Source organism: Pseudodesulfovibrio piezophilus C1TLV30, from assembly GCF_000341895.1.
GTDB lineage: Bacteria > Desulfobacterota > Desulfovibrionia > Desulfovibrionales > Desulfovibrionaceae > Pseudodesulfovibrio > Pseudodesulfovibrio piezophilus.
This window is the reverse complement of sequence record NC_020409.1, coordinates 2,900,343-2,958,013: the sequence shown is the minus strand read 5'-3', so window position 1 is coordinate 2,958,013 and position 57,671 is coordinate 2,900,343. Positions and strand designations below refer to the sequence as shown.

44 protein-coding genes (2 of these 44 cut by a window edge) are annotated in these 57,671 nt (G+C 50.8%); 28 read left to right on the top strand and 16 right to left on the bottom strand.

What is annotated here, in order from left to right; translation table 11 throughout:
* The 7 genes from BN4_RS13810 to BN4_RS13780 form a co-directional block, all read left to right on the top strand.
* Positions 1 to 9, top strand: the final stretch of a protein-coding gene (locus BN4_RS13810; protein WP_015416023.1) for a glutamine--tRNA ligase/YqeY domain fusion protein. The gene continues 1,767 nt to the left of window position 1, outside the view; only the last 9 of its 1,776 coding nucleotides appear in the window; the start codon falls outside the window, past its left edge; it ends in the stop codon at positions 7 to 9.
* A 205-nt stretch (positions 10 to 214) separates the two neighbouring features.
* On the top strand, positions 215 to 802 hold the full coding sequence (locus tag BN4_RS13805) for a TetR/AcrR family transcriptional regulator (RefSeq protein WP_051053344.1): 588 nt from the start codon (positions 215 to 217) through the stop codon (positions 800 to 802).
* A gap of 566 nt (positions 803 to 1,368) precedes the next feature.
* Positions 1,369 to 1,617, top strand: coding sequence for a phage regulatory CII family protein (locus tag BN4_RS13800; RefSeq protein WP_015416021.1), 249 nt, complete (start codon positions 1,369 to 1,371; stop codon positions 1,615 to 1,617).
* A 322-nt stretch (positions 1,618 to 1,939) separates the two neighbouring features.
* Positions 1,940 to 3,532: an ATP-binding protein gene (locus BN4_RS13795; protein WP_015416020.1), complete on the top strand. Its 1,593-nt coding sequence runs from the start codon at positions 1,940 to 1,942 to the stop codon at positions 3,530 to 3,532.
* A complete protein-coding gene (locus BN4_RS18180) occupies positions 3,529 to 3,945 on the top strand; it encodes a response regulator (protein WP_015416019.1) in 417 nt (138 codons plus the stop codon). The genes BN4_RS13795 and BN4_RS18180 overlap by 4 nt, the downstream gene beginning before the upstream one ends.
* Positions 3,946 to 4,376: 431 nt before the next feature.
* Entirely contained in the window at positions 4,377 to 4,694 is a 318-nt protein-coding gene (locus BN4_RS13785) for a phage regulatory CII family protein (RefSeq protein ID WP_015416018.1), read from the top strand.
* 199 nt (positions 4,695 to 4,893) lie between these two features.
* A complete protein-coding gene (locus BN4_RS13780; RefSeq protein WP_015416017.1) occupies positions 4,894 to 6,162 on the top strand; it encodes a class II fructose-bisphosphate aldolase in 1,269 nt (422 codons plus the stop codon).
* 224 nt (positions 6,163 to 6,386) lie between these two features.
* Here the strand turns inward: BN4_RS13780 and ychF are convergent, their stop codons facing one another.
* Complete coding sequence (ychF, locus tag BN4_RS13775; protein ID WP_015416016.1) at positions 6,387 to 7,484, bottom strand: redox-regulated ATPase YchF; 1,098 nt, start codon at positions 7,482 to 7,484, stop codon at positions 6,387 to 6,389.
* A 188-nt stretch (positions 7,485 to 7,672) separates the two neighbouring features.
* On the opposite strand from ychF, the gene BN4_RS13770 reads away from it, so the two are divergent.
* Positions 7,673 to 10,066: an acetate--CoA ligase family protein gene (locus BN4_RS13770; protein WP_015416015.1), complete on the top strand. Its 2,394-nt coding sequence runs from the start codon at positions 7,673 to 7,675 to the stop codon at positions 10,064 to 10,066.
* A 288-nt stretch (positions 10,067 to 10,354) separates the two neighbouring features.
* Here BN4_RS13770 and BN4_RS13765 read toward each other — a convergent pair whose 3' ends face one another.
* From BN4_RS13765 to BN4_RS13755, 3 genes are read right to left on the bottom strand one after another with little or no spacing between them, the layout of a single operon-like run.
* A complete protein-coding gene (locus BN4_RS13765) occupies positions 10,355 to 13,516 on the bottom strand; it encodes a beta-phosphoglucomutase family hydrolase (protein ID WP_015416014.1) in 3,162 nt (1,053 codons plus the stop codon).
* A gap of 35 nt (positions 13,517 to 13,551) precedes the next feature.
* Positions 13,552 to 14,754, bottom strand: a complete 1,203-nt coding sequence (locus tag BN4_RS13760) for a hypothetical protein (protein WP_015416013.1) — start codon at positions 14,752 to 14,754, stop codon at positions 13,552 to 13,554.
* 11 nt (positions 14,755 to 14,765) lie between these two features.
* Complete coding sequence (locus tag BN4_RS13755) at positions 14,766 to 16,169, bottom strand: DUF4139 domain-containing protein (RefSeq protein ID WP_015416012.1); 1,404 nt, start codon at positions 16,167 to 16,169, stop codon at positions 14,766 to 14,768.
* Between the two features lie 260 nt (positions 16,170 to 16,429).
* On the opposite strand from BN4_RS13755, the gene BN4_RS13750 reads away from it, so the two are divergent.
* A complete protein-coding gene (locus BN4_RS13750) occupies positions 16,430 to 17,410 on the top strand; it encodes a GGDEF domain-containing response regulator (protein ID WP_015416011.1) in 981 nt (326 codons plus the stop codon).
* Positions 17,411 to 17,813: 403 nt separating this feature from the next.
* On the opposite strand, the gene BN4_RS17950 is transcribed toward BN4_RS13750, so the two are convergent.
* A complete protein-coding gene (locus tag BN4_RS17950; protein WP_173399604.1) occupies positions 17,814 to 17,978 on the bottom strand; it encodes a hypothetical protein in 165 nt (54 codons plus the stop codon).
* A 449-nt stretch (positions 17,979 to 18,427) separates the two neighbouring features.
* Positions 18,428 to 19,087, bottom strand: coding sequence for a LexA family transcriptional regulator (locus BN4_RS13745; protein WP_015416010.1), 660 nt, complete (start codon positions 19,085 to 19,087; stop codon positions 18,428 to 18,430).
* A gap of 162 nt (positions 19,088 to 19,249) precedes the next feature.
* Between BN4_RS13745 and BN4_RS13740 the strand changes: the two genes are divergently transcribed.
* The 4 genes from BN4_RS13740 (at position 19,250) to rnr (ending at position 23,888) form a co-directional block, all read left to right on the top strand.
* Entirely contained in the window at positions 19,250 to 19,681 is a 432-nt protein-coding gene (locus BN4_RS13740; RefSeq protein ID WP_015416009.1) for a YccF domain-containing protein, read from the top strand.
* Positions 19,682 to 19,801: 120 nt separating this feature from the next.
* Complete coding sequence (locus tag BN4_RS13735) at positions 19,802 to 20,533, top strand: Bax inhibitor-1/YccA family protein (RefSeq protein WP_015416008.1); 732 nt, start codon at positions 19,802 to 19,804, stop codon at positions 20,531 to 20,533.
* A gap of 42 nt (positions 20,534 to 20,575) precedes the next feature.
* Positions 20,576 to 21,697 (top strand): tetraacyldisaccharide 4'-kinase, encoded by a 1,122-nt coding sequence (lpxK, locus tag BN4_RS13730; RefSeq protein ID WP_015416007.1) that lies wholly within the window; start codon positions 20,576 to 20,578, stop codon positions 21,695 to 21,697.
* Positions 21,690 to 23,888 (top strand): ribonuclease R, encoded by a 2,199-nt coding sequence (rnr, locus tag BN4_RS13725; RefSeq protein WP_015416006.1) that lies wholly within the window; start codon positions 21,690 to 21,692, stop codon positions 23,886 to 23,888. Before lpxK ends, rnr begins: the two co-directional genes overlap by 8 nt.
* Before the next feature lie 376 nt (positions 23,889 to 24,264).
* Here the strand turns inward: rnr and BN4_RS13715 are convergent, their stop codons facing one another.
* Both BN4_RS13715 and BN4_RS13710 read right to left on the bottom strand, forming a co-directional pair.
* Entirely contained in the window at positions 24,265 to 25,194 is a 930-nt protein-coding gene (locus BN4_RS13715; protein ID WP_015416005.1) for a calcium/sodium antiporter, read from the bottom strand.
* 38 nt (positions 25,195 to 25,232) lie between these two features.
* On the bottom strand, positions 25,233 to 26,309 hold the full coding sequence (locus BN4_RS13710; protein ID WP_015416004.1) for a thiamine biosynthesis protein: 1,077 nt from the start codon (positions 26,307 to 26,309) through the stop codon (positions 25,233 to 25,235).
* A gap of 290 nt (positions 26,310 to 26,599) precedes the next feature.
* Between BN4_RS13710 and recA the strand changes: the two genes are divergently transcribed.
* The 9 genes from recA (at position 26,600) to BN4_RS13655 (ending at position 38,076) form a co-directional block, all read left to right on the top strand.
* Entirely contained in the window at positions 26,600 to 27,652 is a 1,053-nt protein-coding gene (recA, locus tag BN4_RS13700; protein ID WP_015416003.1) for a recombinase RecA, read from the top strand.
* 83 nt (positions 27,653 to 27,735) lie between these two features.
* A complete protein-coding gene (alaS, locus tag BN4_RS13695; RefSeq protein WP_015416002.1) occupies positions 27,736 to 30,387 on the top strand; it encodes an alanine--tRNA ligase in 2,652 nt (883 codons plus the stop codon).
* A 454-nt stretch (positions 30,388 to 30,841) separates the two neighbouring features.
* Positions 30,842 to 31,270: a 50S ribosomal protein L13 gene (gene rplM, locus BN4_RS13690; protein ID WP_015416001.1), complete on the top strand. Its 429-nt coding sequence runs from the start codon at positions 30,842 to 30,844 to the stop codon at positions 31,268 to 31,270.
* Positions 31,271 to 31,282: 12 nt separating this feature from the next.
* Positions 31,283 to 31,672 (top strand): 30S ribosomal protein S9, encoded by a 390-nt coding sequence (gene rpsI, locus BN4_RS13685; RefSeq protein ID WP_015416000.1) that lies wholly within the window; start codon positions 31,283 to 31,285, stop codon positions 31,670 to 31,672.
* A gap of 239 nt (positions 31,673 to 31,911) precedes the next feature.
* The gene (locus BN4_RS13680; protein ID WP_041721093.1) at positions 31,912 to 33,174 is read left to right on the top strand and encodes a radical SAM protein; all 1,263 of its coding nucleotides are present in this window, start codon (positions 31,912 to 31,914) and stop codon (positions 33,172 to 33,174) included.
* A gap of 227 nt (positions 33,175 to 33,401) precedes the next feature.
* Positions 33,402 to 34,577: a BMP family lipoprotein gene (locus tag BN4_RS13670; protein WP_015415998.1), complete on the top strand. Its 1,176-nt coding sequence runs from the start codon at positions 33,402 to 33,404 to the stop codon at positions 34,575 to 34,577.
* The gene (locus BN4_RS13665; RefSeq protein WP_015415997.1) at positions 34,578 to 36,056 is read left to right on the top strand and encodes an ATP-binding cassette domain-containing protein; all 1,479 of its coding nucleotides are present in this window, start codon (positions 34,578 to 34,580) and stop codon (positions 36,054 to 36,056) included.
* The gene (locus BN4_RS13660; protein ID WP_015415996.1) at positions 36,053 to 37,093 is read left to right on the top strand and encodes an ABC transporter permease; all 1,041 of its coding nucleotides are present in this window, start codon (positions 36,053 to 36,055) and stop codon (positions 37,091 to 37,093) included. Before BN4_RS13665 ends, BN4_RS13660 begins: the two co-directional genes overlap by 4 nt.
* Positions 37,093 to 38,076 (top strand): ABC transporter permease, encoded by a 984-nt coding sequence (locus tag BN4_RS13655; protein WP_015415995.1) that lies wholly within the window; start codon positions 37,093 to 37,095, stop codon positions 38,074 to 38,076. Before BN4_RS13660 ends, BN4_RS13655 begins: the two co-directional genes overlap by 1 nt.
* A 78-nt stretch (positions 38,077 to 38,154) precedes the next feature.
* On the opposite strand, the gene BN4_RS13650 is transcribed toward BN4_RS13655, so the two are convergent.
* The 4 genes from BN4_RS13650 to BN4_RS13635 are packed head-to-tail and all read right to left on the bottom strand — an operon-like array spanning position 38,155 to position 44,759.
* Positions 38,155 to 39,150, bottom strand: a complete 996-nt coding sequence (locus BN4_RS13650; RefSeq protein ID WP_015415994.1) for a GGDEF domain-containing response regulator — start codon at positions 39,148 to 39,150, stop codon at positions 38,155 to 38,157.
* Positions 39,147 to 39,734 carry a chemotaxis protein CheB gene (locus BN4_RS13645; RefSeq protein ID WP_015415993.1) on the bottom strand — a complete coding sequence of 196 codons (588 nt, stop codon included), beginning with the start codon at positions 39,732 to 39,734 and terminating at the stop codon, positions 39,147 to 39,149. The genes BN4_RS13650 and BN4_RS13645 overlap by 4 nt, the downstream gene beginning before the upstream one ends.
* 9 nt (positions 39,735 to 39,743) lie before the next feature.
* Positions 39,744 to 40,577 (bottom strand): CheR family methyltransferase, encoded by an 834-nt coding sequence (locus tag BN4_RS13640; protein WP_015415992.1) that lies wholly within the window; start codon positions 40,575 to 40,577, stop codon positions 39,744 to 39,746.
* Positions 40,578 to 44,759, bottom strand: coding sequence for a response regulator (locus BN4_RS13635; protein WP_015415991.1), 4,182 nt, complete (start codon positions 44,757 to 44,759; stop codon positions 40,578 to 40,580).
* A 308-nt stretch (positions 44,760 to 45,067) separates the two neighbouring features.
* Between BN4_RS13635 and BN4_RS13630 the strand changes: the two genes are divergently transcribed.
* From BN4_RS13630 to BN4_RS13610, 5 genes are read left to right on the top strand one after another with little or no spacing between them, the layout of a single operon-like run.
* On the top strand, positions 45,068 to 46,069 hold the full coding sequence (locus BN4_RS13630) for an aminoglycoside phosphotransferase family protein (protein WP_015415990.1): 1,002 nt from the start codon (positions 45,068 to 45,070) through the stop codon (positions 46,067 to 46,069).
* Positions 46,045 to 46,986, top strand: a complete 942-nt coding sequence (locus BN4_RS13625) for an ABC transporter ATP-binding protein (RefSeq protein ID WP_015415989.1) — start codon at positions 46,045 to 46,047, stop codon at positions 46,984 to 46,986. Before BN4_RS13630 ends, BN4_RS13625 begins: the two co-directional genes overlap by 25 nt.
* Positions 46,987 to 46,998: 12 nt before the next feature.
* Entirely contained in the window at positions 46,999 to 48,216 is a 1,218-nt protein-coding gene (locus BN4_RS13620) for an ABC transporter substrate-binding protein (RefSeq protein WP_157871396.1), read from the top strand.
* Positions 48,203 to 49,090, top strand: coding sequence for an ABC transporter permease (locus BN4_RS13615; RefSeq protein ID WP_015415987.1), 888 nt, complete (start codon positions 48,203 to 48,205; stop codon positions 49,088 to 49,090). The genes BN4_RS13620 and BN4_RS13615 overlap by 14 nt, the downstream gene beginning before the upstream one ends.
* Positions 49,087 to 49,872, top strand: coding sequence for an ABC transporter permease (locus tag BN4_RS13610; RefSeq protein WP_015415986.1), 786 nt, complete (start codon positions 49,087 to 49,089; stop codon positions 49,870 to 49,872). Before BN4_RS13615 ends, BN4_RS13610 begins: the two co-directional genes overlap by 4 nt.
* 50 nt (positions 49,873 to 49,922) lie before the next feature.
* Here BN4_RS13610 and BN4_RS13605 read toward each other — a convergent pair whose 3' ends face one another.
* Positions 49,923 to 51,875, bottom strand: coding sequence for a cache domain-containing protein (locus tag BN4_RS13605; RefSeq protein ID WP_015415985.1), 1,953 nt, complete (start codon positions 51,873 to 51,875; stop codon positions 49,923 to 49,925).
* Positions 51,876 to 51,878: 3 nt separating this feature from the next.
* Complete coding sequence (gene torT / locus BN4_RS13600; protein ID WP_157871394.1) at positions 51,879 to 53,093, bottom strand: TMAO reductase system periplasmic protein TorT; 1,215 nt, start codon at positions 53,091 to 53,093, stop codon at positions 51,879 to 51,881.
* Positions 53,094 to 53,414: 321 nt separating this feature from the next.
* Between torT and BN4_RS13595 the strand changes: the two genes are divergently transcribed.
* Positions 53,415 to 55,022: a methyl-accepting chemotaxis protein gene (locus BN4_RS13595; RefSeq protein WP_015415983.1), complete on the top strand. Its 1,608-nt coding sequence runs from the start codon at positions 53,415 to 53,417 to the stop codon at positions 55,020 to 55,022.
* 103 nt (positions 55,023 to 55,125) lie between these two features.
* On the opposite strand, the gene BN4_RS13590 is transcribed toward BN4_RS13595, so the two are convergent.
* A complete protein-coding gene (locus tag BN4_RS13590) occupies positions 55,126 to 56,538 on the bottom strand; it encodes an ABC transporter substrate-binding protein (protein ID WP_015415982.1) in 1,413 nt (470 codons plus the stop codon).
* Positions 56,510 to 57,671: the 3' portion of an adenylate/guanylate cyclase domain-containing protein gene (locus BN4_RS13585; RefSeq protein ID WP_015415981.1), read on the bottom strand. The gene runs 992 nt beyond the window's last position; only the last 1,162 of its 2,154 coding nucleotides appear in the window; the start codon falls outside the window, past its right edge; it ends in the stop codon at positions 56,510 to 56,512. The genes BN4_RS13590 and BN4_RS13585 overlap by 29 nt, the downstream gene beginning before the upstream one ends.

Here is a 57,671-nt window from a genome sequence, read left to right as displayed (position 1 = left end):
TCAAAATAAAAAAGTACGTTGAGGGGACTTAGGAAGGGGAACAAAGCCCCCTTCCTGCATGGCAGAAACACTGATGCGACAACAAAAAAAGAACGTCGTAGCGGGAAAAAATCGAAAAACGGCTTGACACTGATTGCTCAATCAATCTAGAACGGACTCAACAGATTGATTGCACAATCAATCGACGCCGTCCCGAAAGGGAGAAGTGGTGGATATGACAAAAAAGGAAGCGATACTCAAGGCTGCCCAGGAAGCCTTCGGGCAACTGGGATTTACGGCAGCCACAGTCAAAGACGTGGCAGGAAGGGCAGAGGTTTCCTTCGGATTGGTATCACACTACTTCGGCAGTAAACAGGACTTGTTCCTTGCCGCGGGATTTGACATGGCGGACAGGCTGATAGCCTGTTTACAGGAAGCGACCAGTAACCAACCCACAGGGTTGGATGGTATCATCAGCTACATGACCGCCTACTTTGACTTTACGGAACAGCACCGGACCGGATTCCCGGTTTTGCTTCGCTGCTCCCCCTTCAGCCACATGGAACCGGGCGTTGATGCCGCCAGAGTGGCTGAGAAATTCAGTATCTTCATTGAAGAACTGAAACGATGCGTGTCTCTCGGGATAGCCGATGGCTCGGTCCGCGATCTCCCTCCGGAGGAAACAGCGCTGATCATCTACGGTAACATCGTCGGCAGTGTCAGAACTTCTCTTTTGACACCGTACAAGTCCGATGGGATTTTCGATGAGACTATCAAGCACGTTAAACGCAGTCTGACAGTGGGACTTGATCAGGACATATAAGTCCACAGGTGAAAAGGCCTGAGAGAAGCACTGCCGGACGGAACGGATCCTATTGCGGAAAACAACGACGTTTTCCAATTTGATATAAAACGGACCTTACCATTGGACGCCAGTGCTGGCACCAGTACCCCGAGTCCTGAAAATCCTGGCAGCAGGATTGGACTGGAACTCACTCTCTTAGGCCGAACCAAACACCTCCAACGGCGCAAATAAGGATTGGACCGCAACCCACACCTAATTGCCTGAAAACATGGTTCGGACCCCGGCTTGCCGGGACCTCGAAAATGGGAGTCGCTATGCGGCTCCCCTTTTTCGTGCCTTTGTCCCTCTCTCCCCTTTTAAGATATGTCGCAATGCAACACTTTAGTTGCAACATATGTCGCAGCATGTCGCAATGCGACATGTATCGCATTTCATGTTTTTCTCAACTTCTGTTTATATTTTTTATAACCATTAGGTTTTGCATACTATAAACAAAATAACACCCTCATGGCATAGCTATTGCTAAACAAATAATACCTTTTCTTAAGCAACAGCTCAGGCAATCAAAACATGTGGAGGGCACTATGTTTGATAGGAACGTAACCAAAGTGGTTCAGGATTGCATTCTCGACAGTGGTATCCAGGCAAAAGTTGTGGCTGAAAAAATAAACAAACCCTATTCGACTCTCATGCGCGAAATCAATCCCTTTGATGCCAGCGCCAAACTCGGCGCTGAAACACTCCTTGAAATCATGAAAGTGACCGACGACATCCGTCCTTTGCAATTCATGGCCATGGAGATGGGGTATGACCTGGACACAGGTACAGCCTAGGTCAAGTGAATTTTCATTTGCAGATTCGAAAGCAAGAAGGACAGGCCTCCCTCACAGACAATCTGCAAACCTATTTTTAAAAAGCGCTTACCTGAACATACCACAGCGTGCTCAGATAAGCGCTTTTTCTGTGTTTTCCTAAGAATTGGCCAAAAGCTGCATCGCTCATATGGCGTGAAGCTGTCCCCTTTCCCCTTCCCCTTAATTCCGGCAAAAAAAGGCAGTAACGAACATGCTATTTTCTACAGTTGCCTTGCGCATTTTAAACGAAAAACGTATATGATAAACATAATTACAGATTAACCTGGACAAAAGTGATGCCATGAGCACTCCTACAGCCGCACGCCGAACACACCCAAGCGCGCTCAGTCGCAAGGCAGCTCTGGCGCAAACCGTCATCATCACAGCGGTTGTTCTCTTTTTCTCTCTCGCCATCATTATTTTCAATGCGTACCGCCTCAATGCCCAGGTCAAGAGTAAGGTTGACGGTATCGCAGCCCTGGCAGAAACCAGCCTTGCCACATCCGTTTGGCAGGTTGACCATGCTTCGGCCAAAGATTTCATTAACGCTGTTCTTCACGATCCGTCGGTAATCTATGCGCAGGTCATTACAGGCAGGGAAATAATGGCCTCCAAGGCTCGTCCACAATACGCTGGGCACCCTTTCACCTATTTCACCGGCAAGAACAAATTTCGAACCCGCACAGTCGAAATCCGTAAGCATGGCGAATGGATCGGCACATTCAACCTGGCAATGTCCACGGAAGGCATTCGCCACGACATTCTCATCAATGCTGTCGGCACTCTGGCCCTTTCAATGATCCTCATCCTGGCCATTTCTCAAACCACCCTTTCATTCTCACGCCGAAGACTCTTCAACCCGCTCAAACTTTTGGAAGAATCAGCCACAGCCATTGCTGACGGAGATCTGGACGCTCCCATTGACACCCGACTCCCGGGTGAAATGGGAACTTTGGCGCGGGCCATTGACGATATGCGAGATTCGGTCAGACATCTCATTGAAGACCTTCAGGAATCAAAGGAACGACTGGAAGACCACAGAAATGCATTGGAAAACACTGTCAAAGAACGCACAGACGAGTTGAAACGGAAGAACACCTCACTCAACAAAGCTTTGGAAGATGTGCAAAATGCTAAACAGGCCGCTGAGGTCGCCAACCTTGCCAAGAGCCGATTTCTGGCCAGCATGAGCCATGAGATACGAACCCCCATGAATGCCATTCTCGGTATGGCTGATATTTTGTGGGAGACAGAACTGACCCCGGACCAGGGGCGGTATGTGCAGGTTTTCCGATCAGCGGGAGTCAGTCTCCTGGAAATCCTTGATGACATACTCGACCTTTCCAAAATCGAAGCCGGCCACTTCTCACTGGAACAAACCAACTTCAGCCTAAGTGAGACCTTGGACAAGGCATGTACCGTCATCGAACCTAAAGCCCAGCAAAAAGAGCTTAAATTCACCTGTTCCCTGGCTCAGGATGTGCCCGATTCTCTCTCAGGTGACCCGACCAGACTCCGACAGATCATCATCAATCTCCTTGGCAACGCTGTCAAATTCACTGAAAAAGGATCCATCAGCATGAAAGTAGAGCGCACACCCGATCCCCAAGGAGGCGTGATGCTGCAATTTTCCGTCAAGGATACCGGGACCGGAATACCTGCTGACAAGCTTGATACTATTTTTGATTCCTTTACTCAGGCTGACAGCTCCACGACCAGAAAATACGGAGGGACTGGACTCGGGCTTGCCATCAGCAAACAACTCGTCCTAATGATGGGACCATATGGGTGGAAAGTTCTCACGGTAAGGGTAGTACTTTCCTTTTTACCGCCAGGTTTGCTTCTGCCCCACACGCTTCCATCCCTGTCTCCCACGCTCCAAAACCGGAGATGATTCAACCGGAACTTCCTCCGATCAAGATCCTGATGCTGGAGGACTCAAATTACAACGCCTTTGTCATTCAGACATATCTCAAAAACACACCATGCGAACTGGTGGTCCGTGAAAACGGTGCCGACGGTCTGGATGAATTCAAGCAAGGCGGCTACGATTGTGTGCTCATGGATATCCAAATGCCTATCATGGACGGATACGAGGCCACTCAATTGATGCGGGAATGGGAAAAGGAACAGACCCTGGCCCCTGTTCCCATTATCGCCATGACTGCCTTCGCTCTGGCTGGAGACGCGGAGAAATGCCTTGAAGCAGGGGCAGATGATCACCTCCCCAAACCGGTGAAAAAAAGTGCCCTTTTTGACATGCTTCATAGTGTGCTCGAACCACCGTCAAAGCCGCTTTCTCCTTAGGCAAAATCTTTGACTATCCAGGTCAAATGATTTGTATCCCACTGCATGGATGTCAGCCGCACAACCATCAGCAGGACCGGCATTCTTACTTCCTCCTTTCCCAATGAAAGCCATGGGCAAGCCTCCCCATTCCATTTTCTCTCTCTTTCATAAGAAAGACCGCCTCCCTCTTTGAAGAACACCGACACCTTCCGAATGACATTGACGAAAATACCGGCAAACCGATTGCCTTCAAAAGGCGAAAGATCATTTCCCCTTTTTCTTGGAGGGATTTATTTCATAACACACTGAATAAAAACCATATATACAATATACGCTACATCAATATACAAAAAACTTTCGCCATTAATTCAATTTTCGTTGACGCTAAAAGAAAAATAGGAGTAACTTTCCATACAAGGCAGAAAATTCTAACATGTGGGGGGTAAAACATGTTTGAAAAAAACCTGACCAAGAAGATGCAGGACATCGTTCTGGAAGGCAGAATCCCGGCGAAAGAGGTTTGCCGGGAGATCAAGAAGCCGTACTCTACACTGCTTCGCGAACTCAACCCTTTTGACAACCATGCCAAGCTTGGTGCGGAAACCATGTTCGAGATAGTCAAGGCGACGCACAACGTCTCCATTCTCGAATTCATGGCCCGGGAACTGGGCTACACGCTGTTACCGATGGAGGGAGTAGAGTCCTCCGCCAGGTCGCAACAGACCAAGACGTCAGAGCGTGTTCGTCGGCAGGCAGCAACAATGTAGTTGCACATTCCGCCTTATCCTTCCTTCGGCTCCTTTTGGTTGGCTGGACTCAGTGTCCGCGCCGACCAAGGGGAGCCGATGTGGGTTATTATCCGGCAAAATCCTCTCCGTGCATTTTGACTTTTGTGCACAATTCGTTTTAATTGGGTGTTGCACCGAAACTGATCCTGCACAACAACTTCTCTGAAGGAGGAAGGGCATGTCCCAAGATACATTCAAGAAAGCTCTTGCCGTCGGTAGACCGCCGAACGTCGTACAAAATTTCCCTCATTCCCAAGCACTTATTGTCAGTGGAAAAGTCATTGATCGCGCCATGATCCAGAAGGGACAGGCCATGACCATCGCTGCCAACGGACGAAATATATTTGTCATCGAAGGCGCACTCAAAGCTGCTCAACGAGCAAATGCAGCCATCATAATAGAAATAGCCCGTAGTGAAGCGACATACTGCCCAACCACTCTGTGGAACGTGGCACGCCGCGTCGATTATCTGTGCAACAAACTCGGCATAACTATCCCTGTTGCCGTCCATGCGGATCACTATTTCATGAAGAAGTGGGAGGATGTAGCCGTCGCCAAGGCCGAGATTCCATCCCTGTTCGATACAGGCGTCACTTCCATCGCCATCGATGCATCCCACATGACTGATGATCTTAACCTGCTGGCCAATATTGAAGTTTCCTCTTCCATCCCATCCTGGGCCGGATACGAAACCGAAATTGGTGAAATAAAGGGAGACTTCGGCCTTTCCACTCCGATAGAGGCCAAATTTCTCTGCCAGGGACTGAATGCCCATGGACTGTGTCCGGATTGGATAGCTCTCAACAATGGGACGACCCATGGAATCGAGGCTTCAGGAGAAGGTATCCAGGTGGACCTGACTGCCAGCATCCATGAAGCACTGACTGTCTATGGAACCTCCGGTGCCCAGCACGGAACCTCAGGCAATGACTCTGCACGGCTCAAGGAAATAGCGGCCAAGACCCATACGACCAAGGCCAATGTCGCCACAGCCCTTCAGATGATCGGCTGGGGAGTCCGTGTCAATGACTTTGGCAACGCAAGTATGACAGACGACGGCAAGTTCGACAAAGTTTCCGGTGAAGGATTACAGGATGCTCTCTGGAATGAAATGGTTGACTATGCCGATGCCAATGGAATTTCAGGCGGTAACTACAAGAAGCTCAACCTGCCCTTTGAACGCCGCTGGCAAGGCCAGGACATGGCAACTCGGGAACGCATGTCCACTGCTGTCGAAAATTTTGTCTACCACCTGCTGACGGATGTCTTCAATGCCGCTGATACCGCTGATATTGCATACGACATCATCCTTGAAGCCGGCTCTCATGACCTCGGCCCCAAAGCTGAACGTATAGAAGACCCCGCTGAATGGACTGAAGAAAAAATCAAAGCCAAAGCAGCTGAAATCGATACCGACAAAGGTCCCAAAGGGGACTTTGACGACTAGCCGCACCGAAACAGCGTCCCCTGACAAACAAGCCGGAATCGTGCGTCTAAAAAGCGCCCGGTTTCGGTTTTTTCATGCATGCCAGTGCTGACCATTTCAAATCGGCAGCAAAAAAACGCCTGAAATCAGATAAAAAAAGAGACGCATCCCATGCTTGGAAATGCGTCTCAATATTTTTCCCCATCGCAAAACCGCTCAAATGATTTATGCGGGTACAGTCTCTCTTAGACGTTGAAGAGGAAGTGAACCACGTCACCGTCTTTCATGATATATTCCTTGCCTTCCACACGCAGCACTCCGACGGAACGGCATTTGGCTTCTGAACCGTGCTCGACATAATGATCATACCCAATGACTTCAGCCCGAATGAAACCCCGCTCGAAGTCAGTATGAATGACACCTGCCGCTTGAGGAGCCTTGTCGCCGTCATGGATGGTCCAGGCACGGACCTCCTTAACTCCGGCAGTAAAATAGCTGATGAGGCCGAGGGACTTGAAGCCGGTCCGAATGATCTGGTCCAAACCGGATTCCTCGATCCCGTAGGACTCCATAAATTCCATATACTCTTCGTCTTCAAGGCCAACCAACTCTTCTTCCATCCGAGCTGAGATCTTGACAAACTCGCCACCACGTTCTTCTGCCAGTGCACGAACTGAGGTGACATAGGCGTTATCCTCGGCCAGACCGTCTTCATCGACATTGGCGCAGTAGATAACATTTTTGGCTGTGATAAGGTGCAACTCAGCAAGCAGATCGTCCAATCCCTTCAGTTCTTCACCGAATGTCGCAGCGGGCAGACCTTCATTCATGTGAGCCATCAATTTTTGAGCGGCATCAATCTTCGGTGCCAGGCTCTTATCTCCCTTAAGCATCTTCTGCATACGCTCAAGACGATTCTCGAGAACCTGAACATCCGCGAGGATGAGTTCGGTCTCGATGATTTCAATATCACGCAGAGGGTCAACGGAATTGGCCACATGAATCACATCGTCGTTATCAAAACAGCGGACAACATGCAGAATCGCCTGGGTTTCCCGGATATTTCCGAGAAATTTATTCCCAAGCCCTTCTCCCTTGCTGGCTCCGGCCACAAGACCGGCAATGTCCACAAAATCCACGGTAGAATGTTGCACACGCTGAGGGTTGACCAATCCGGCAAGGACATCGATACGAGGGTCCGGCACTGGAACCACAGCCTTGTTCGGTTCAATGGTACAGAAAGCGTAATTAGCGCTCTCGGCATTCTGGGCCTTGGTAAGGGCGTTGAACAGCGTGGACTTCCCGACGTTGGGTAGCCCCACGATTCCTATACTGAGTGACATGGGCGCTCCTGAAAAAGTGAATTGCCGGAGAAGACCCGACGCGGCCCGTAGTACCGTCCTTCCTCGCACTATGCAAGCAACTTTTCTACGACGAACTACGGTCTGCAGGGGGAAGACCGCTTGCTTCTCCGGTCATGCCTAAGATAGGATCGTATGACATAACCGCTCAAGCACACAAGGATATATCCATGCAACCTCAGACACGTGTCGACTTTAACGCCCTGACCGGATGCCTGCAAAAGGCCCATGAGGAAGGACGCGCTTTTCTCTATGAATATGAAGTATACGACTTCCTTTCCAATCTTGGAGCAGAAACACCACCGCAAAGTATCCTGATGGGGCGTGGCGAACATCTTTCCGATGAGGAAATCATGTCACTCCCCGGCGACAAGGCCGTACTCAAGATAGTCTCCCCCACTATTTTGCATAAAACGGAAGTGGAAGGCGTCAAGGTGGTGGACAAGGAACCCAATAAGGTACGGTCCGCGATTCGGCGCATGCTCTATGATGTCCCGACAAATTTCGCCCTTTGGGTCGAGCGCCACCACGAGGCTGCCCCTGAAGCCTACAAGGGGTTATCAGGAGAAACCCTTGTGGCCGCCATCAGCAACGACATCAAGGGTGTGCTTCAGGTCCAATTCATGCCGCCCGATTCAGAGGCTTTCGGCAATGAACTGATCGTGGGCCTTCGTAATACGAGAGAGTTTGGCTTAGTCATCAGTGCCGGACTAGGGGGAACTGACACCGAGCTCTACGCCGAACGTTTTCGAAAGGGACAAGCCATCGTAGCTGCTTCCGTCGACATGATCGACGGTCCACAGTTTTTCGAGCAATTCAAAAAAACCATCTCCTACCGCAAGTTGGCGGGGCTGACCCGCGGGCAACGGCGAATAGTCACGGACGAACAGATCATCGAATGCTTTTCCGCCTTCATTGAAGTCGCCCGATATTTCTCTCCCATGAATCCCGAAGCTCCCTTTGTCATCGAAGAATTGGAAATCAACCCCTTTGCTTTCACCGATTTTCTAATGATCCCTCTTGACGGGCTTTGCAAGTTTTCTCTCCCTCAAGCCAAACCAGTGCCCCGTCCGATAGGAAAAATCAAATCCATCACAAGACCTCAAACAATTGGTATCATAGGTGTATCCAGCAAACGCATGAATTTCGGACGCATCATTCTCAAGAATGTGCTCGATGCCGGATTTGACAAGAAGAATATTTTTGTCATCAAAACCGGGACAAATGAAATTGACGGGGTTCAATGCGTCCCGGACCTGAAGTCTATTCCCGGCACACTGGATCTGTTTGTTGTGGCAGTTGCGGCCCCACAGGTGCCGGAACTTGTCGACCAAATACTTGAAGCGAACAAGATCGAAGCCGTGATGCTCATACCCGGTGGCATGGGTGAAACCGAAGAGAGCAAGGAGAGGGCTACAGAGATCGCCGCGAAAATTGACGCCGCACATCAGGCCGGAACCGGACCTGTTTTTCTGGGAGCCAACAGTATGGGCGTCATCTCCCACCCCGCCGCATACGACACATGGTTCATCCCGGAAAACAAATTCCCAAAATCCCATGGAAAACCATACAAACGTGCTGCACTCATTTCCCAGTCAGGAGCATTCATGATCACCCGACTGGCACAATGCCCGGAAATTGAACCGGCATACATGATCTCCATGGGAAATCAGAACGACCTGACGCTGGGAGACATGGCGACCTATTTCAAGAACGCAGACGATGTGGATGTCATTGCCATCTATGCAGAAGGATTTAAAGATCTTGACGGGCTGTCGTTCTGCAAGGCCGTTCGCGAGGCTGTTTTGGCAGGCAAGGATGTCATTTTCTACAAGGCAGGGCGTACGCGTGAAGGCAAAGACGCCACTGCCGGACACACTGCTTCCCTGGCAGGGGACTACATGGTCTGCGAGTCCTGCGTCAGACAGGCCGGAGCTATTGTGGCCCGCAATTTCACCGAGTTCCAAAACCTCGTCACCCTTGCCCAGCGTCTCAACGGCAAAACCATCCGCGGCAACAGACTGGCGGCACTCTCATCAGCAGGATTTGAAGCAGTGGGTATGGCAGACTCCATTGAATCCGACGATTTTGAAATGAGGTTGGCCCCACTCTGCCCGGATACAGTGCAAAAACTCAGCGACCTCTTTCGAAAAAAGAGACTGGATTCACTTGTCACTGTCAGAAATCCGCTGGATATAACCCCTGCCGCTGACGATGAAGTCCATGCGCTCGCGGCACGCGCCCTGTGTGATGATGCCAGTGTGGATGCCGTCGTCATGGGACTGGTGCCCATGTCTCCATCGCTCAATGTCGTTACTGATGAAAATGAGAATCCGGCAACCGATGCAATGCTTGTGGCGCACCTCAAAACGCTGGTTTCGGAGACCAACACTCCCATTGTCTGCTCGGTGGATGCCGGGCTGTATTATGAACGGTTCATCCATGCATTGACCGAAGCGGATATCCCGGTTTTTCGATCATCCGACCGGGCTGTCTCCGCACTGAGCCAATATATGGAGGGGCGGTTGAATGTCGCCAAGATACGGGAACGCGCCTGGATCTAGAAGATTAGAAAAAAACACCTGAACGCAAGACGTTTTTCATCAATGGGGAGGCAGAAGGAAAAACCGTCAGCGACGGAGCCGTCGGGAGACTTTGTCTCCGATGGCGTAAAGGCTATCCCCTGTCCCCTTCGCCTTCGATGGGAAAGTAGACAGTATGGAAAATATTTTCCCAACTAAAATCCCCCGGAGACATCTGCTTCCGGGGGATTCCATGTATTCGTCAACATGAACGGGAAATGCCTTGGCCTGACGACATTTTCGTTCAGGCCGTTTTCATTCTTCCAACTCTTATCGTCTGGCTTCCACAGTCATCCCCGGCTTGAGTTGATACTCCTTGCCAAATATTTCCACAGGGACAACCTTGTCACCCTTGTGATAGGCAGTCATATTTACCCTGTCCTGATCAATGACGAGGTCAAACCAGATACTCTGCCAAATGAAGCTGAACCGCATTTCCCCCCAATGTTCGGGAAGATCCGGATCGACCTTCATCGGGGTCGAAGACATGTTCAGCCCGGCGAAATCCTGTTTGATAACCTCCAATGTCCCGGCCATCACACCAGTATGTATCCCTTCAATTGTCGTCCCGCCCTGCGTATCCTCGATATCGCTGTGCATGGCCTCCATGAACCAATCCCAGCAGATATCACTGGAATAGATATATTTGGCGATAACCGCGTGAACGACCTTGGACAGGGTCGACCCATGGCTGGTGCGTTGCTCATAGAAATCATAATTTTTCTTGAGCAAATCAAGTGGGTTTTCCACTGCATAGCCAAGCTGCTCAAGGATACGAGCGACCTCTTCCGGTTCCAGAACATACCAGGCCATCAACGTGTCAGCCTGCTTTGCCACCTTGTAATGATCCGGCGAATCCCCTTCGGCCTTGAGGATTCGATCCATTCGATGAATGGAATAGAAACGTTTGCGGTACCCCTCCCAATCAAGCTCATCCAGTTCCATATACCCTTCAAATTGACTGACGATTCCATCGTCTGTCAGTATAACGTTGAGCTTGGTGAGCATGTCTTCCCACTTGGCAATTTCCTCATCGCCAAGTCCAATCTTTCCGACAACATCCTTGCGGGCCTTGGGAGGCAACTCCTTGAGAATCATCAGAGCCTTCTCAAGCAGCCAGACAACCATTATATTCGTGTACGCATTGTCCTTGATACCATGTTTATCACTCCCGGGAAGCGCTTCATGAAACTCGTCCGGCCCCATGATCCCTTCTATATGATATTTGTCGGTTTTTGCGTCATATTCGGCAATTCCACCCCAGAAGCGAGCTATATCGAGCATCATCTCAGCCCCATAGTCCTTAAGGAAGGATTTGTCGCCGGTCCAGGACACATAGCGCCATGCATTGACAAAGACTGCGATGGAAACATGACGCTGATTCCGGGACAAATCCGGGTCCCATTGCTTGGACTCGGGATTGTAATGCACTTCCTGCGTCTCTTCAGTGCCATCATCCGCAGTCTGCCATGGATACATGGCACCGATGTACCCATTTTCCCGGGCATATTCCCTGGCCGCATCAAGACGATTGTACCGATACATCAACAATGCCTTGGATATATCCGGAAAATTGGAATCAAAGAATGGCTGAATATATAATTCATCCCAGAAGATATGACCACGATACGCCTCTCCACTCAGGCCACGGGCAGGCATTCCAGCGTCCCGATCCACATTGTGCGGACTGGCCGTAACCAGCAGATGATAGATATGCAAACGAAGCACACGCTGAACAAAACGGTCGCCAGTCACGCGAATATCGGCTTTCTGCCACAGCGCCTTCCAGCTCTTGACATGAGGTCCGTAAACGCCCTGGAAGGTTCGGACCTTGGCCAGACTATCGAGGCACATTTCCTTCAAATCACCTGGGGTCTTATCCAGCGATGTCCGAATGTAGACAAATTTCTCCAGTGAATATCGATTATTGGCCTTGGCTGAGACTTTCATCTCTTCCGAGACCTTGGCTCGCTCCTGCACAACTTCCTTACGCACATTAAGAGCTTTTCCATCCTCCAGAAGGGTCACTTTGGAAGCCATGACAATCTGATAACGCGAATGAGTTGTCTCCATATGAAGGAATATTCCATCCGGCGCCTTTCCACCGGAAACCCTCGCCAAGTGATGCGTATTCAAGGCTGAATACCGCGCCACTCCACCATTCTCGACATTACCGTCCAAAGATGAACGGAAAGTTATCTTGGCTGAATAATTGAGTGGAGTCAGGTCAAACTTGAGCGCGCAAAGATGCGGGTCAGCCATGGATGCGAGCCGATATGAAGAGATGCGGGTAATGCGTCCCACTTGATCCTTGACCACGAGATCTCTCTCCATGGCTCCTTCGCGCATATTGAGCTGGTGGGAATAACTCAATATCTCCATTGATAACGGACTGAGGAATTCACCATTCCCTATCTTGAATTCCACAGGCAACCAGTTTGGACAATTGACAAAATCATTATTCCAGACATCCTGACCATGCACCTTGCTGGCAGTCTTGTTGAAAATTCCCGAAATATAGGTTCCAGGGTAGAAATTGAAGGAAGCCTCCTCGGCTTCATAGGCTCCCCGAGTTCCAAGATAACCATTGCCAACCGTTGTCAGAGTCTCCCGCAATTTCTCATCACCCGGATCAAACCCGGAATAGGTCAGGAACCACTCATCGGTTGCCATACCGGTTTCAAACCATTCAAGCAGGTCGTCCACCGTGATTTCACCCAGATCGGAAACCACAAGATCCGCCCCAAACCGCAAAAGCATTTCACCCTGCACATTCCGGGCGACACCGAGTGTCAGGCCGAAGTTTCCTGCGCAACCGGCCTGCACCCCGGAGATGGCATCCTCGACCACCACGCATTCACCTGGATTCAGTCCCAGATTCCGCGCAGCAGCCACAAAAATATCTGGATCGGGTTTTCCTTTCAGTTCATGCTGAGCCGAGAAGACACCATCAACCTGTGTCTCAAAAAGATCTTGCAGGCCAGCCAACTCCAAAACAAGCTGGCAATTTCGACTTGACGTCGCAACACCAACCCGCACTCCCTGCTTTTTCAATTCATGGATCAAGTCCACGGAGGACTGAAAGACCTCCGGGCCTTCCTTCTGTAGTATCTCCTGATACAATGCATTCTTGCGATTGCCGATACCGCAGATGGAATCGAGACTTGGCGGGTCATCGGGGTCTCCGGGGGGAAGCCTGATACCCCGCGACTTCATGAAGCTGAGTACACCTTCGAACCGAGGTTTGCCGTCAACATAATTTTGGTAGTCATTCGTCCTGTCAAAAGGTTCGAATGGGACGTTCTTTTCCTCGGCAACCTGTTTGAGGTATTCATTGAAAGCCGTTTCCCACGCTTGCGCATGCACGCTCGCTGTCCGGGTGATGACTCCATCCAAATCGAAAACGACGCCTTTCAGTGTAATTGCAGACACGGTCGCTCCTTAATGCTTGAATTGACTTGTCGAGATCATGGTTCAAGAGTTCCCATGATGGTCACCAGCATATCGGGCTCGGGCACAATGAGCGCATTGGCTGTCAGGCCGGAAATGCGTTTGGCCAAGTCCTTGTTTTCAGTCACGTATATTGCTCTTGTCTCGGGCGAGAGTTCCAGCGCCGCTTCCAGCATGGGAACATCGCTCCCTGTATCACCACAGATAAGATGGGGGCCACGAAACATCTCCAGGTCCAACTCGTCATTGAGGAATCTGACCCCGTCTCCTTTGTCAAAATCCTTGAGACCATCTCCAGCCGTTTCGATAGTCAGGATAATTTCCACATCCAACCCGGTGTCTTCAATTCTGAAATTGACCTGATCCGGGTCCAAATCATTCACTATATCTTTGAGCATTTCCAAAAAAGCCTTTGATTCGACTTCGGGAATGGAGTGGCCTATGTCCTGCCGGGCGATCGTTGACTGTCCGAACTTGAATTGCAGGCCGGACCCGATAAGCGTAAATTTTTCATACTCGGAATTCTGTACCAATGACTCCAGTCGCTCATTAAGCACATCAATGGCGTTCTGCTTCTCGGCAGAAATAGCCAAACGCCGGGTCCGTCCTTCCAGATCCAGGCACTCGCGCCCTTTTGAAGCGGCGTAGTAGATTTTACCTTCGGGGTTCACGGAGATTTCCACCAGCCCCCCAAGAGGAGCGGAAGTGAGGATCACCGGACGACGGACATTATTGAGAGCGAACCGAGTCAAAAAGACTGCATTGTATATGGACTGAATGGAAGTCAGGTAGCGTGCACAATAATTATTGATGGTGCCGTCCCGATCCGTGATCAGGCAATTCAAATCAAGACCGTTCAACAACGAATGTCCGGCATCAATCATATCATCAAAGCCGGGGTGCAAATCAGAGAGAAAGTCCATGAATGTTTCTTCCCCTTCTTCAAGGTAGAAGATATCCTTCCTCAATTCATCGATTTCATAGTCCATTTCCAACTCAATGGTCCTGTCTCCCGTCAGCGAGAGAACCTGCTTCCCGTCAATCTCCGGGACATCATCCAAAGCAGTCAAGGCATGACTCAATGACTGTATCATGGAATCCGGCACAGTCCTTCCCTGAAGAATCTCGTGAACCGCCTGAGATCGGACAGCTCGAGTCTCTCCCATGAGCGAATAGAAATCCTTGAGTGTTTTCAATGCAACATGCTTGATTTCCGACATGACATCCCTTCCTAATAAGTAACCTGCACGGTGTATTCGACATGCATGGGCTTGCCGTCAGCCATAGGAGGAACTGCAAGGGCATATTCCATTGTCCCGGCATCGGGTCGTGTAAAATCCTTGCTGGAATTGATAATTTCCCATTGACCGGAAAATGTTTCCCGCAAAAGAATAGACTGGTTTTCCGGGCGACTATTCTGGATTTCGATATCCCATGAGACCTCGTACGAATTTTTTCCCAACTTCTTGAATTCTTTCTGTGTACGCCGAACGGTGACATCAAAAGCCGTGCCCAATGACAGCACAGCCTCGCCCCCGACCCCGACATGACCAATGCGGGACTCTCCGGCAAGCAACAGGTCCTCATCGGAAGTGGGCATGAAAACACGGACCAATCCGGCAGGCATGGGATGCCCTGCGCCTGCCTCAGCGGTATTGTGCATTGTCAGGGTCAGATCAACATTCTGATCAAGAGGGCCATTTCGAAGCCCATTCCCTGTGTGGTAGGTGCTCACAAGCTGTTGCTTGATGGAAACCTGTGGAGCGGAGAACAGATTGAATTGTTTGGTCCCGGAAGACGCAAGAGTGACTCTGCGCTCAAGAGAATAGACATGGTATTGGGAGAAATCCGCTTGTACCATTCCCTGAGGCGCTCCCGAAGCAGCCTCCATAACCATGGCAGACTTGAGCATGCTTCCTCGCCTTCCCTGCTCCCGATAAACCTCACCCGCAACCAATTTGAGAGCTGCGGCATTAAAGGCCTGTCCGGAAGTGTTTGTCAGCGTGGCCCAGGCATCCAAAGCTCCCTCAGTAGCAGCCTTATTGGTCACGAGCACATAATCTGCCTGCCAATTCAACCCGCTCATCAAATATTCCAGTTGCACATCACGCTTGCCAGCCAAAACAGCCTCGGTCGTCAACGTCAGGGACGGCTCATTACGAGAGCCTTTGGGCAGTTCAGGCAACATGATGACATCATAATCACCGAGATACACCTCATTGCCCACCTGAAAAACAGGACCATCCGTGTTTGAAAGAAGTGTCGCTTTGCGCAGGATACGAGCATTTGCATCGACAGGATCAGGCATGATCACATTCAATTCCTTCCCGATGAAGGCGTCGAGTAAACTTTTCCGGCTGACAGGCTGATAGTGGTATTCCACATCAAGAACACGCATGCCATCCGCTTCCGCTCTGATGGATGTCGGGTCCAGTGCCATGGGAACATTCTTGAAAACAACACTTGCCAATCCCTCAGGTAAAGTAACTGAACGGGATTCCGTGACCTGAGCACGCCCACTGTTGTATACTGCCAGGTCAGCACCTTCAGTGACAGCAGCCTGCACTTCAACTGAGAAACACACGAATGAAACAATGAGAGCAAAGCAAACCACGCGAGATATAAGACGAATCATTGATCCTCCGAATAAATGAACTGGATTCTAATGTGAACTGAATCATCCAAACCAACTCAGACATTACATTGGCCCAAGTTTTTTTGCAAAAGGTTAACTGTAATTATCAACTCGTATTACGTTATAATTAAGAAACATTCACCAGTTTTAAAACAAAAGCGCTGGGCATTCTCACAAATGAAACAACGTTTTTTGTCAGCCCTCTTTGACTGAATTGTCACTCGCCTTAACTCTAGATTTTTGCTAGAAGTGAGTCCAATATGAGAATTCTTATCGTTGATGACTGTCGCGCTACCGCGCTGCACATTTCGGAAGTCCTGAACCAGGCGGGTTTCCCGGATAGCATCGCAGTGCATGATTTTGAACAGGCCATGCAGGCACTCAACGACTCTCGGAAAACCGAAATTCCCATTGATCTCATTATCATGGATATATCTCTGCCCGGAACAGACGGTATTGCCGCCACTCTGACGATCAAATCGCAATATGAGTTTGAAGATACGCCTGTGATCATCGTCACCGCCCATGACGATGAAGCCTATCTGGATCGGGCTTTTGCTGCCGGAGCTTCGGATTATATCATCAAACCTCCCAGCAAAATCGAATTAAGAGCACGGATACGCTCCGCCCTCCAGTTAAAACGGGAAATGGCCAAACGCAGGCAACGGGAGCAGGAACTGCAGACGCTTGCCTATAAACTTGAAAAAATGACGAACCTTGACGGCCTGACAGGATTGGCGAACAGACGCTGTTTTGATGACACACTCGTCAAGGAATGGGTACGCAATGGGCGCCAGGATGTGCCCATGGCCCTGATCATGATAGATATCGACCACTTCAAATCCTATAATGACACACTTGGTCATGTTGATGGGGATACATGTCTCTGCGCCGTGGCAGCAGCCATCAAGAATGCAGTCCACAGGCCCGGTGACATGGTTGCCCGCTATGGCGGAGAAGAATTTGTCGTCATCCTCCCGGACACAGACTGCCGGGGAGCATCTGCCGTAGCTGAGACCATACATGCCAATTTGGCCCAATCGGGTATCAGGCATCCGCAGTCGTCGGTGAGTTGTGCCGTGACTGTTTCCATCGGAGTCGCCTCCTGTGTGCCCGCCTGTGAAACAACCCCTGAGAATCTCCTCCATGCTGCGGACAGAGCACTCTACCAGGCCAAGCAACAGGGCAGGAATCGAACGAAAAGCATGACTTTGCGTGGTCCAGACTCTCTCAGGCAATAACCTTTCTTTTTCTCTTTTCCTTTCGCCTGGCAGCAAGCAGAAGACAACAGTGGAGTTGCTCCTGTTCTTTTATTCTTCTTTTCCTCGACAAAACCCATACCTGCCAAGCCTTTATACAGGCCGAAAATTGTACAGGAAAAGATGAAAGGGAATAATGCCTGCTTCATTTGATATCTGCGTACGCAACCAAAAGCAGATTCCGCGAAAACCCTCAGCCTGACAGCTGCGTGTTTTTATTTAAAGACATGCCGAATCAGCAGAAAGACCAGAGCGAACTGAACGGTTTGGGGGAACCATTCAGCCCGCTCTCAACAGGGATGGGGTTGACGGGACAGGGAATCCGGTAGGGCCGGGCCCGCCATGGAAAATCATGATGTCAGGAAAGAAAATCTGCCTACCAATATTATCGGAGGAAATGAATGCTGAGATATGAACCGCAGCAGGGACACACCTTGACCGGAGACACAAGATTTTCATCTTTGAGGATAACTGCCTCCCAGGGGATGAAACCATCAAGGGTGTATTGAACTTTCAGCCTGTGACCGCACTTGCAAAATCGTTCCTGCATGACACTTCTCCTTGTATCGCGCTCTGGCGAATTTCTTATCGCTCCTGCCAACGTGTCTTAGTAATAAACAACCCCTCTTTATTTTGTCAACTTATTATTTACATTTTGTTGTCGTATTTTTTACATCCTCTATAATCTGCCTTTTTTACTGCACATTACATGAAGACGAAGTAGACAATTAGGACTCAGCAAAAACGTGGTTTTCATCTCGCCAGGCAAACCTTCCATGCTATGGACCATCAATTTCACCTTTTAGTGTACTAAAAGAGGCGAGCATACCCGCCTAAAAGAACCGAAGTTACGTGTCATTTCAAAAATAATTCTCAGTAATGACAACAAGAAAGCCCCGTGTGCACAGTCACACGGGGCTTTCTTGTCACAAGGGATTTTTCCCCTGACAGCCTTCAGTCGGATCAAAGAAACATATGAGACGACCCTGATTGAGAGGCTTACCGATACTCCCTGGATATCCAAAGGACCTTGCCTATAACTCGGACATTGTTCAATTCATCGCCGGATAAATGGATGGGAGCATAGTCCAGGTTATCACTTCGAAGCACGAGAGTTCCGGGCAATCGCTCCACCCGTTTGACCATCACCGTATCCTCCACACCGACAGCGTAAATACCACCAGACAGGACATCGGTACGGGATTCATCAATGAGGACCATGTCCCCTTCCTTGATCTCCGGCTCCATGGAATTTCCAATGACTTCCATCAAAACCATGTTTGACGGATTCCCCCGCGTATTCAGCCAGTCCGCACGAAATGAATAATATCCTTCCACTATCCCTTCGGTCTCGAAAGACCCGCCACCCGCGCACAAACGCGCCCGAACCTTGGGGACTTCCTGGTAGGCCTCCGGCCCTTCGGTCACCTCAGCCAAACACGTCTGACGAGGAAGCCCAACCCCCTGCTCAAGCCAAAGCGGATTCAGTTCATAGCGTGCAGCCAAATCCAGAATCCAGCGTGCCGGAACCGAATTTTTCCGTTTGGCAAGAGAAACAGCGGCTCTGCCTACTTCCAGTTCGCGAGCCAGTTGTGATTGATTTCGTATTTCAGTTTCCGAACACAGCCTCTTGAAGAACGTTTCAAATCCGTTACTCATTGTTGCGCCTTAGTTGATGAAATGTTGCTTTGTCTTAAATTGTGTTTACTATTATTACACACTCAAGTCAACCATACAAACTCAATAGAAGCTCATTGACGGGAAACATTTTTCCGGTACAAGATACTATTACTCATAATTCATGAATAACAGGAAGGCTCCATGCTCTCATTTATCGGCAACATAATCTGGTTTCTTTTCGGCGGCGTATTCATGGCGCTGGGTTGGTTTCTGGCAGGATGCCTCATGGCCCTCTCCATTGTAGGATTGCCATGGGCGCGGGCAGCTTTCAATATTGCAAAATTTGCTCTGATGCCCTTTGGCAGAACACTTGTCCGCCGCGATACACTGACCGGCAGAAGTGACATCGGCACCTCCGCTTTCGGATTCATAGGCAATGTCATCTGGTTCGTCTTTGCTGGCTGGTGGCTCTGCATCGGACACATCATGTCTGGGCTGGCCTGCTGCCTGACTATCATCGGAATCCCATGGGGATGGCAACATTTCAAGATTGCAGCGATTACCCTTGCCCCCATCGGCATGGCCGTTGTCCCCATAGCCCACGCAGAGCGCGCCCAGGGGATGAAATTATAATCCATTTATTGTTTGTGCAAAATCCGGTTTCTCTTGCCTCCTGTCTCAATCCTGCTTAACTATAAGCAACGCCGAATGACTCTTCGGCAAACTCTACAAAAAAATCCTTGGAGGAATACAATGAATCAGTATCCCAGCATGCAGCACTCGGCTGCCAAAGCCGAAGTCGTCAACGCTTTCATGCGAGGCGTGTATGGCTGGATGAGTGCCGGACTCGCTCTAACTGCCGCAGTCTCTTACGCAGTCGTCAACACCAGCTCGCTGCTCCAGATGTTCTTCAACGTCAATCCTTCGACAGGCGCTGTCAGCATGTCCACGCTGGTTTTTGTCCTGCTCCTGGCCGAAATCGGCATCGTGTTTTTCCTGAGCGCACGAATTCGGACACTCGCCCCTGGGACCGCTACCGCACTCTTCCTTGTCTACAGTGGACTTAACGGATTGACACTGACGCCCATACTGCTTGCTTACACAGCAGAATCAGTGGCTTCTACTTTCGTCATTACCGCCGGCATGTTCGGTGCCATGTCCTTGTATGGTCTGCTCACTAAAAAAGACCTGACAAGTTGGGGAAGTCTGCTTTTCATGGGACTTATCGGTATCATGATCGCCATGGTGGTCAATATGTTCATTCAAAGCTCCGCAATGGCTTTTGCCATTTCCGGCATCGGTGTCATCATCTTCCTTGGCCTCACAGCTTATGATACCCAGAAACTGAAGACCATGGGAGAAATGGTCCCGGCCGGAGACGAAGCAGCCATACGACGCGGAACTATTATGGGCGCCCTGACCCTCTATCTCGACTTCATCAATCTCTTCCTCATGTTGCTTCGACTCATGGGCGACCGCAGATAATCAATTCCAAGCGGGGAGGCTTCTCGCCTCCCCTTCTTACTTATGCCCGACTCCATCACCACGATACAGACTCTCCTTTCTCCGATGCTCAAGCCCCTGTCCTGGGGGTATGGGGCCTTGATGCGACTCAGAGAGAACCTCTATGGCTATGGACTTTTCACCGCATGGAAACCCACCCCTCTGACAGTCTCTGTTGGAAACATCGGCTGGGGAGGCTCCGGCAAAACTCCCATAGCAGGCTGGCTCCTTGACTGGGCAAAAAAAAACAACCTGCGCCCACTGCTCCTGACTCGCGGTTACAAGGCTAAACCCGTTTCCTACCCGTATAGAGTCCTCCCCGGAGCACTCCCGGAAGAAGCAGGAGACGAACCGCTCATGCTTGCCACGACACATCCCGAAGCGCATATCATTGTCGATCCTGTTCGAACGCGGGGAGGCAAACTGGGGGTCAGGCAATTCAAGCCCCATCTCATTGTTCTTGACGACGGATTTCAACACATGGCTGTTGCACGGGATTTCAATCTGGTACTGCTGCGGCCGGAAGATTTATCGACCCAATGGAATGCCGTTACCCCGGCAGGATCGTGGCGTGAACCAGTCTCAGCGCTCAAGCGTGCCGATGCTTTTATGGTGAAGGCCGGACCAGCCTATTTCAAACGACTGCTCCCTCTTTTCAAGGAACGTCTCGACCATCTGCACAAACCTTTTTTCAGCTTTCGAGTCGTGCCCACAAGTGTCAGTCAGATTATCGGCCCGGAGACTGCGGAAAACTTCGAAGGCGCAGGATACCTCCTGGTGACAGGTGTCGGCGACCCCGAATTGGTCAAGAGAACGGCCACACAGTTCCTCGGATATCCACCTGTCAGGCATATGATTTACAGAGACCACCACTCCTATACCAAAAGCGACATGCTCGAAATGCAGGCCACCGCACGAAAACTCGGCTGCAAGACAATTTTATGCACCCCTAAAGACGCAGTCAAACTCGGCCCCATGTGCAACGAAGCATTCTGGCAATTCGACCTGAGAGTTGAATTCGGGCCATCCTCGATCGGCGAGAAAGTCCGATTTGACACATGGTGGAACCGCCACCATGAGAAATTAAGCAAACGCCGACGTGGCGAAAAAGAAAAACAACATTCCGGGGAAAAAAGCCGTGGCTAAAAAGAAACGCCAACAACCAAGACCGTCCACTCCACCCCTTTCTCTTTCCCTCCTGCTCAAGCTCTTCAGAGAAATAAAACGTCCGCTTTCCCGAGCCGAAGTTGTTCGAGAGCTTAAGCTCAAGAAAAGAGACAAACCCGCTGTCAAAGAAATGCTCGCGGCCTTGGTTGAACAGGGTAAGCTCATTCGGATGCGCCGCGGCTACGGCCTGGCTGAATCTATGAACTGCGTAACAGGCCAGTTGGAAATCCAGCGCGGTGGATTCGGTTTCGTCATTCCCGAAGATTCCCGCCGAAAAGACATTTTCATCAATCAGCGCGATATCAACGAGGCATGGCATGGCGATAAAGTCGTGGCAGTCGTCATCAAGGAGAACAAGGGGCAGCGCAATAATGAAGGCCGAATAATCCGAGTGCTCGAACGGGGAAGAAAAACGCTCCCGGTCAAACTCTACAAAAAAATGCGCAATGGGGACTGGCTTTGCCGCCCCACTGATCCCCGCCTCGCTTTCGGTATCATGGCAGAACTTGAGGACCAGACCCTTGAACTCAAACAGGGTGACATCGCCTTATGCGAACCGGGAGAAAGAATCGATCCGACCATGTGGGAAGGAAGGATCACCTCATACCTCGGACCGGAATCCGATATTTCAGTGCAAGAAGCCCTCGTCAAGTCCAACCATACTATTCGACTTCGGTTCCCTTCCGGCTCGATAAGCCAGGCTGAGGCTCTTCCCAATGAGCCTGCCGAAAAAGATATCAGGGGCAGGAAGGATCTGACATCAAAACAGTTCATTACTATTGACGGCGCCACTGCCAAGGATTTTGACGACGCCATTCTTGTGGAGAAAATGCCGCGCGGCTACCGACTCTGGGTCGCTATCGCCGATGTTTCCCACTATGTGCCAGAAGGCAGCCCGCTGGATAAAGAAGCTCTAGAAAGAGGAAATTCCTACTATTTTCCCCAATCCGTGGAGCCGATGTTCCCAGAGCGTCTTTCCAATGGATTGTGCTCTCTCAACCCCAATGTCAAACGACTGGTCATGGTCGCCCGAATGGACACAGACGACAAAGGCGTGACTCGAAACACCAAAGTTTTCCCCGCAGTTATCGAAAGTCATGCCCGCCTGACCTATGGACAAGTCAAACTCGCCATTCTCGACAAGGAAGAGGATACTCGGGCCAAGATAGCCCATATCCTTCCCATGCTGGAGTTAGCCGAGGAACTGGCAAGGAAAATCAACACGCTTCGTTCCAGACGAGGCTCCCTCGACTTTGATCTGCCTGAACCGGAAATCCTCTTTGATGTCGACGGAGAAACAACAGACATCAGGCCAAAAAAACGCCACTTCGGGCACCAGCTCATCGAAGAATTCATGATCGCGGCCAACGAAGCGGTTGCTCACTTTCTGATTCAAAAAGACCTGCCATGCCTCTTTCGTATCCATCCTCCGGCTGATGAAGAGCGACTCAAAACCATGTTTCGACTGCTGGCCCAAACCGATAAAAGCATCACCATGCCCAAGGAGATGACCCCCAAGGCCATCCAGGCTTTGGTCGCTTCCCAAAAGGGGACAGACAAGGAATACATCGTCAACAGGATGCTCCTGCGATCCATGAAACAAGCGAAATATTCGCCTGAAAACGAAGGGCACTTCGGGCTGGCCTCAGAAGAATACTGCCACTTTACCTCTCCCATCAGGCGATACGCCGACCTGGTGGTTCACAGACTGGTCAAATCGGCCCTTTCCCTTGACGATACAAGCCAACCAACTTCTTCTATTCCAGGACAGAAACGACTCTTCAACATTGCCGAACAAATATCAAAGCGAGAACGCGCGGCCATGAATGCCGAGCGAGAAATCCTCAAGCGTGTCATGGTCCTCTTCATGCGCGACAAGGTCGGGGGAACATTTGGCGGAGTTATTTCCCACATCACCGACTATGGGTTCTATGTGGAATTGCGCGAAGTCATGGCTGAAGGGATGGTCCGGTTGTCAACTATGGATGACGATTACTACACCTACTGGGCCCATCGCGAAATGCTCGTTGGCGAACGCACTGGACAAGCCTTCAAGCTGGGTCAGACCGTGGAAGTGATCCTTGAAGATGTCAGCCTCGAAAGATTGGAGTTGAACTTCAAACTCAAGTCAGTGACAGGGTCAGCAAAAAACTACAAAGAACTCATTTAGAGGACAATCATATCCGAACTGTGCGCTCTCCTTTCATGAGAGATGCTGCATACCATATGACCTAACAATACGCCCAAGGACAGACGCTGTTCTTGGGCGTATTCACGGGATACGAAAAGTTCGAAGGAAGCATATGGAATGAGTGAAACGTACAAGGGGCGACCCGGTACATTTATGCCAAAGGAATCCCCGACAAACTCCCCGGCAAGGAATCCTTGGGGTTGACCCTTTTTTCGATACAGATCAGGAACGGGATGATTCAGCCCCTTATCGATACTTTCACATGAATACAAGCGGAACGAAAAACGCAGATCCGTGATCGTTTCGAAAAACAAGCAAAGCGCATTGCGCCCTTCTTCATTATGAAAAGCGCCGACTATACCATGAAATCCCGCGCCCAGCGCAGCAGATTGATTGCCACAAGCAAAGCGCCTTCCAAGCGGGTGAGCCGCCAACCGGTCCGCAAAAGAAGCAGGACCAACCCCACCATCCCTACCAGCATGATCAACCCGGACGAAGCCTCTGCTGAAACCGGCAAGGGTTTAAGGAGGCATGTCAATCCGAGCACACCGGCAAAATTGAAAAAATCCGAACCGATAAGATTGCCGAGCAACATTTCATTCTTGCCTTTGACCGAGGCGGCAAGACAGGTCACCAATTCAGGAAGGCTCGTCCCGGCCGCAACAATGGTCACACCAATAACCCACGAGGAAACCCCGAATGTGGTCGCAATACTGGTCGCGGCAGAAACCATGAGATGCCCACCCGCTGCAATAGAGACGAAACCGGCGACAAGAATTCCGACATCTTTCCATGTGGCGGTCCTCCCTTCCAGTTCCTCCAATTCTTCTTCACCAGGGGATTCCCGCTTCATGCCAAGATAAACCAGATATATGACGAGCAAAGTTATCAGTGCGCCACCAAAAAAACGGCCAAGTTCCCCAGTCATGGAAACCAGCAGAATGCCTGCTGTCGTCATGAATAGAAGCAAACCATCACGATAAACAATTGTTTTATTTGAAATAAGTGGCTTTATCATAGCCATGAGGCCAAGAATAAACCCAAGATTGAAGATATTGGAACCAACAACATTGGAAAGGGAAATGTCATTGTGCCCACGCAGGGCCGCATTGACCGTCACGAGAAATTCGGGAGCGGAAGTCCCCAGAGCCACGATGGTCAATCCGATAACCAGCTCGGAAACGTTGTATTTCCGGGCTATAAGCGCCGCCGATGTCACGATCCAATTCGCACCGAACCACAAGAGAAGAGCCGAAGCACAAAAAGTAATGATGTCAAATGTCATTATCCCACTCTATTTGACGAGACTCAATGGAGCAAGGACTATCGGTCTGCTTCGAGAAGATCTTTCTTCCAGGCCTTGACTATCTCAGGCTTAGGTTCAGTCCAATCCAGAAGATTGTCCCGACTTGGCATCACATTGATATCATGCCATTCTTCACCACACTGCACCCTGACAGTGATGTGCTCGCCTGTCTTTTCGGCATGCTTGCGCGCTTTTGTCGAATAGGAAGCCACCAATGCAGCGGCATCTTCGATAGCCTTCGCATCCCATTCTTCGGCAACCGGACGACAAACAGCGAGAGGACCGGGAAACCCTTGCACCTTCAAGGTGGAATCCGAGGACTGGAGACACGCCTCGACCTGAGCATTGTCTGCAGCGGTCCGGCCAAAGGTCAACCAGTGCGAACCGGCCCAATACTGACGCCCGACCCGTGCCAGGGCAAAGTCATTGGGAGTCGGACGGGTTTTATGAATCAACAATTGAACGAACCGGGCCGCACCATTGGCTTCTGTCAGGCAACACCCACCAGCTGGTGTCGGAATCTCGGTAAAGCCATAATGAGCAGCAAGCTTATACTGCTCTTTGCGACCGCGACCATACCAGTCATGGAGCTTTTCACGATCGACAAGTCCAGACGCTTCCATGGGAGTCGATGGCAGTTTTTTGGCACAGAGGGGACGAAGCAGAACATCGCGAACAACTGCCCGTTTGGTGATCAGATTGAGTGCATCTTCACGCTGACTCATGGGACGCTGACCGACCACCTCGCCTGAAATAAGGAATTCAGCTTCGTATTCAGTCAAGAGCTCAACCGCATGAGAGAGCATGGTGATCTTGCAATCGATACAAGGATTCAACCATTTTCCGTACCCTTGCGAAGGCCCGTCCAACATCATGTCTACGTACTGCTGACAGATATCAACAGCAACGACCTCGATACCATAATGGTCTTTCCAAAACGGAATGAGATGTGCCTTGCCAAAGAAGGGAGTCACGTAATGAAGACCAAGGACGCTCAGTCCCTGATCCATGACAGTCCGCATGGCGAGTATGGAATCCAGGCCACCGGACAAAAGCGCGAGTGCATCGTATTTTTTGTTCACCGTGTTGTTCATGAGGCGTCCCTTATTTGAGAATCCGCATTAGGGCAACCCCTTGTAAACGGCTCTTCCCGCATGAAGACCATACTTCTGCATCATGCCGGCAATGACCTGAAAGAGAATATTCAGAGACAAAAAATAAAACAGGCAAAAGAACCTCTTCCGATTTTCAACGATATCAACAGGGAAGACCATTGCCCCGCTGCAAGAAACCGCATCCATATGACTATTGCTCGCTGAGCACGTATCTGGTATCCAAACATGTTGCTCAATTGTTGCGTCTGTAATTTTTCAAGGAGACACCCATGGCACGTAAAGTCGTCGACCCCGACGTCTTGCGCAAAGAAGCGCTCGGAACCGCCCTTACCTCTATCGAACGCAAGTTCGGCAAGGGGTCAATCATGCGGCTTGACGATGAGGCATCGCACTCCATTCCGTTCATTCCCACCGGTTCCATCGGCCTTGATATGGCCCTGGGAATTGGTGGCGTGCCGCGCGGACGCGTTATCGAAATCTTCGGCCCGGAATCATCCGGTAAGACAACACTGGCTCTGCACATTATTGCCGAAGCTCAGAAAGCTGGTGGCAATGCCGCCTTTATCGATGCCGAGCATGCTCTGGATCCCGGCTATGCAAAACGCCTGGGGGTCAAGACGGACGAACTGCTGATATCGCAACCAGACTATGGCGAACAAGCCCTGGAAATCGCAGACCTGCTTGTCCGCTCCGGGGCTGTCGATGTCGTGGTCATCGACTCGGTTGCCGCGCTCATCCCGCAAGCGGAACTGGAAGGCCAGATGGGTGAGACCCAGGTGGGTGGTCAGGCTCGATTGATGTCACACGCACTCAGAAAACTCACAGGCACCATTCACAAGTCCAATTGTGTCGTCATCTTCATCAACCAGATCCGTATGAAGATCGGCATGACCGGCTATGGCAACCCGGAAACGACATCCGGTGGAAACGCGCTGAAATTCTACGCTTCATGCCGACTGGATATCCGCCGCATCCAGACACTGAAGGACAAGGAAGAATCATACGGAATTCGTGCGCGCATCAAGATTGTCAAGAACAAGATCGCCCCGCCCTTCCGTCAAGCCCTTGTCGATGTCCTATACGGCCAGGGAATCAGTCGCATGGGCGAACTCATAGACATGGGCGTCGAACATGGGATTATAGAAAAATCAGGCTCATGGTTTGCCTATGGTTCGGAAAAGCTCGGACAGGGCAAGGAAAATGTCAGACAGTTGCTTCAAGAAAATCCTGATATAGCAGGTTCCATTGAAGAAAAACTGATGACACATCTCGGATACCGAGATGCCCCTGAAGAAGTTGAAGCCGGAGACGCTGGCGAATAGATTTGTTTTTCCCGAATGAAACGCCTCGGGACATGTCTCCGAGGCGCTTTCATTTGGAGATTTTTTCTGGAGAGAAGTACCCAATGAAAGCTGCTGAAATTCGTCAAAGATATCTGGAATATTTTCAGAGGAACGGCCACACCATCGTCGATTCCGCCCCACTGACACCCAAGGATGATCCAACCTTGATGTTCACCAATGCGGGTATGGTTCAGTTCAAGAAACTTTTTCTGGGCCAGGAGAAACGGGATTATATCCGGGCCACCACGTCACAGAAATGCCTCCGCGTCGGCGGCAAGCACAATGACCTGGAAAATGTCGGGCGCACAGCTCGGCACCACACGTTCTTTGAAATGCTGGGCAACTTTTCCTTCGGAGATTATTTCAAGGAAGATGCCATCAGGTTCTGCTGGGGATTTCTTACCGAGGAACTGAAGCTCGATAAGGAGCGTCTCTATATTACTATATATAAGGACGACGACGAAGCCGGAAAGCTCTGGCAGAAAGTTGCTGGAATTCCTACCGAGCGTATTTTCCGCCTTGGAGAAAAAGACAATTTTTGGTCCATGGGAGACACCGGTCCCTGCGGCCCTTGCTCCGAAGTCCACTTTGATCAAGGTGAACATGTGGGCTGCGGCCCGGATTGTGGCATCGGCAAATGCGACTGTGACCGTTATCTGGAAATCTGGAACCTCGTTTTCATGCAGTATGAGCAGGCAGAAGACGGCACTCGCTCTGACCTGCCCCGTCCGTCCATTGACACTGGCATGGGACTTGAGCGCATAGCAGCCGTCTGCCAGGGAGTCGCGTCCAACTACGAGACTGATCTTTTTCAGTCCATCATCCAATTTACTGCCGACCTGGCCGGAGTGAAATATCACCAACCCGGTGCGGAAGGCGAAGAAATCGACACCGCATTGCAGGTCATCGCCGACCACAGCCGAGCCATTGCGTTCCTGATTCCGGACCAGGTACTGCCATCCAATGAAGGGCGCGGATATATCCTTCGCCGACTCATTCGCCGAGCATATCGATTTGGCAAACTCATGGGGCTGGAAGGTTCTTTCCTCTGGAAGACAGCGTCCAAGGTTGTCGAAGATATGGGGAACCACTACACCGAATTGGCCGAAGTCAAAGATTTCATGATTGAAGTCGTCAAGGGCGAGGAAGAGGGGTTTGCCAAAACACTCGACAAAGGCCTTGAAATGCTTGAAGAAGAGCTTGCAAATCTCAAAGAGAAAAAAATCAATCTGGTCCCTGGTGAAACGACTTTCAAACTCTACGACACCTATGGATTTCCTATCGATATCGTCCGTGATATTGCCGAAAGATACGATATGGATGTGGATGAGCCATCCTTTGATGCACTGATGCAGGAGCAGAAGACTCGCTCCAAGGCAGCGTGGAAAGGCTCCGGTGAAAAAGACGTGGCTTCTGTTTTCCAGACCCTGCTTGAACAGGATGTGACCAGTGAGTTTACAGGCTATGAAACCATGGCCGACCAATCACACATCCAGTTTCTGACGAATGAAAGCGGGACCGTTGTTCAGACACTTCCTCAAGGTTCCAAAGGATGGCTTTTCGCAGCCAGCACTCCTTTCTACGGCGAATCCGGGGGACAAACGGGTGATACAGGCGAGATCGCATCCTCTGCGGGACGAGCCACAGTCGAAGATTCTGTCAAACCATCGCAAAAACTCACGGCACATAAAATCACCGTGATTGATGGAGAAATGAAAACCGACGATTCCGTTTTACTGACCGTTGACCGGGGCCAACGCCTGGCAACCATGCGCAACCATACCGTGACCCATCTCCTGCACTCCGCTTTGCAAAAAGTTTTGGGCGAGCATGCCAAACAAGCGGGGTCATTGGTCGGACCGGATCGTTTGCGTTTTGATTTCACGCATATAAAAGGCCTTTCTGATGCGGAAATTTCCGAGGTCGAAACGCTTGTGAATCAAAATATTCTGGACGCCATCCCCGTTGACCGCCAAGTCATGTCCATAGAGGATGCCCAGTCAAAAGGTGCAACAGCCCTCTTTGGCGAAAAGTACGGTGAGACTGTGTCCGTGATCGAAGTCCCCGGTGTATCCATGGAATTTTGCGGCGGAACACATCTGGAGAACACCGGCATAGCAGGGGCGTTCGTCATCACGAGCGAAGCTGGTGTCGCCGCAGGCATCCGCAGGATTGAAGCGGCAACGGGCGGTAATGCCACAGCATATTTGAACGAACGCAGAAAAGCTATAAGCCAGGCCGGAGCCATGCTTAAGGCACAACCTGCCGATATTCCAACAAAAGTCAAAGCCCTGCAACAGCAAGTCAAAGATATGGCCAAGGAAATGAAATCCCTCCAAGCCAAACTTGCATCCGGGGCGGGCCGAGATATGTTGAGCGAACTCGAAGAAATCAACGGGATAAAGGTACTCGCTGTTGCCTTGGAAGCTCCGAACATGGGCGTGATGCTCGAACAAATGGATGCTCTTCGCTCAAAATTGCCTTCCGGCATCATTTGCCTGTTGGCAGGTCATGACGATGGCAAGGTTTCTGTGGCCCTCTCCGTGACCAAGGATCTGCATGACCGCTTCAAGGCCGGAGACCTGATTAAATCTGTCGCCGCTGAAGTTGGTGGTGGCGGTGGCGGACGCCCCGACCTTGCTCGCGCAGGTGGCACCAATGTTGCCGGTATCCCTGATGCAATTGCCAAAATCAAGAAACTGATCGCCGGCTAGAAAGAAACAACGAAAGATATGAAGGGACGTCTCTCTGCCTCCCTCCGGTCAGTACGAAGTTCCAGAGAGTGACAGTGAACATGAATCTCTCCCCTGGAAACACCTGTTTTCAGGGGATTTTCCTTTCAGAAGAAATCAGACGTCGCTCTGAGATTCATATACAAGGCAAAATAACGTGCTTGAGCACGCTTCATACACTGCTTAAAACGACTCACGAAATTGTCACGACAGAATGGTTCTCCGCCAAAAATAACGCTTGTCTGCCGCATCTATTTCAGGTAAGTGATTCATCCCGGTCAGAGCTACCGGTTGCAGAAGCGCCACCCGTTACACCCAGTTTCTGTTTCCAGCTTACCTGATCGCGCGACCGTAAATTATACGATGCATACAGGTTGACATGCGCATTTTATATGCGTAGAAGTCCTCCTCTTAGTTTGCGCAAGGAGCATTTATTATGAAGACATATAGCCCGACACCGGAAGACGTGAACCGTGAATGGTTCATAGTCGACGCTACGGATAAAATTCTGGGCCGTCTCGCCACCGAGATTACCAATCGGTTGCGTGGCAAGCACAAGCCTGAGTTCGCCCCCCATATGGATATGGGCGACTTCATTGTCGTTATCAACGCCGACAAGATTAAAGTCACCGGCCAGAAACTCGACAAGAAAATGTACTATAAACACTCCAACCATCCCGGCGGTCTGAAAGAAAAGACTCTGCGCGAGATGTTGGAAAAGAAGCCTGAAAACGTCATCACCGCCGCAGTCAAGGGTATGTTGCCCAAGAACAGGCTGGCAGCCCAGCAGTTGAAAAAGCTGAAGGTCTACGCCGGTTCCGAGCATCCGCACGCTGCCCAGGCTCCTACAACTCTGGATTTTTAATCGGGGATTATCATGAGCGATTTCACTTACAGCACTGGTAAAAGAAAAAACGCCATCTCCCGTACCCGCCTTTATGCCGGTACCGGGCAGATCACCGTTAATGGTCGTCCTTTCGAGGACTACTTCCCCCGTAAAACCTTGCAGATGGTTGTGCAGCAACCCCTGAAGCTGGTCAAGATGCTCGACAAGTACGACATCAAGGCCAACTGCTCCGGCGGCGGCGTCTCCGGTCAGGCCGAAGCCCTGCGCCACGGCATTGCCCGCGCCCTCTGTGAGATCGACCCGGAACTTCGCGCAGTCTTGAAGCCCGCAGGCCTCCTGACTCGTGACGCTCGTAAGAAAGAGCGTAAGAAGTACGGTCTTCGCGGCGCACGCGCCAGCTTCCAGTACTCCAAGCGCTAAGCCGAGTCCAGGATCAGCAGACAAGTCAAGACCGACGCCCCATGGGGTGTCGGTCTTTCTGCGTTGTCATCTCTTCCAATGCAACACACCCTCTGCCTCTCTTTCTGCGCTTCACGTAGAGAAAACTTGCCCCTCAGTTCACCTCTCCCACATGGAGATATCACTCATCTGCCCCTTTTTAAGTTATAAAATGGAATCATTTCTTGCCCAAGCGAGCATCTGTCCCGTATATCACGGCCATGCCATCCAAGAAGAAGCCTCAGCCACGAATGCTTTTCGCCAGTCCTGACGGCGAAATATACGATCACCCGGACCTCCTCCTCATGTGTCGTCGAGGAGAAGAATTCGGCCTCCCCAGGCCTGATGAAATCACTCCGCTCCCGCCGGAATCAGAATTTTTCATGCTCCCCGGCCGACATGCCATGGGCTATAATCAGGAAACAGGACAAGCAGAGGTCATGGAAGAACTCGCCGTGGCTGCCTTTGCCAGCCCAGGCCATACTCTGACAGGGATTTCCGCGTACGAAGCCGATGACGACGCACCTGTTCTGCCACTCCTCTCCTATGGAGCCATCGGGTATGCCAATGGCAAATTCTGGGTCTGTGCCAAGAAAGTTGATGAGGACAAACGACAAGTCTTCACCCATATACCGCCCGACCGAATCGAGGCCGGCGCGCACCAACTGATTAGAGAACTATCGGACAACCGGCTGGTAAAACACCTGGCGGGTTGTGCTCTGACCAGTGGATGCCCTGCTGCCCGTAATCTTGCTTTAGGGCGATTCGAATGTCCTCTGCCCACTTCCAAGACCTGCAATGCGGAGTGTGTCGGATGCATATCCCTTCAACCAGAGGACTCGGGATTTCCGTCACCGCAGTGCCGGATCAGTTTTACTCCCACAGTGGATGAGATTGTTCAGATCATGCGCCGCCACGAATCCCGTGAACGCCGGCCGATTTTCTCTTTTGGCCAAGGATGCGAAGGAGAGCCTCTTCTGGAAGCAGAGTTGATCTGCGATGCCGTAAAAACGTACCGTGCAGATGGTGGAACAGGGACGGTCAACGTCAATACCAACGGTTCGAGGACACAAGTGATGCCAGCACTCAAAATAGCTGGTGTCAATTCCATCCGTGTCAGCCTGAACTCTGCACGGAAAGGCCCCTATGAAGCATACTATCGACCCAAGGGATATTCCTTTGACGATGTGTATGAATCAATAGCTAAAGCTCATGACGTTGGCCTCTTCATCTCATTAAACCTGCTTTACTTTCCCGGCGTCACAGACACGGAAGAAGAGTTCGATGCTCTGGTCGACCTAGGGGAGAGATGCACATTCGATTTCGTCCAGTTGCGTAACCTCAATCTCGATCCCGAATTATACTTGAATCTGATGAAACCTTTTGGTCATTCTCCATGCATGGGATTCATGAACTTCAAAAAGCGACTGAAAAAAGCATTACCTTGGATTGAATACGGATACTTCAATCCTTTCATCGGCTGAACACACGATATGACACACCGAAAAGGAACTCTTTTTCACTTCCGGGCAGAAAAACGCCCCCGGTTGTTGACACACGTCGTTTCATAATCCAAGAATAGCTTTTTTCACGGGATCGGCATCCGGCTGCTCCCTGCATTTGTGTGGCCTGCACACCAGGCCTGACAATGAACTGCTGGTAGCCATCCATCCCTAAAAAAGGAGGATGCCAGCTCACACTGGAGGAGAGGATGTTAAAATTTCGCTTGCTGATCGCTTCGGCGCTCATGGCCTTGCTGCTCGTGCCCGGACTTGCCATGGCCAAGGACTTTACTCTTGGTCTGATCCTGGTCGGCCCCTACAATGACAAAGGCTACAGCCAGGCCCAATATGAGGGAGGCAAATACGTTGAAGCCCACATGCCCGGTGCCAAAATGATTTTCCTCGACAAAGTCAATCCGGCAGACCGTCCGGGCCTGACTATCCCCCAGGTCGCTGACGACCTGATTGAAAAAGGAGCAGACCTGATCATCGCAGGCTCCGACGACATGAAAGACGGTATCCTCGAAGCCGCAGCCATGCATCCAGAAACAACTTTTGTGCATGCTTCCGGTGACTCAGTATGGTCCGGAAAGGCACCTGAAAATCTCGGAAATGTCTTCGGCCGCATGGAATATTCCAAGATGATGGCTGGCTTTACTGCCGCCATGACCACACAAACCGGCAAGATCGGTGTTGTTGGCCCCCTTATCAATGAAGAGACCCGCCGCCTTATCGCGTCAGCCTATCTCGGAGCAGTCCATGCATGGACCAAAGTCCGTGGCAAGGATATCAAAGACCTGACTTTCAACGTCAAATGGATCGGATTCTGGTTCAATATTCCCGGTGTTACCGCGGACCCGACCCAGGTAGCCGGTTCCCTTTTCGACTCCGGCTGTGATGTCCTTATCTCCGGTATCGATACCCCAGAGGCAGTGACAGTCGCCAAGCAACGCCGCGAGGCTGGCAAGCAGGTCTGGGCACTTCCATACGATTATGAAAAAGGATGTGAGGGCCAAGGCGATATTTGCCTCGGCGTTCCCTATTTCAATTGGGGACCGACCTTCCTGCGGTTGGTCACACAGGTTCAGGACGGGAATTACGAGCCATCCTTTGAATGGGATGCTCCGTACTGGGCAAATATCAATGACCATGACAAGTCGCCCGTTGGCTTCATGCCCGGTCCCGGCATGTCTTCCGAGACCAGAGCCAAGCTTGATGAATTCATCGCCCAGCTCGGGTCCGGCGACCTGGATCTTTTCACTGGTCCGCTCAACTATCAGGACGGCACTCCGTTCCTGAAAGCAGGTGAAACAGCCACGGACAAACAGATTTGGTACATGCCTCAGCTGCTTGAAGGTATGAAAGGACTCTCCAGCCCTCAATAAATGATAGTCCTCAAAGACATTCACAAACATTATGGCCGGGTTCGGGCCAATGACGGCATCAGCCTGACTCTCGAACCCGGCCGAATTTACGCTCTTGTCGGAGAAAACGGCGCGGGCAAGTCCACACTTATGCGCGTGTTGGCAGGTCATACTCGTCCAACGTCCGGAACCCTGACAATACGCAATGAAAAACGCTCGTTTCTGACTCCGGCGTTGGCTCGACAACACGGTGTTGGCATGCTTTACCAGGACCCTCTTGATTTTCCGGCCATGCCCGTTTGGGAAAATTTTCAGCTAGGTGCACCCAAAAGGACGAAAAAAGAAGTCGTTGATGTTATCGGGGAACTGTCTTTTCGTCTGGACGCCTGCTTTCTGCCGGATGAGCCGGTCTCCTCATTGACCGTGGGAGAAAGGCAATTGCTCGAACTCCTGCGCCTTCTCGACCTCGGAGCAACCACCCTCATTCTCGATGAGCCAACCACCGGGATCACACCGGAACAGAAACAGGATCTCTTCGATCTGCTCATGAAGTTGGCGCGTGAGGACAATCACACCATCATTCTGGTCACCCACAAGCTTTCTGAAGCATATGAAATGGCTGATTCCATTTTCATCATGCGGCAAGGCCAACTGGTCTCCACGCTAGAACCGCCATATGTGGAAAAGGAACTTGTCTCCCTCATGTTCGGCGACGCTGCCGAGGGAGAAGCTGATGCACTCCCGGAAATTGACAAGAACAAGAAGCTTCCCCGATTAACCTTGTCCAAGACTTCATTCGCCGGGCCAAAGTACTCCATGGGACCCATGGATTTCTCCATGCAGCCAGGAGAATGTATCGGTTTGGCGGGGTTGGACGGATCAGGCCAGGAACTCTTCCTGCGCGGACTCTGTGGGCTGGACAGGATGCCCTCTGGAGCAGTTTCCCTGGATGAGACAGATTATTCCAGTAATGATTTCGCGACACTTCGTAGAGCTGGAGTTCAATTTGTCCCGGCAGATAGATTAGAGATGGCTCTCTTTCCGGCCCTCAATCTCATGGAACATATCAAACTTGCTTTTCCTGAAAGAAAAGGTGATCTGACCGAATTCTACCAAACCCAATGCATGGACCGATTCAACCTGCGCGCCCACCCGGACACCAATGCCAGTGAGCTTTCAGGTGGAAATCAACAACGCTTGCTCCTCTCGCTGATCCCTGACGAAACCAAATTGCTGCTCATGGAACACCCCACGCGCGGCTTGGATGCCGGTTCCGCCAGACAGGTCTGGAATCATCTCAAAGGGCGGTGTGCTCACGGTGCATCCCTCATTTTCTTTTCACCAGATCTGGATGAAGTCCTGGAGCACAGCCACCGTATCATTGTCTTTTACGACCGAGCCATTGCGGGAATCGTGAACCGGGAAGACGCCTCAATAAAAGTTGTCGGAGCGCTCATGGCAGGCAAGCCCTTTAATGAAGTCATGGAGCAGGCAGGATGAATCGAGAATCTCTCCTGACACAAGTGGGATGGCTGCTGGCCGCTGTGGCCCTGGCTCTTTTTTTGACGATTCTGGTCATGATACCCTCCGGGGCTTCCCCATTCGAAACCATCTTTGTTCTTTTCAAGGGTGGCGTCGGATCCATGTCCAAAATAGGCCGGGTACTGGCAGGCTGGGTTCCCCTGACCCTGTGCTCTGTGGGGCTGCTCATTCCCTTTACAGCAAGGCTCTGGAATATCGGCGTTGAAGGACAGGTTATTATGGGAGCCATATTCGCTACTGCGGCGTTGCGACCATATGATGATGGCGGGGCATTCCAGATTGCCTTGGCCCTGCTCGCAGCCATGGCCGGAGGAGCTTTTTGGGCGCTTCTTGCCGGTCTCCTCAGGGTTTTCGGAAGAGTCCACGAAATATTTTCAGGGCTAGGGCTGAATTTCGTCGCGCTCGGGGTTACGCTCTGGCTTATTTTCGGTCCATGGAAACGGCCCGGCGTTGCTTCCATGTCCGGAACAGAACCGATTGATTTCTCCTTGTGGCTCCCTCGTCTGGGAAAACTTTCAGTCAGCGGAGTTGCGCTCGCCTTGGCGTGTGCCGCCATTCTCGCCATATATTTTCTTATGCACCGCACTGAGTGGGGACTAAAATTGCGTGCTGTCGGAGAGAATCCCAAGGCCGCGACCCTTTTCTCTCTCGGGCCGCGACGTCGTCTTCTCCAATCCTTCATGATATGCGGCGCCTTGGCCGGATTGGCAGGAGCCACCCAGGTTCTCGGCGTCTATCACAGACTTCTGCCAGCCATTTCATCCAACTATGGCTATACTGCCCTGCTGGTCGGCATGATGGCTTCCTTCCGATTATCGTTGGTGCCCTTCATCTGCCTTTTCTTTGCCATCCTCAATGTCGGCTCCATCCAACTTCCGTTGCAACTGGGACTGGATTCATCCTTGTCCGGTGTTATTCAGGGAATTATGGTCCTTTCGGTCTTTATTGTTCAGGGAATTCGCCTGTGGATACAACAACACCGGGAGGTTGATTAATGGAAACCTTCGGTCTGACTCTGGCGGCCATTTTACTGGCAGGCGCTCCCCTGGTATTGGCGACCCTGGGTGAAACACTCACGGAAAAAGCCGGTATCATCAACCTCTCACTGGACGGATCAATCCTGCTGGCTGCCATGACGGCCTTCGCTATCTCTTCGACCTTCGATAACCCATGGCTCGGTGTCCTTGGAGGGATGGCCGTAGGAGCGGCCATTGCCGGGATACTTGGGGTCATCGGCATCTATCTCGGCCAATCGCAACTGGCTGTTGGATTTATCCTGACTCTGCTCTCCCGAGATCTGGCCTACTTTCTGGGTCACTCTTTCTCCCGCCAGCCGGGCCCGGACCTCGGATTATGGATCATTCCGGGAATCGGTTCCATACCACTCATTGGCCCTGTCTTCGGTTCTCAATCTCCTGTGGTATACATGGGGCTTGCAGCTATTTTCGGCTGTTGGTGGTGGATGTATCGCACCGAGGGAGGCATGCGCCTCCGCGCCGTGGGAGAATCTCCACGAGCGGCTTTCGGGCGAGGGATTCGAGTCCGTCTGGTACGACTCTCTTACTGTCTCGCTGGTGGAGCCCTGGTCGGCATGGCTGGTGCAGCATATTCCCTGGCGGTAAAAACCGGATGGGGTCGACCGCAGGGATGTGAAGGAGCTGGGTGGATCGCCCTGGCCATTGTCATTTTCGGAGGCTGGCACCCCGTCCGGGCCGCACTCGGAGCATTCTTTTTTGCCGGGTTACAGGTTTCCGGTATCTACCTTCAAGAAATCTTCCCATCCATTCCGGCACCGGTCTTTCAAGTTGCCCCCTTCCCAATGATGATTCTGACCCTGCTGGCCGTGAACATGGGACGCATGGGGTGGATTCAGGATATTGTTCGCCGCCATCCTTTCCTCAAATCCTTTTCAAAAGGCTGGTCCATTGAAGCACCAGCCGCTCTGGGTCAGGACTTTGACCCCAAAAAGGGACTCTAGCCACGACTTGTACAGAAAATAAAAAGGCGTGACAGAAATATTCTGTCACGCCTTTTCTTTTTCCCATACCAAAAAAATCTAGCAATGGCGTATGGTGCAACAACGATTCCGGCCTTCTTTTTTAGCCTTGTAAAGCGCCTTGTCAGCTTGATCCAAAAGATTATGCGATGAACCGTCCGCTTTGGGCATCACGCTCCCCACACCGACGCTGATAGTAACATTGCCACATGTGTCTGAATCACAGTGCTCAATGCCCAGTTCCTCGACATTGGCACGCATTCTTTCCGCCACTTGCATGGCACCTTCTTCATCCGTGCTGGGTAGGACAATGGTAAATTCCTCCCCTCCATAGCGGGCGACTTTGTCAACATGACGCTGGAGTGAATTTGCCAACATGCCTGAGACTTTCTTGAGGCAATTGTCCCCCATGAGGTGCCCGTACGAATCATTGTACGCCTTGAAATGGTCAATATCCACCAAAAGCAGGGACAAGGGACAACCATCACGCAGGCACCGCTGCCATTCCTCCTGAAGGATTTCGTCGAAACGGCGGCGATTCAGCAATCCGGTCAGGCCATCCATGGCAGAAAGCAAACGAAGCTGCTCATTGGTCTCTTCCAAAATCTGCTGCAATTCTTCCAGCTCCACAACTTTTGCATCCAGTTCTCTGGTCTTCTGCTCCAGTTGTGCTTTCTGTCGAAAGAGGTCCAGAAAAATACCCACTTTGCTCTGAAAAACCTTGGCATCAAGGGGCTTGAAAAGATAATCCACTGCACCCGATTCATATCCTCGAAAGACCTGATTCATGTTATCGACCTTCGCAGTCACGAAAATGATCGGGATATTCCTCGTATTCTTATTGCCACGCATCAACTCGGCAACCTCATACCCATCCATATCCGGCATCTGGACATCCAACAAAACGAGCGCGAAGTCGTGGTCCAGAGTCTTGGCCAATGCTTCACCGCCCGAATTGGCACGGATAACATCCACATCAGGATTGTCGAGCAGACTTTCGAGTGTCAAAAGATTTTCCGGTCGATCATCAACGATCAATATTTTTGCCTTGGTCATAAAGTCTCACCCATCAACAATGAATTAATGAAGTATCCGATATCCCCCAGCGGGAGCACATGGTCAGGTCCGGCAGCGGCAATGGCAGCCAACGGCATGGCATCGGCCTCAGCCGTCTCCGGAGACTGGACAATAGCCAGGCCGCCGAGACGTTTGATCTTGGCCAACCCCTGAGCACCATCCGAATTGGCTCCGGTGAGGATCACGCCGATAAGCCGGGTTCGATACGCCTCTGCCGCCGTACCAAAAAGAACATCAATGGCCGGGCGGGAGTAATTGACCCGATCCTCGACGGAAAGAGCCATGGTTTTTTCAAGCTCAATGAGAAGATGATAATTCGGCGGCGCGAAATAGACTGTGCCCGGCTCCGGTGTTTCCTTGTCCTCGGCCTCTTTTACCGCAACCTTGCAGCGCCGATCAAAATGCAGGGACATATAGTTCTCAGAATCAGGCCGAAGATGCTGTACAACGAACACAGGCACGGGGAAAGCCGCATCAAGCCGAGGCAATACTTTTTCCAGAGCAGCCAGTCCCCCGGCTGAGACGCCGATCACCACGGCATCGTATGGTCTTTCTTCGATCACGGCACCACCCTATCGTTTTTTCCGATATATTTTCTCGCGTTCGGAAACCACCTCGAACTTATCCGCCACTCCAGAAAATTTGAGACTTTCCTTGGAACCAAGACAAAGGAATCCACCAGGACACAGGGAATCATAGAAAAGATTAAACACTCGATTCTGCAAATCCTTATCGAAATAAATGAGAACATTACGGCAGAAAATAATGTTCATCTCACCAAAGACACCATCAGTGACCAGATTATGCGAAGAAAAAAGCACTTTATCCTTAAGTGACTGTTTCATCAGTACATTATCGTAATCAGCGGTATAATAATCCGAAAAGGAGTGTCGTCCTCCCGCTTTCTGATAATTGGCTGTATATTCGCGGATGAGGTCCATGGGGTAAATCCCCATCTTAGCTTTACTCAGAACATATTCATTAAAATCAGTAGCATAAATCTGAGAACGGTCCTTGATTCCTTCCTCTTCGAGGAGAATTCCCATGGAATAGACCTCCTGCCCGGCAGAACATCCGGCATGCCAGACCTTGATAAATGGGTAGGTCTTCAAATGAGGAATAATCAGTTCCCGGATTTTCAGGTACACCCATGGATCACGGAACATCTCCGTGACATTGATGGACAGATCAAGCAACAATTTGTTGAAAAAGGATTCGTTATAAATGATCCGATGGATCATCGTGGCATAGTTCTCGATACCGTCCATCAACTTCCGATGTTCCAACCGCCGCTTGGTATGCGCAAAGGCATAGTTGCGAAAGTCATACCCGTATTTCAGGTAGATTGCTTCCAACAACAGCTTAACTTCGAGTCGTTCGTTTTCAATGAGTTCGGATTCGTGCATTTAGTAAAGCCACACCCTCAGCATGGAGAGCAGTTTGTCCGTGTTGACCGGCTTAGCCAGGTAATCATTGGCACCGGCTTCGATGCATTTGCTGCGATCACCCTTCATGGCTTTGGCTGTCAGCGCAATCATGGGCAACTTTGCATATTTATGTTCCTTGCGAATGGCCTGCATAGCTTCGTAGCCATCCATCAGAGGCATCATGATATCCATAAGCACAAGGTCAATTTCGTCATGCTCCTTGAGCTTGTCGATGGCTTCCAGCCCATTTCTGGCTATAACCACATCCATGGTTTTTTCCTCCAGCACACTTGAGAGGGCAAAGACATTACGCATATCATCATCGACCAACAAAATAGTCTTCCCGGAAAGGACTGCTTCCTTGTCATGGACCATCTTGAGCATCTTCTGCTTGTCTTCAGGCAGTTCGGATTCCACACGATGCAGAAACAGGGCTGACTCATCCAAGAGCCGTTCAGGCGATTTCGCCCCCTTGATGATGATAGACTCAGCGTATCGATTGAGCTTGTTTTCCTCAAGGCGGGTGAGGTCCCGGCCGGTATAGACAATAATCGGCACTCGGGAGGTCGTGTCACTCCGACGGATTTTTTCCAGCAGATCAAACCCGGACATATCCTCAAGACCGAGATCAAGGATCATGCAATCATACACTCCCTTGTTCAGCTCTTCATAGGCCTCATGCCCTGTTGCCACAGCAACGGTTTCCACATCGCCATTCCCTATAAGTTGCTGAATACTCTCACGTTGGATGGCGTCATCCTCAACGAGCAAAAGCTTGGACACGGGCTTGGATATAACATTTTCAATTCGCCCGAAAGCGTCAGCAACCTTATCCAATGAGACAGGCTTGGACAAAAAGCCCACCGCCCCCATACGCATGGCATCCAGCGAAGAGTCTGCTGCGGACATGAAATGAACAGGAATATGCCGCAATTCCGGATTGTCCTTGAGCCGCTCCATGACAGTCCAGCCGTCAATACCAGGCAGCCCTATATCAAGAATGATCGCACTCGGTTTATAGAAGTCAGCAAAATGCAATCCGGTTTCACCATCTTCGGCAACGATGCACTTGAATGAACGTTCCTGAGCAAAGTCACGCATGATCTTGGCGAAATTAACGTCATCCTCAATTATCAGAAGGCTTTTACTCTCAGGGACAACCTCGTTGCGGTCATCCTCGACAAATTCAGCGGAGGGAAGTCGTGATGCAACGTTCGTCCTTCTTGATTCGTCCCCCGAGGCTTCAAAATGAAGAACAGGCTCCTCATCCTCGAAATGGACAGCACTGGGCACCGCGTTCTCCGGCGAAAGGGCTTCGGCCTGGAAAGACTCTTCCCCGGTTTGCTCTTCCTCAATCCGTGACGATGGGAACTCGGCCTGCGCTCGTGTGGCGAGCGGAACGTATTTCTCGGGCAAAACGATCGTAAACGTGCTGCCCTTTTCCTCTTCACTCTCGAGATAAATGGCACCGCCCAACAGTTTGACCAACTCTTTGGAAATAGATAATCCAAGACCGGTTCCGCCATATTTCCGACTCGTTGAGCCGTCCGCCTGTTGAAATGCCTCAAAGATCGCGACTTGTTGTTCTTGAGGAATTCCGATGCCTTCATCTCGAACTGCAAAGGAAAAAGCAGATTCCTGGCTCAGCCAATCTGGCGTCCGCTCGGGTGAAGGGCGATCGATTGTCAGGGCAACAAGCCCCTGCCGAGTAAACTTAAAAGCATTGGTCAGCAAATTCCTGAGAACCTGATGGAGCCGTTGGGAATCAGTCTTGATCGTCTCGCTCAATCCGGGCGCCACGGAAACATCAAATGCCAGCCCCTTGTCTGCCGCAACATCTTTAAACATTCGTCTGATATCATTGACAATAGTTTTAACCGGAATATCCTCGATAACCAGCTCGACTTTCCCAGCCTCCACCTTGGAAAGATCAAGAATCTCGTTGATCAATGATAAAAGGTCTGATCCCGAAGAATGAATAGCCATGGCGGATTCAATCTGCTTGGGCGTTAAATTCCCATCCTTGTTGTTGCCGAAAAGTTGCGACAGAATAAGAATGGAATTGAGTGGCGTCCGTAATTCATGGGACATGTTTGCCAAAAACTCTGACTTGTATTTGCTGGCAATCTCAAGGTCGTGGGCTTTTTGCTTAACCACTTCCTGAGCCTTGATCAGTTCGGAATTCTTTTTGCGGATGGCATCCTTCTGCTCTTCCAGAGTCTGGGTGTGCTCTTCCAGTTCCTCATTGGTGACCCGCAGTTCCTCCTGCTGGGCCTGGAGAATTGATTCCGACTCCTTGAGCGCCTTGGCCTGCTCTTCCAATTCCTCATTGGTGACCCGCAGCTCTTCCTGCTGGGCCTGTAATTCGGCTTCGGATTCTTTGAGCGCCCGAGCCTGTTCCTCAAGCTCCTTATTTGCCAGATGCAGCTTTTTCTGCTGCTCCTGAGCATCGTCAAGCAATTTGCGAATCGTTTCTCTGGACTGGGCTGCGTTGAACAGAATCGCGGCATTTTCGGAATTCATTTCAACAAACCGTTTCTGCAAGTCCGTAAATGGTGACAAAGAACCGACCAGCAGGACTCCCAGAACCACACCCTCCGACGCTATGGGAGTAATCATAAAATTGGACGGCATGGTCTGTCCTGCACCATAATTGACTTCCGGCGCACCATGATCAACATCGGAGAAAAGAATGGTTTCGTTTTCCAATGCAGCCTGTCCGACCATGCCTTCACCCATATTGAAGGAATTGAAATTACCCCGCCGGTCCGTAAAAGCATAACTTGTCGCCAAATCGAGTTTCTCGCCATCACTCAGATATAACGCGCCGAGTTGAGCGTTCATGTGCGTCACGAAAAACTTGACGAATCGCTTGGCCAACAAGCCAAGGTCGTGCTCACCCCGCAGGTCGTCATCAAGGCCTTCCTTCCCGGATTTAAGCCAATGCTGGTCTGCAAGATTACGGGCCATGGAATTGAGCGCTTCAGCGAGCTGCCCCAATTCATCCCGTTGATCGAGATGCAGGACCGTGTCGTATGCTCCATTGGAAATATCCTTGGCGAACCGGACATCTTCCAGAATAGGCCGGGTAATTCGCCGGGAAATGAACCAGGCAACAAAAGCGATGATCAAAACGAGGCCCGCTGCCAGGACCAGGATCTTGAAAGTCAATTCCTGCGTCGGAGCCGTGACTTCGCTCTTGTTGATCTTTGAAATGAGATACCAGTTCAACCCCTGGATACTCAGCTTGTCGTAGGCGACCAGGACTTCGTTGCCTTCACTATCCTTGTAGGTATTATGCCCGCCAAGCTGCCCCGCTTCCACTGCGTCTTCCCAGTAGTCGAGATGACGATTGAGCGCATAACCGACGACATAATCTCCCTTGCCCATGGTCTCCATATTGCTACGCAGCTCGAAAAGGTCGGTCAGCGGGTCCCAGTTGAGCAGGTAGGACTCTCCGGTCTTTCCCAATCCCACACGGGAATCCATCAATGAAGTGATGAATTGACTCTGCACCTGCAAAGCGAAGACTCCGATGATGGCATGTGCATCGTTCCTGACAGGGATACCGATAAACGCCGAGGGGATACCTCCGCTCGGTTCATATTTCCCAAAATCAACCACGGTTTCCCGGCCAGTGGAAACAACCTTGCGCCACATCTCAGCCAACCGGGAATTTTTAAAGGGGCCAGTAACAAGATTGGTCCCAATATCTTCTTCCCGCAAAACGGAATACAACACATGCCCATCGTCTGCATCCATAAGATATAAATCGTAGTACCCGTATTCCTTGATAAACTTCCTGAAAACGGGTGACAATTGCTTATGAAGGGTATGATACTCCGCCGTGGTGACATCCAGATCCAACTCAGCCAGACCATTGACCGCTGTTTTATAGTCCAGCAGGGTCGCCAACGCCTTGTGCACCTGTGCACTTTCAGACAGAAGGCTCATATCGGTGACTCGTGCGTCAAAAGCCTTCTCGACCTGTTCCTTCCGAATCGCCTGGACTGATCCCAGCTCCTCAAAGGATTTTTTTATCAAGGTTTTCACGGTCAGCGTATTGGAAACAACCCCGACAATAAGCAATGGGATGATACCCGTAACAAGAAAAAGAAATATGAGTTTCTGACGAATGGGGATATCGGAAAAACGAAGCATGAAGACTCCAGATCAGATGACAAGAGGGTGTGACACGGAATCACGGCAGGGAGCACAGAGCCTCACGCCGAGGTCGAGGCGCCTCAACTCTCTGACACGCCTCGCTGTTTGATAACGAGATTACTACTAATAGATATGAACGGGGAAGACAACTTTCCCATTTCCGACAAACACGGAGAAAACGAGGGCGAGACGCGAGACGGTCAAAACGATCCGAATGAGCACATCAGCCTCATTTCGAAAAGCAATCCCTCTACCGGGACACGGCAATTGCCTAAGTTCCATCATTCCTGCTATCAATCTGAAATATGAACACAATACAGTCAATATATGACTTCCTCACGGCTAGGGGATGGCTTCATCTTGATGATGCAGAAGAGCAAATACGCTTCCTGGCAGCCGGGGAATACAACGAAAATTATCATATCACGGTTCAGGAGATATACGGCGAAGCAAACTATGTCTTTCGCATCAACCATGGCAGCCAACTCGGACTGGAAGACCAGATAGAATATGAATTCTCAGTCCTCCACGCCCTTGCCAGGTCAAAGGCCACTCCCCGCCCCTTTTATTGTGAGGTAAATGTGACCGATACGGCTCTTGGCAACGGCGTCCTGCTCATGGAATATCTTCCGGGGCGACCTCTGGATTATACCACTGACCTCGCAGAAGCCGCTGCTCTCTTCGCCAAGGTCCATGAGCAACCTATCGACAACCGTCTGATCGTCCAAGCCAATCCTCTTCTGGATATAGCTAATGAAAGCGATCAACTCCTTCGTCGCTACCCCGACCATCCCATGAAAGAAACCGGTAATCGACTGTTCAGGTATCACGAGCAGATACAAAATTTGGCCGATGAATCTTCCTTCCTGTTTCAGGATGATCCCATGGTCATTGTCAACACCGAGGTCAATTCCCGCAACTTCATCATTCTGGAGCAGGATGATCACAAGCAAGGGTGGCTGGTTGACTGGGAAAAAGCTGTTGTCTCAAGCCGTTTTCAGGACCTCGGCCATTTTCTTATTCCCACCACGACCCTTTGGAAGACCCAGTATCGTTTTGACAGTGAAGCGCGGGAACTCTTTCTGAAGGACTATGCTCAAGACGCAAAGCTTGACATGGATATGAAAACAATCCTGCACTGCACGGAAATAATGGAAAGGACAATCCTGCTCCGGGCACTGTCATGGTGTTATATGGCACATTATGAATACACCCACAGCAACCGTGCATTGAAAAATGAGGCCACGTTCAAGACCATAGGGCAATATCTGGACGGAATAGAATGTTTCTTGAAATCAAAAAACTGAACAAGGCCTTTGGAAACAAACCAATCCTGAAGAACATCAGCTTCACGGTTGAAGAAGGCTGTGCCGTTTCCTTTGTCGGTCCATCCGGCGTGGGAAAGACAACCTTGCTCAAGATCATCGCCGGGCTGGAGGAACCAGATTCGGGCACGGTGAATTTCGGGAATCTGCCGAGCAAGGAGAACCCGATTATCCTCGTTTTTCAGGATTATCTCCTCTTCCCAACCCTGACGGTTTTTGAAAATGTGGCCTTTGGGTTACGCACACGAAAAGTCTCAGGAAAAGAAATCGAAAAACGGGTCATGGCCCACCTTGAGTATTTCCAACTGGCCGAAAAAAGAAAGGCATATCCCGCTGCCTTGTCTGCCGGACAAAGGCAACGCGTCGCCATTGCCCGTGCCATGATCGTCAATCCCGCCATGCTTTTGCTGGATGAACCCTTTGCGAATCTTGATCGCAACCTCAAGCTGCGAACCGCCGAGTTCATCCGTGACACGCAGAAGGAATTCGGCGTCACGACCATCGCCGTAACCCACGATCAGGAGGAAGCCTTTTTGATGTCGGATAAAGTCGGTGTCATACTCGAAGGGGGACTGGCTCAATTCGCTCCGCCCAGGGAAATCTATGGCACCCCCATCAGTCTGGATGTTGCACGCTTTCTCGGACCGGTGAACATACTCCCGGAAGCTTTGGCGCAGAAATTGGGTGTGCATAAGCAGAACGGAGAATACTACACACGCCCGGAAAATTTACAGATTACAGCCTGTGCAGAAGGTATTGGCGAAATAAAAGAGGCCATTTTTGCAGGCCATTACGTCAAATATACTATCGAAGCAGAGGGAGTTTCACTTATTGTTTTCACATCTGACAGTGATGTTCGGTGCGGCGACAGAGTGAATCTCGTCTTCAAGAACCAATAGGAGTCAATGACAATGAAAAAATTACTGATCGTCATCATGATGATAGTCATTCTGGCAGGATGCGCCGAGGAACCGCCAAAACAGGACGGGACCGCACTGCTCAATGAAAACTGGACATCGATCGAAAAAGCAGCAGAAGGAAGCACTGTCCGATTCTATATGTACGGTGGTTTCGCTCATGTGAATAACTGGGTTGATACATACGTTGCCCAAGAAGTCAAAAAACGCTTTGATATCAGTCTGGTTCGTGTCCCCATGGACGCGAGTGTCTTTGTCAACAAACTCCTGACTGAAAAGGATGCGGGCAAGACAATTGGATCCATTGATCTGCTCTGGATCAACGGCGAAAATTTCAAGACGACAAAACAGGCCGGGACGCTCTTTGGTCCCTATGCCGAAAAACTGCCGAACTATATAAAACATGTGGACAAATCTCTTGCCTCCTTTGACTTCGGTTATCCTGTCGATGGATTTGAAGCTCCTTATGGACGCGCCCAGTTTGTCTACGAATATGATACCCAGACAACGCCAACAACACCGGCGAGTTTCCTGGATCTTTCCTCATGGGTTCGGGAAAATCCGGGCCAATTCACGTACCCTCAGCCCCCTGATTTTACCGGCTCCGCATTCATCCGACAGGCTTTTTACGCCACAACCGGGGGAGCACAGCAGTATATGGACGGATGGGATGAGGAACTGTTCAACAGGCAAGCTCCCAAGCTTTGGGAGTACCTCAATGAGCTCAAACCGTTTCTGTGGCAAAAAGGCAAATCCTACCCCAAAAGCTCTGCAGAAATGGACACTCTGTTCTCCCGAGGGGAATTAAGCATCAACATGTCCTATCATCCTCTTCATGCCCAATCGAAAATCCTGGATGGCTCCTACCCCGAGTCTATCCACACCTATGTCATGCATGAAGGAGCTCTCTTCAATCTGCATTTCACGGCGATTCCCGCCAATGCGCCCAACAAGGCAGGAGCCATGGTCGTCTCCAATTTCCTGCTCTCGCCGGAAGCACAACTCTCCAAACTTGACCCCGGCAACTGGGGGGACTTTCCAGCCATTGAAATGCTCACCCTCTCCGAAGAGAACCGACATGCCTTTGAAGGCGTTGAACTCGGCTCAGCAACCCTGCAACCCGATATTCTGACACAAAATTCCCTCCCGGAAATCCCTGCCGAGTATGTTGAGGCACTGGAAAAGGGCTGGGAGGAAAATGTCCTCAGGTAAGAGCCTGCACCCTGTTTCTGGACGAACGCTGACCAAGCTTTCGTCTCTGCTGATTCCTTTCATGGTGCTCTTTCTGGGAGGGTTGACGCTAGCCCTGGTCCAATCTCTGGGCTACTGGGTCCCCATCCCTCCCGAAGGCGGCATGTTCGCGGCTTACGGAGAATTAGTGCGGCCACATATTATAGATGCCGCCATTCATTCCATATGGGTGGCATTGATTTCCATGGTCCTCGCCGTCTCCATCGGAGCAATTCTCGCTTCACTCATATGGCTTCTGCCCAGCACCCTGGAACGCATGTCGATCGTGTACAAAATTCCCTTAATTCTCCCGCACATTGCCGTGGCCTTCATTGTTCTGATCTTCTGGAGTCAATCCGGAGTGATAGCCTCCATCGGCAACCTCCTAGGCTTAGTGGAAACACCACAGGATTTCCCCTCGCTGATCCACGGGGGATCCGGGGCTGGCATGATACTCGCTTATGTGTACAAAGAAATCCCGTTTGTCATCATTCTTGCCCATGCCGTCCTCAAGCGCCTAGACCCGAGGCTGGTCCAGACCGCTTCCATGCTCGGGGCCGGGCCAATGACCATTTTCTTCAAGATCATGCTTCCTCATATGCGCCCTGCACTGAACACAGCTTCAATTATCCTTTTTCTCTATGCATTCGGGGCATTTGATATCCCCTACCTTCTCAGTGAAAGCTCTCCAAGCATGCTCAGCATCGAAGCCTTCAATCTCTATTTTCGTCGTGATCTTTCCAATCGTCCCCAAGCCATGGCTCTTTTAATCTGCATGTTCCTCTTTTCCCTGGCTTTCATTGTCATCTATACACGTCTGGCCGCACGATTGAGTGCAAAGGACCGAAAACTGTGAGAGCACGTCTCATTCTCTTCAGTATTGCCTTGGCTGCCATACTTCCTCTTGGTGTGCTTGTGCTCTACGCCGTGGCACCGGGGTGGCGTTTCCCCCATGTGATTCCCACTCATTTCGACATGCGGGCACTCCAGTATCTGGCTTCACAGTCAGAACCTGTCATGCGCCACCTCGCTTCATCCCTGGCATATTCACTACTGACAGTTGCCTTGTCATTCCTGATCTGTGTTGCACCGGCCCACCACTTTGCCAGACAACAGTTTCGCGGCAAACAATTTCTTGAAGGGATATTCCTCGCACCAGCCCTGGTCCCGGCCATGACTTTTTCCATGGGAGTCCACTTCCTCTTTATCAAGGCGGGGCTTGCCGATTCATTTCCAGGAGTGGTGCTGGTCCTGACCATTTTCAGTTATCCCTATATGCTCAGGGCCTTGACTGCCGGATATCAGGCCATTGGCGAAGACTATGAACTCTGCGCTCGCAATCTCGGGGCATCCCCACTCCAATGCCTGCTGCGAATAGACCTGCCTCTACTCATGCCTTCAGCCATTGCTGGAGGGTCAGTGGTCTTTCTCGTTGCTTTCTCCGAATACTTTCTGGTGTTCCTTATCGGTGGCGGGGCCGTGGATTCCTTTACCGGCTATCTGGTTCCCTACCTCACGTCCTCAGACCGAAGCACCGGTGCGCTGATGACGTTGGTCTTTCTGACTGTCCCCATCATCCTGTTCATCATTGTCGAATTTAGTGTTGCCCGCCTGTACCGCGACCGAGGCATCTATTGAAAAGGCTGCCAAATTTTCAGTTGACAGCCTTGGTATTCTCAATGTCCCGTTCAGCCCCTGACCGGCCCCACGGGAATCGTGAATTTGAAAGTACTTCCCATCCCAAGAGTCGACTCGACTTGCATCTGCCCGCCATAGTGCTGGACGATCTGTCTGCTAATCGCCAGCCCAAGTCCGGTTCCGAAAACTTTACTGGAACGCATATTCGGATCATTGACCTGATAAAAAATATCAAACACCTTTTCCTGATCTTCCTCAGGAATGCCACGACCTGTATCCGTAACAAAAAAAACCAGTTCGTGCTTTGTTCTGGATGCACCCAAAATCACATGCCCTGTCTCAGTATATTTGAAAGCATTGTTCAGCAAATTGATGAGGACTTGATGAAGACGATCTGCATCCGCCAGCAGAGACTGCCCTCCTTCGGTCGTATCCACCATGAAATCGACTCCGGCTTTCTGTCTGGCCTGAGCTTCAATGGCCTGCCCGGCGCGAGTCAGTACAGAGCGAACCGTCAGGACTTCATCCCGCCACTCCATATGCCCGGCCTCTATCTTGTTCAGATCCAGCAGATCATTGACCAATCGGCCAAGTCGATCAGCTTCACCTCGAACCACACCGAGGTTATCCTTGAACCGAGTCGCATGACTCCGCATCTCCGGTTCTCTCGATAAATAGGGCTGGAAGCGTTTGGTAAAATTCTTCTCCATGAGACGCAGGAATCCAATGATAGAGGTCAGTGGGGTCCGCAGTTCATGGGATGCCGAAGAGAGAAACAACGTTTTGGCCTTGTCCAGCGCGATGAGTTTTTCTTCGGCTTCCTTGCGAACCGTAATCTCATTTTGCAAGCTCTCACTGTATTCAGTGAGTTTTTCCATGAAGCTATTGAAATACAGGGCCAGGGTTCCCAGTTCATCTCCGGACTGCCGGGTCATCCGAACCGAGAAATCCCCGTCAGCAGCACGGGCAAAGCTCCTGCCAAGCCCCCCCAGAGGACGAGTAATGATTGATCCTATCCACATGGACAGGGGGATCATCAGCAGCACTCCCGCAGCCAGAGCCATAAGAATAACATCCCGTACGGCGTAAAGCGGTTTCTTAAAATCATCATAATAGGAGGAGGAAGCGACCACCCATCGCATCTCGGGGATGGCTCTGAAATAAACAATCTTCCTGCGCAATTGAGGCTCTCCGGGATTCTTCCACTGGTATTCGAATTGTCCTTCTCGTTCGGAGATGATCCTCCGCGCAATAGCGCTGAGAGCCGGGTCCCCGTATTCGCTGAAATGTTTCCCTTCCATGAAGGGGTGAATCAGCATGTTGCCGTTGTAATCCAGGACAAAGGGATACCCGGATTGACCGAACCCGAGTTGAAGGATCCTTTTCTTGAAATCGGAAATATTCACCAGCTTCTGAAATTCATCCCGGTAGGCAGTGGCAGAAATAATCCAATCCCACGGAGCAAAATAAGCCATGGAAATGGCTTTTGGACGGGACACAGTCTCCAGCGGTTCTTTCCAATCATACTCAAGATACCCTTTCTTGCGACGTATCTGCTCCTTCACGAAATGCTGCGTTGACAAATCCACCCCCACTAACCTCCGCTTGGGATGGACCACCATGACACCGTCACTGTTCAAACAATATATATGCCCGGTCTTGCCTATGGTCTGGGAAAGGAAAGCATCCCTGGCCCGTTTTTTTGCTTCCTCCTCGGAAATCAGGCCACGTAAAGCCTGACGGTGGAGCGCTCCTGCCAATTCGAGGTTTTTTTCGGCAACAGCACGCATGTAATTCCTGATGGACACATCCACGCTGGTGCGCAGCATGTTTCTGATGGTTTCCGTTGTTCTGGTCAGTTCGGTATTGATGCTCTTTTGCACAATGCTCCGAACCTGGGAATAAACAATGCCACCACCAATAAGAAACACCAAAAAGAAGGCAAAGGAATATGCCAGAAACAGCTTGTTCCGAATTCGCAGATTGTGGAAGACTTCAAACATGCCTCAACGCCCACTATCCAATCTGAGGATCGGTTTATAATCTCGAGGCCCGAACAAGGCTTCATAGGGAAAACGATCAATATTATCTGTCGTGATCAAAGGGATGAACGGTCCCGATCGAAAGGGAAAATCCTTTCCTGCCTTGTCGCCGTCGAGCAAACGGATCAGCATATCCACTGCCATGCGCCCCTGAAAAATCATCAACCCGGAAGGTGCGGCAGCAACCTGCCCTTCCCGGATTTTCTCGTACAGCCCAGGCATAATATAGGTTGAAACAATCGTTGTTCTCTTTGCCATGCCGATCCCCAACAGAATGTCATAGGCAACATCCGCGGCCACGGCATTGCCAACCACATAATCAACGTCTGGGTGCTCCATCAGGCTCCGCCGCACAAGATCGCGCTGTTTCGAGGAGTCAAGACTCCCCCAGCTCGTTTCCACGACTCTGACAGGACCGGGAAATTCCTGAAGAGCTTCAAGAAGACCATGAAGACTGTCTGCCGACCATCCGGATTTTTTCGGTCCGGGAAAGGCCGCCACCCTGACTTCGCGCAACCCCCGTCTTTCCGCATCAAGCGCGATGAATTCACCTGCATAATATCCCATATCCAGAAAGGAAACCAATGCCTTGGCGGCAAGATCCGGGGCCGAGACATCATTCACCACACCGACAACGGGAATTCCCTGTTTTTTTAACTCGGCAATAGCATCATTGTTGCCCGAATAACTGACCGAGCCAAGCAGGATACCGTCTACTCCGGCCTGAGCCAACTGCCGCAGCTGTTCCTGTTGCCTGTCGATCATACCGTATCCCCCGGCTTCCATCACCCGAACAGCAATACCGAGCCGTTTGGCTTCCTCGAGAATACCATAGTTAACCGCCTTCCAAAGGGAATAGCCGTAATGGGGAAAACTGACACCGATCGTATAATTTCTTTCTTTGCCGGGAGCCATGGTCGGCGGGGGCATCCATTCTTCAAGCCGGGGGCGTGCCAGACTCGCTGAAGCATACCCCTTGCTTTTTTGACCCGCGTCATATTCTCCATAATAACTTTTCACCTGCATGGACCAGATATCTGCATCTCCCGCCAGGGAGGGAGATACATGAATCAGAAAAAAACAAAAAAGGAAGCCACACAGCAATCGCTGCAAAGCAACACCGAAAAGACACAAAGCGGTAAAATCGATTTGTCCCGTAACACAATCTCGTCGCCACACGCTGACACCACCTTTCAACGTTCAACCCCTCCCCCAAAGACTCCGCCCCATGCAAAAAACAACGTCTCATTCAGAGACGCGGGGCACATGCTCCCAACTCACAAGATTCACCCAATGAACCAGTTTCCTCAAACAGAAGGTATCAGTCTTCTTCAGGGACTGAAACCCATTCCCTCTCATCCTTATTTCAGACCTGAGCGATTCATTCCACCATGACTTACCGAAAATAATACCCAAATACGTGGGGACTAGGGCATATTGAGATACTCAAGACTGTTCTTACGATGAGATAAATCGCAATTTCAAGCCAAGGACTGTATTATGCTCGGCAACACAAGTGTCAGGTTGAAGACTATTCTTACAGCATTGGGTGGCCCGGTGGTCATCGCACTGATAATGGGAGCTCAACAAATCTTCACCATTCAGGAAAAATCCGAGGAAACCGTCCTGAAACAGAGCCAGGCTATTGTCCTTATGGCCGAGGCCGCGCGGAATGAAATGAGCGCCAAACTCGACTCAGGTGTTATTCGACCTTTTGAGGAAATCCCCAAAGAGAGAATCATGGATGCGGTTCCGGTCATCGTTGCCATCCGTATGGCCATGGAGAATGCCGATGAAGCAGGATATAAATTTCGTGCCCCCAAAGTTTCTCCTCGCAATAAGGAAAACACTCCCACTGAATTGGAGGGAAAAGTCCTGGCTGAAATGAAAGCGACTGGCCAAGACGAAATCACAATTTTTGAAAGCGATAAGATACGATACTTCAAGGCGATACGCTTGACTAAGGAGTGCCTGTTCTGTCACGGCAACCCACCGGGAGAGAAAGATGTCACAGGGGGGATCAAAGAGGGATGGAAAGTCGGTGAAATCCATGGAGCATTCGAAATAATAAGTTCTCTGGAAGGAGCGAATCGGGATACAAAGGTTGCGGCCATCTCCTTTTCCCTCTGGACCCTGCTCATATTGGGGATCATAGCAACGCTTGTGACGTGGATCATGCGTTCCACAGTCATCCGGCCCCTGCTTGAAATCACGACAGTGACCAAGGCCATGTCAAAAGGGGATTTCAAAAATGGCGTGCAGAACCCATCTCATGACGAAATAGGAAAAGTCGGCTTTTCCCTCAACTCCATGCTCAGAAGCCTCACCAATGTCATAGGAACCGTCACCTCTGCCACGGACTCTGTCAAAATCAGCAGCCGGGAACTTTCCGAGGCTGCGGACAATGTGGCCAAGGGAGCGGCAAGCCAAGCCGCCAACGTCGAACAGGTCGCGTCCAGCATGGATGAGATAGCCCACAGCATCAAACGTAACGCAGAGAACTCACACAAAACTGAAGGGATAGCTCAAAAAGCTGCGTCCAATGCGGAAGAAAGTGGCAAAGCCTTGAAGGAAGGATTGGGGGCGCTCAAGGAAATAGCCAACAAAATTCAGATAATCGAAGAAATTGCTCGCCAAACCAATCTCCTGGCCCTGAATGCGGCCATCGAAGCCGCTCGCGCAGGAGAACACGGCAAGGGATTTGCCGTCGTGGCATCAGAAGTCCGCAAATTGGCTGAGCGCAGCGGCAATGCAGCCCTTGAGATAATCAATATATCGAATGCCAGTGTGGAAGTGGCTGACAGGGCCGGAGACCAGTTGACCAGGCTGGTGCCGGATATCAAGCACACTGCGGAACTCGTCAAGGAAATAGCCGCAGACAGTGCCGAACAAAATGCCAGTGCAACCATGGTCAACGACGCTCTGCAAGGGCTGGGAAGTGTTATCCACCAGAATGCTTCCGCAGCCGAAGAAATAGCGGGAACAACACACGCTCTCTCGGAAAAGGCAAACGAGTTGTCCCAAGCCACAGCCTTCTTCTCTTTGAATGAAGACGGTGTCTATGCTTTTCCCGAGTTGGAGTGCCTCGATGAGAAAGACGAAAGCTGACCAATGACACAGAATTCCGATGCAGGGAGATCAGTAAGCGATGTCCCTGCATCGGAACCTTCGAAGGGCACGACCCAACACCACCGATAAATCCACTCTCGCATCACAGGATATCATCTTCCCCGCCAGCAATATCCCGCATCTCGGCAGCCGCTTCTGAAACGGCTTGGCGTGGTGAAATCCCCTTATCGAGCACCTTGCCCAACATCCTCGGAATGACTTTGTGGGCAGAAACATCCGAAGCTTGGGGCTGAAGAACCCCGTCAATGAAACTGAAACTTTGCAGCGTCTCAAATCCCGTGACAATCTCATTCACTCGGCGTCGGGAATATCGTTGAAAAACACCTTGAGCATCCCGATAGAATGCCGGGGCATCGGCAATCTCTTTCAGGACAGGCAGCATCCCACCCGGCACCATATGCAACCAGGTGACGTATGCCTCTTCGGTGAAAAGGAAATGAATGAATTCTTTCAAGGCCATATCCTTGTCCTTGTCGGAATGACGCATGATCCCGAGAGCATGCAGCACCCCGTAGCTGGCAGGCTGTGTCCCGGTAAGGGTTGAGACCATACCCGTATTTCTGAAGAGTCGATAATCATACTCGCCCCCATCAAGCTCCTCAAAATGATCACCGGTCAGAGAATCCGCAGCAACAGACGGAACCGCCAAATCATCCATTATGAACGTCGAATAGAAAATCATGCCCAGTTTTCCTTGAAGATAAAAATCCCGTGCACGCCAAGACTGCGGCCCAGACGGAGTATACCGGGCCAATTCCGCATACAATTTCACAGTTTCAACCGTCGCAGGGGAATTGAAAAGCACCGTTCCTTCGGATGAAAACTCTCGCACTCCGGCAGACAGCGCCAGGTGAGTAAAAACCTGCTCGGCATAGGCATCTTCACGCGTCCCGACGAGAATCCCGTACCTGCCTTTCTCCGGGGCATGCAGGGTTTTGGCAGCTTCCAGGATACGGGACCATGTATCAGGCGGTTCCAACCTGAAATCTTCAAACCAATCCTTCCTGTACCAAATTCCCTGAACCCACCCATTGAAAGGAATACCGCAGTATATCCCATTTTTTTTCGTAATCTTGGCCAGTGCGCCGGAGTAGAAACGGTCCTTTCCCAATTCCTCCAGAAGGGTCTTGGAAAGAGCCTCATCTATCCACCCCATGGTATCGAACGAGACGACAAGATCAGAGGCGCAACTGATAATATCCGGACCTCGGCCTGTTTTCAGCGCCCGGGCCAACGCCTGCGCAATAGTATTTTCATCCTCACCCCGGACTTCAATTGAAATATCGGGGTGAAACAGGGTGAACACGTTTGTGAGATAATCAACAACGACCTTCCGTTCAGGGCTGACCTCTGTCGTCCAAAAAACAAGATTCGTCGCCGCTCCAATTGAAGGAAAGACCATACTCAGAGTCATGGTCAAAACTATTCCGACAAAAAAAGGGCGCAACCATGCAATATGCCACCCCTTATTTATTAGAAAACTTCTGCTCACCATTCCAATCCTCCGAGGGTGGCCAGTCCGAATACTCCCGAGCAAGATTCAAATAATGCTCCACAAGTGGATCAGCTCCATGTTCCGCAAGATATTTGGAAAACAGGATTGAAGCCTTCTCGAACTCTCGCATGAAAAAGACACGCACACCATTTTCCCATTCTTCAAGACGCGCTTCAACCTCCGGTGAAACAGCAAACGGTTCATAAACCCCTTGTGAGCCACTCCTGGTGCCAAGCAGTTCAAAGACCCCAAGACCGACACTGGTCCCTTTGGGAGAAGCTTTTCCTGCAAACCGGAAGCAGAAGTCATCTCCGGCTATGATCCTGGTCGGTTCACTGACCAGGATACCGGTCCCCAGATACTTATTCAGTCCTTCCAAGCGGGAGGCAAGATTCACGGCAGCTCCCATGGCAGTATATTCCATCCGGTCCGAGGAGCCGATATTTCCCACAACGGCATCTCCTGTATGCACTCCCATTCTGGTCAAAAATTCCGGCGCGCCACGCTCTCGACAATCAGCATTAAATGCCGTGAGCACATCGCGGCATTGCAGTGCGGAAAGACAGGCATGCCATGCGTGATCCGCATCTTCGACCGGAGCATTCCAAAATGCCATGATCGAATCGCCGATGTATTTATCCACAGTCCCCCCATTTTCCAGTATAACCTGGCTCATAACCTTCAGATAGCGGGTAATACTTTCAGTCACCAACTCGGGACTCAGGGTCTCTGAGATAGCCGTAAAATCCTGTATATCACTGAAAAAGAATGTCATTATTTTTCTGCTTCCGCCAAGAACAGGTTGGATGTCATTGACGACCATCGCCTCCACAAGAGGAGTTGGTATGTAGCTTCCAAAGGCTTTCAGAGCACCGCGCATAGTCTCCATGGCCCTGCTCAGATTCCTGATTTCGATAATATGAGAGTCCACATTTACGGGAATATCGAGCCTGAATGCCTTGATATTTTCAGCCGATTCAATCAACCCCTTGAGTGGATAACTGATACGCTTGGCCGCATAATAGACCACGGGGATGAACAAAAGCAGAATGATAAGTGAGACAAAAAGCGTCTGTTCACCGATAACGGCAATCGGCCCTGTAAAAAAATGTTTTGGGACCACCACTCCGACA

Coding starts and splice junctions, on each gene's coding strand:
- BN4_RS13805 (WP_051053344.1), top strand. CDS start 215: ATGACAAAAAAGGAAGCGATACTCAAGGCTGCCCAGGAAGCCTTCGGG.
- BN4_RS13800 (WP_015416021.1), top strand. CDS start 1,369: ATGTTTGATAGGAACGTAACCAAAGTGGTTCAGGATTGCATTCTCGAC.
- BN4_RS13795 (WP_015416020.1), top strand. CDS start 1,940: ATGAGCACTCCTACAGCCGCACGCCGAACACACCCAAGCGCGCTCAGT.
- BN4_RS18180 (WP_015416019.1), top strand. CDS start 3,529: ATGATTCAACCGGAACTTCCTCCGATCAAGATCCTGATGCTGGAGGAC.
- BN4_RS13785 (WP_015416018.1), top strand. CDS start 4,377: ATGTTTGAAAAAAACCTGACCAAGAAGATGCAGGACATCGTTCTGGAA.
- BN4_RS13780 (WP_015416017.1), top strand. CDS start 4,894: ATGTCCCAAGATACATTCAAGAAAGCTCTTGCCGTCGGTAGACCGCCG.
- ychF (WP_015416016.1), bottom strand. CDS start 7,484: ATGTCACTCAGTATAGGAATCGTGGGGCTACCCAACGTCGGGAAGTCC.
- BN4_RS13770 (WP_015416015.1), top strand. CDS start 7,673: ATGCAACCTCAGACACGTGTCGACTTTAACGCCCTGACCGGATGCCTG.
- BN4_RS13760 (WP_015416013.1), bottom strand. CDS start 14,754: ATGTCGGAAATCAAGCATGTTGCATTGAAAACACTCAAGGATTTCTAT.
- BN4_RS13755 (WP_015416012.1), bottom strand. CDS start 16,169: ATGATTCGTCTTATATCTCGCGTGGTTTGCTTTGCTCTCATTGTTTCA.
- BN4_RS13750 (WP_015416011.1), top strand. CDS start 16,430: ATGAGAATTCTTATCGTTGATGACTGTCGCGCTACCGCGCTGCACATT.
- BN4_RS17950 (WP_173399604.1), bottom strand. CDS start 17,978: ATGCAGGAACGATTTTGCAAGTGCGGTCACAGGCTGAAAGTTCAATAC.
- BN4_RS13745 (WP_015416010.1), bottom strand. CDS start 19,087: ATGAGTAACGGATTTGAAACGTTCTTCAAGAGGCTGTGTTCGGAAACT.
- BN4_RS13740 (WP_015416009.1), top strand. CDS start 19,250: ATGCTCTCATTTATCGGCAACATAATCTGGTTTCTTTTCGGCGGCGTA.
- BN4_RS13735 (WP_015416008.1), top strand. CDS start 19,802: ATGAATCAGTATCCCAGCATGCAGCACTCGGCTGCCAAAGCCGAAGTC.
- lpxK (WP_015416007.1), top strand. CDS start 20,576: ATGCCCGACTCCATCACCACGATACAGACTCTCCTTTCTCCGATGCTC.
- BN4_RS13715 (WP_015416005.1), bottom strand. CDS start 25,194: ATGACATTTGACATCATTACTTTTTGTGCTTCGGCTCTTCTCTTGTGG.
- BN4_RS13710 (WP_015416004.1), bottom strand. CDS start 26,309: ATGAACAACACGGTGAACAAAAAATACGATGCACTCGCGCTTTTGTCC.
- recA (WP_015416003.1), top strand. CDS start 26,600: ATGGCACGTAAAGTCGTCGACCCCGACGTCTTGCGCAAAGAAGCGCTC.
- alaS (WP_015416002.1), top strand. CDS start 27,736: ATGAAAGCTGCTGAAATTCGTCAAAGATATCTGGAATATTTTCAGAGG.
- rplM (WP_015416001.1), top strand. CDS start 30,842: ATGAAGACATATAGCCCGACACCGGAAGACGTGAACCGTGAATGGTTC.
- rpsI (WP_015416000.1), top strand. CDS start 31,283: ATGAGCGATTTCACTTACAGCACTGGTAAAAGAAAAAACGCCATCTCC.
- BN4_RS13680 (WP_041721093.1), top strand. CDS start 31,912: ATGCCATCCAAGAAGAAGCCTCAGCCACGAATGCTTTTCGCCAGTCCT.
- BN4_RS13670 (WP_015415998.1), top strand. CDS start 33,402: ATGTTAAAATTTCGCTTGCTGATCGCTTCGGCGCTCATGGCCTTGCTG.
- BN4_RS13665 (WP_015415997.1), top strand. CDS start 34,578: ATGATAGTCCTCAAAGACATTCACAAACATTATGGCCGGGTTCGGGCC.
- BN4_RS13660 (WP_015415996.1), top strand. CDS start 36,053: ATGAATCGAGAATCTCTCCTGACACAAGTGGGATGGCTGCTGGCCGCT.
- BN4_RS13655 (WP_015415995.1), top strand. CDS start 37,093: ATGGAAACCTTCGGTCTGACTCTGGCGGCCATTTTACTGGCAGGCGCT.
- BN4_RS13650 (WP_015415994.1), bottom strand. CDS start 39,150: ATGACCAAGGCAAAAATATTGATCGTTGATGATCGACCGGAAAATCTT.
- BN4_RS13640 (WP_015415992.1), bottom strand. CDS start 40,577: ATGCACGAATCCGAACTCATTGAAAACGAACGACTCGAAGTTAAGCTG.
- BN4_RS13635 (WP_015415991.1), bottom strand. CDS start 44,759: ATGCTTCGTTTTTCCGATATCCCCATTCGTCAGAAACTCATATTTCTT.
- BN4_RS13630 (WP_015415990.1), top strand. CDS start 45,068: ATGAACACAATACAGTCAATATATGACTTCCTCACGGCTAGGGGATGG.
- BN4_RS13625 (WP_015415989.1), top strand. CDS start 46,045: ATGTTTCTTGAAATCAAAAAACTGAACAAGGCCTTTGGAAACAAACCA.
- BN4_RS13620 (WP_157871396.1), top strand. CDS start 46,999: ATGAAAAAATTACTGATCGTCATCATGATGATAGTCATTCTGGCAGGA.
- BN4_RS13615 (WP_015415987.1), top strand. CDS start 48,203: ATGTCCTCAGGTAAGAGCCTGCACCCTGTTTCTGGACGAACGCTGACC.
- BN4_RS13605 (WP_015415985.1), bottom strand. CDS start 51,875: ATGTTTGAAGTCTTCCACAATCTGCGAATTCGGAACAAGCTGTTTCTG.
- BN4_RS13595 (WP_015415983.1), top strand. CDS start 53,415: ATGCTCGGCAACACAAGTGTCAGGTTGAAGACTATTCTTACAGCATTG.
- BN4_RS13590 (WP_015415982.1), bottom strand. CDS start 56,538: ATGGTGAGCAGAAGTTTTCTAATAAATAAGGGGTGGCATATTGCATGG.